Here is a 49957-nt window from a genome sequence, read left to right on the forward strand (position 1 = left end):
CCCGAGGGTCCCCGGCGAGCCGCCGAACATCACCTTCTTGCTCATCCGTCTCGCCCCGGACCGCCACTGGTGGTACCTGCGCTGCCACCACCTCGTCCTCGACGGATTCGGCGCCTCGGCGGCCGTCCGCAGAATCGCGGTGCTCTACTCCGCCCTGGCGGAGGGAACGGATCCCACCGGGAAGCCTCTGGGATCGCTGCGGGTACTGCTGGACGAGGAGGCCGAGTACCGCGCCTCCGACCGCTACCCCGCCGACCGGGCCTACTGGAAGGGGCGGTTCGCCGGCCTCTCCGAGCCCGCCACACTGACCCGGCACACGGGAACCGCGTCCCGGCGGGCGCACCGCTCCACCACCTGGCTGGACAGCGCGGCCGAGGCCGGCCTGCGCGCGGTGGCCCGCCGCGCCGGGACCAGCTGGCCCCGCGCCTTCATAGCCGCGACCGCCGCGTACGTGCACCGGATGACCGGCGCGGACGATGTCGTGCTCGGCCTGCCCGTCACCGTACGGGAGAGCGCCGCCGCCCAGCTCGCCCCCGGCATGGTCGCCAATGTCGTTCCCCTGCGCATCCCGGTCACCGGTGACATGACGCTGGAGACGCTGACCGCCCAGGCCGCCGACGAAGTCAAGAACGCACTGCGCCATCAGCGCTACCGCCACGAGGAACTCAGCCATCAGCTGGAGCTGACCGGTACCGGGCGGCGGCTGCACGGCCCCGTGGTCAACATCATGCCCTTCGACTACGAACTGCGCTTCGGCGCGGCCGAAGGGGCGATGCACAACTTGTCCAACGGGCTGGTTCCTGACCTGTCGATCGCCTGTTACGGCGGCAATCCGCGTCGCGGCGGTCGCATACGTGTCGACTTCGACGCCAACTCCGCGCTGTACACCAGCGAGGAACTGACGGCTCATCAGGAACGCTTCCTGCATTTCCTCGCCGGTCTGGCCGGCACGCGGGAACAGAGCGGCCCCCCGGTCGGCGCGGCCGGGCTGCTGCTGCCCGGTGAGCGGCAGCGGCTGGTCGCCGGCTGGAACGACACGGTGCGCGAGGACGCGGCGGACGTCGTGGAACTGATCCGCGCGCAGGCCGTGCGCACGCCGGAGGCCGACGCCGTGGTGACCCCTGACGGCACCCGTCTGTCGTACGCGGAACTGGAGAGGCGGTCGGACCTGCTGGCCCGGTCGCTCGTCGCACGCGGCGTGGCACCGGAGCGGTACGTCGCCGTCTTCCTCCCCCGCTCCACCGATCTGCTGGTCGCGATGCTGGCGGTGCTGAAGACCGGCGCCGCCTATCTGCCGCTGGACCCCGAATATCCGGCGGAGCGGCTCGCGTACATGCTCGCCGACACCGCTCCGGTCCTCGCGCTCACCACGGGCGAGCTCGCCGGAACGCTGCCGACGGAGGTCAGGACGCTGCTGATGGACGGCGGTGAGCACGGCGACGCGGGTGAGCACGGCGACGCGGGTGAGCACGGCGACGCGGGTGAGCACGGCGACGCGGGTGAGCACGGCGACGCGGGTGAGCACGGCGACGCGGTGGGAGCCGGCGCGTCCGGGCTGCCCTCGGCCGATCCGGCCGGAGCCGCCTACGTCATCTACACGTCCGGTTCCACGGGCCGCCCCAAGGGCGTCGTGGTGAACCGGGGCAACCTGGCGAACCTGCTGACCGACATGGCGGACCGGCTGGCGCTGAGCGGCACCGACCGGCTGCTCGCCCTGACCACCGTCGGCTTCGACATCGCCGTCCTCGAACTTTTCACCCCGCTGGTCGCGGGTGGTGCCGTCGTCCTCGGCGACCGCAGTCTCGTCCACGACCCCGAACGGCTGCGCCGCCTGATCGAGCGGGAGCACGTGACGGTCGCGCAGACCACCCCCAGCGGCTGGCAGCCGATCGTCACGGACGCCGGGGAGACGCTGCGCGGAGTACGGGCACTGGTCGGTGGCGAGGCGCTTCCGGCGGAGCTGGCCCGTACGCTGGCCCTCTCCACGGCCGGCGCGATGAACGTCTACGGGCCGACCGAGACCACCATCTGGTCCACGGTCGCCCCCCTGACCAGCGATCTGAGCGGTACGCCGCCGATCGGCCGGCCCATCAGCAACACCCGGGCCTACGTCCTGGACGCCGCCCTGCGACCGGTCCCGGCCGGTGTGACGGGTGAGCTGTATCTGGCCGGCGCCGGAGTGGCCCGCGGGTATCTGGGCCGTCCGGAGCTGACCGCCGAGCGCTTCGTGGCCGACCCGTTCGCCACGGGAAGCGGTCCGTCCGGGGCCGGGCGCGGCGGCCGGATGTACCGCACCGGGGACCTGGCCCGCTGGACGGCGGACGGCCGGCTGGAGTATCTGGGCCGGGCGGACCAGCAGGTCAAGATCCGTGGTGTACGGATCGAACCCGGCGAGATCGAAGCGGTCCTGGAGGCCGACGCGGGCGTCGCCCAGGCGGTCGTGGTCGCTCGTGGGACGGGCTCCGGCACGGACGGTGGGACGGGCGGGCTGCGCCTGGTCGCCTACCTGGTGCCCACCGACGCGGAAAACCCGCCGGTGGTGGAGGAGGTACGAGCCCGGCTCGGGCAGGCCCTGCCCGCGCACCTGGTGCCCGCCGCTTTCGTCACGCTGGCCGAGCTGCCGATGACGGCGAACGGCAAGGTCGACCGTAAGGCCCTGCCGGCACCGGACTTCTCGGCTCCGGTGGGCGGGCGTGCGCCGCGCACGGACCGGGAGGCCGTGCTGTGCGCGGTGTTCGCCGACGTCCTGGGGCTCCCCCGGGTCGGCGTGGAGGACAATTTCTTCGCGCTCGGCGGCGACAGCGTCATGTCCTTCCAGCTGGCGGCCAAGGCCCGGCGGGAGGGCGTGCTGTTCACGCCGCGCGACGTGTTCGAGCAGCCGACAGTGGCGGCGCTGGCCGCGTGCGCCACCACCGGCGCCGAGGCCCCGGAGGGTGTCGGCCACGCCGATGGCCCCGGCCGGGAAATCGCCGGGTACCCCGCCGACGAGGAGGCCGCCGAACGGTTCCGCGCGGCCTACCCGGGCGCCGAGGACATCCTGCCGCTCTCCCCGCTCCAGGAGGGCCTGCTCTTCCACGCGCTGTACGAGGAGCACGCGGCCGGCTCGTACGCCGCGCAGCTGCGGCTGGAGTTCAGCGGGCCGCTGGACGAGGACCGGCTCCGCACCGCGTGGCGGACCGTGCTGGAGCGGCATCCGAACCTGCGGGTGGCCTTCGCCACCGACGAGGAGACCGACCGGCCCGTCCAGGTCGTGATCGCCGGTGCCGAGCCCGAGTGGCGCACCGAGGACCTGTCCGGCGGTGCGCCCGGCGACAGCGACGAGGCATGGGAGCGGCTCGCCGACGAGGAGCGTTCGGCGGGCTTCGACCCCGGCCGCGCGCCGCTCCTGCGGATGGCGCTGGCCGCGCTCGGCGACGGCCGCCACTGCCTGCTCTTCACACACCATCACCTCCTCCTCGACGGCTGGTCCATGCCGCTGCTGGCCGGCGAGCTGTTCGCCCTGTACGGCGGCGCCGGGCCCGCCGGAACGCCGCGGGCCGCCGCCCCCTACCGCGCCTACCTGGACTGGCTGTCCCGTCAGGACCGGGCCGCGGCCGCCGCTGCATGGCAGGAGGCGCTGCGGGGCCTGGAGGAGCCCACGCACGTGGCGGAAGCCGCCCGGACGGCCGGGTCCGGCGACGGGCCCGGGTCCGGCAGCGTCCACGCCGAACTCGACGAGGACCTGACGGCGCGGCTCACCGCCGGGGCGCGCGGCCGGGGGCTGACCCTGAACACCGTGGTGCAGGGTGCCTGGGCGCTCCTGCTCGGCGCCCTCACCGGCCGGGACGACGTGGTCTTCGAATCGCCCGTCGCGGGCCGTGCCGCCGAGCTGCCCGGCGCGGATTCCATCGTCGGCCTGCTCATCAACACCCTGCCGGTCCGGGGGACGTTCGACCCCGCGGAACCCGTCTCCCGTTTCCTGGCGCGTCTCCAGGACGAACAGTCGCGGCTGCTGCCGCACCAGCACCTGGGTCTGGCCGACATCCGCCGCGACTGCGGCCCGGGCGCGCTCGGCGACACCATGGTGGTGTTCCAGAACTATCCGCTGGACCCGGAGGCGATCCGGCCGCCTCAGGGCCTGGAGCTGACCGGTGTCGACTACGCCGTCTCCACCCACTACGCGCTCAAGCTGACGGCGCTGCCCGGTGAACGGCTGCGCCTCGGACTCGACCACCGTACGGAGAGCGTCGGCCGCGCCGCCGCCGTGCGGATCTCGGATCAGCTTGTCCGGCTGCTGGAGTCGATGGCCCGGGACCTGGACCTGCCCGTGCACCGGGCCGGGACGCTCCGCGCCGCCGAACGCGAGCTGCTGCTCGGGGGCAGGCAGGGTCCTGCCGAGGAGCGCCCCATGACGACCCTGCCCCGGCTGGTCGAGGAGCGGGCCGCGCGGACGCCCCACGCGCCCGCGCTGGTCTTCGGCGACACCCGCCTGGACCACGCCGAACTGCACGCCCGGGCCAACCGGCTGGCGCGCCTGCTGGTCGCGCGGGGCGCTGGTCCCGAGGACGTCGTCGCCGTCGCCGTGCCGCGTTCCGCCGAGCTGGTGGTCGCGCTCCTCGCGGTCGTCAAGGCGGGGGCCGCGTACGTGCCGGTCGATCCGGCCTACCCGGCCGAACGCATCGCGCACATCCTCGGCGACGCCGCGCCCGTGGCGCTGCTCACCACCGGCGAAGCCCTCGCCGCCCTCCCGGAGGACGGTCCCGTCCCGGTGCTGCTGGACGGCGCCGAGACGGCGGCCGAGCTGGCCACCTTCCCGGACACCGACCTGAGCGACGCGGACCGGATCCGCCCGCTGTCCCCCGCCCACCCGGCGTACGTCATCCACACCTCGGGTTCCACCGGCCGCCCCAAGGGCGTCGTGGTCCCGCACCGGGGCGTCACCGGCTACCTCGGCTACCTCACCGGCACCGCGGGGCTCCGTGCCGATGACGTCGTCCTCAACCTCGCGTCCGTCTCCTTCGACCCGTCCGTCCGCGACCTCTTCGGCACCCTGGCGGCCGGTGGCTGCGTCGTCATGGTCCCGCCGGAGCAGGCGCGGGATCCGCGGGCGCTGGCGGAGGCGATGCGGCGGCACCGGGTCACGGTCCTGCTGTCCGTCGTGCCGTCGCTGCTGGCCGCGCTGGCCGAGGAGGCCGCCGGGCTGCCGGCGGCCGGACGCCCGTCGCTGCGTCTGGTGATGACCTGCGGCGAGGCCCTGACCGGTACGCATCTGGCGGACGTGGCGGCGCTCGGCGCGTGCCGGGTGGTGAACCAGTACGGACCCACCGAGGCCACCATGACGTCGGCGTTCCACCCGGTGCCGGCCGGCCCCGCCGAGCGCGGGGAACGGTTCCCTGTCGGCCGTCCCCTCCCCAACACCCGGGTGTATGTGCTCGACCACTGGCTGCGTCCGGTCCCGGACGGCGCCGCCGGCGAGCTGTACCTCGCGGGGCCCGGCGTCACGCGCGGCTACCTCGGCCGGCCCGGCACGACCGCCGAGCGGTTCCTCGCCGACCCCTTCGGCGCGCCCGGTTCCCGGATGTACCGCTCGGGCGACCTGGCCCGCTGGAGCGCCGACGGCCGTCTCGTCTACCTGGGCCGCGCCGACCACCAGGTCAAGCTGCGCGGCCACAGGATCGAACTGGGCGAGGTCGAGGCCGTACTGGAACGGCACGCCCTGGTGTCCCGCGCGGTGGCCGTCGTACGGGACAGCCCCGAGGGCGACCCGCGTCTGATCGCGTACCTCACGGCGGAGGCGGACGGGACCCCGGACGTGGCGGCGGTGCGCGAGCACGCGGCCCGCGTCCTGCCCGGCTACATGGTGCCGTCGGTGTTCGTCCCGATGGAGCGGCTGCCGCTGACCCCGAGCGGCAAGGTGGACCGGTCCGCGCTGCCCGCCCCGGTGGCCGGCGCCACCGCCCCGGGTCGGGGCCCGCGCACCGAGCTGGAGGAGGTCCTCTGCGACCTGTACGCGAAGCTGCTGGGCGTGGAGCGGCCCGGGATCGACGACGGTTTCTTCGACCTGGGCGGCCATTCGCTGCTGGCGACGCGCCTGGTCGGGCGGATCCGGTCGGCGCTCGGTGCCGACCTGCCGGTGCGCGCGGTGTTCGACGCGCCGACGGTCGCGGAACTGGCACAGGCCGTCACGGCGGCGGCCGGCGCTCCGGCCCGTAGGGCCCCGGTGCCGGTGGAGCGGCCCGAGCGGATCCCGTTGTCCCTCTCCCAGCAGCGGCTGTGGTTCCTGCGGCGGCTGGAGGAGGGCGGGCCTTCCGCCTACAACATCCGGGTGGTGCTGCGGCTGCGCGGGCCGCTCGACGTCACGGCGCTGCGTGCCGCGCTCGGCGACCTCACGGACCGGCACGAGGCGCTGCGGTCCGTCTTCCCGGACACCGACGGGGTGCCCCGCCAGGTGGTCCTGGACGCGGAGCGGGCCCGGCCCGCCCTGCGGCCGGTCCCGGTCACCGAGGCCGGGCTGGCCGCCGTCCTGGAGACGGCCGCCGGGTACGGCTTCGACCTGGCGGCGGAGCCCCCGCTGCGGACCTCCCTGTTCGCGCTGGGCGCCGAGGAGCACGTGCTGGCGCTGGTGGTCCATCACATCGCCGCGGACGGCTGGTCGATGGGGCCGCTCGCCGCCGATCTGTCGGACGCGTACCGCGCGCGGTGCGCGGGCCGCGCTCCCGGGTGGGAACCGCTGCCCGTCCAGTACGCCGACTACGCCCTGTGGGAACGGGAGGTGCGGGCGGACGAGGACGGTCCTGACGGCGCCGCCGCACTCCGGCTCGCGCACTGGCGGGAGCGGCTGGCGGACCTGCCCGAGCGGATCGCCCTGCCCACCGACCGGGCGCCGCGCGCCTCCGCGTCCGGGTCCCCGGGCGGCTCGCTGATGTTCCACGTCCCGGCGGACCTGCACGCCCGCCTCGCCGAGGCGGCCCGTACCCGTACGGCCACCGTCTTCATGGCGCTCCAGGCCGGTCTGGCCGCGCTGCTGACCCGGCTCGGCGCGGGCACCGACATCCCGCTCGGGACGGCGGTGGCCGGCCGCGCGGACGCGGTGCTGGACGACGTGGTCGGCTGCTTCGTCAACACCCTCGTCCTGCGCACCGACACCAGCGGCGATCCCGACTTCCCGGAGCTGCTGCGCCGGGTGCGGGAGACCGACCTGACGGCGTACGCGCATCAGGACGTCCCCTTCGAGCGGCTGGTGGACGAGCTCGGGGTGTCCCGCTCGACGGCCCGCAGCCCGCTGTTCCAGGTCATGCTCTCCGCCCAGCCCGAGCTGACCCATGACGCCCTGGAGATGCCCGGGCTGAGCACCGAACTGGTACGGGTGGGCGCGGACATCGCCCGCTTCGACCTCTCCTTCAACATGGCCGAACGCCATCGCGCCGACGGCTCGCCCGACGGCATCGACGGCCGGGTGGAGTACAACACCGACCTGTTCGACCGCACCACCGTGGAGCGCTTGACCGAGCGCTGGACCAGAATGCTGGAGACCTTCGTGAACGACCCCGGCCGTACGATCGGCTCCGCCGGCCTGCTGAGTGCCGCCGAGCGCCACCAGGTGCTCGTGGAGTGGAACGACACCGCGCTGGACGTGCCCGAGGGCACCCTGCCGGAGCTGTTCGCGGCGCAGGTGGCCCGGACGCCGGACGCCGAGGCGCTGGTGTCGGAGGACGAACGGATCACGTACGCGGAGCTGGACGCGCGGGTGCAGGCGCTGGCCGGGCGGCTGCGCCGCGCGGGTGCCGGCCCGGAGAGCGTGGTGGCGGTGGCGGTGCCCCGGTCCGCCGGGATGGTCGTCGCGCTGCTCGCGGTCCTCACGGCGGGCGCGGCGTACCTGCCGGTCGACCCGGAACTCCCCGCCGAGCGCGTCGACGTGCTGCTGGACGACGCCGCTCCGGTGTGTGCCGTGACCACGGCCGCCGCGCGCGCCGTGCTGGAGCGGGCGGGCTCGCTGCCCGCGATCCTGCTGGACGGCGCCGGGGAGGAGTCCCCGGCCGGGGACATCGCTCCGGGCGCTCGGCCCGGCCCGGACAACACGGCCTACGTGATCCACACGTCGGGTTCCACCGGACGTCCGAAGGGCGTCGCGGTCTCGCACCGGTCCGTGGTGAACCGGATGTGGGGCATGCAGGCGCGGTTCGGTCTGCGCTCCGACGACCGGGTGCTGCACAAGGCGCCCACCGGGTTCGACATCTCGGTCACCGAGATCTTCTGGCCGCTGCTCACCGGCGCGGCCGTGGTCGTGGCCCGGCCCGGCGGGCACCGCGACCCGGGCTACCTGGCCGGGCTCATCCGGGCCGAGCGGGTGACCACCACCCACTTCGTCCCGCCGATGCTGCGCGCGTTCCTCGCCGAAGCGGCCGCCGCCCGGTGCACCTCTCTGCGCCGGGTACTGGTGGGAGGCGAGGCCCTGCCCGCCGAGCTGATCCAGCGCTTCCGGGCTGTCCTGCCCGTTCCGCTGCACAACCAGTACGGACCGACCGAGGCGACCGTCGACGTCACCGACTGGGAGTGCTCCGGCGACCTGGCGGGCCCGGTGCTGATCGGCCGCCTGGTGGGCAACGTACGGGCGTACGTCCTGGACGCGGCGCTGCGGCCGGTGCCGCCGGGTGCGGCGGGAGAGCTCTACCTGGCCGGCGCCCAGCTGGCACGCGGCTATCTGAACCGCCCCGGGCTCACGGCGGCCGCCTTCGTGGCGGACCCGTACGGAGGGCCCGGCGAGCGGATGTACCGCACCGGTGACCTGGCCCGCTGGACCGGGGACGGCGCGCTGGAGCACCTGGGACGCGCGGACGACCAGGTGAAGGTGAACGGCGTACGCGTCGAGCCCGGTGAGGTGGCCGCGGCGCTCGGCGCGCTCCCGGATGTCGGCGAGGCGGTCGTCGTCGCGCACCCCGCGCCCTCGGGCGGCAAGCGGCTGGTGGGCTACGTCGTGCCGGGACCGGGCCGTACCGTCACGGCCGAGACGCTGCGCCGGCAGGTCGCCGAGCGGCTGCCGGAGTACCTGGTGCCCGCCGCGATCGTGCCGCTGGACGCGCTGCCGACCACCGTGAACGGCAAGCTGGACCGGGCGGCCCTGCCGGTCCCCGTGTTCGCCGTGCCGGCCGACGGCCGGGCTCCGCGCACGCCGCGCGAGGAAATCCTGAGCCGCGTGTTCGCGGAGGTCCTGCGGGTGCCGGAGGTCGGCGTGGAGGACGGTTTCTTCGCCCTGGGCGGCGACAGCATCATGTCCATCCAGCTGGTCAGCCGCGCCCGGAGAGCGGGCCTGGTCATCAGCCCCCGGGACGTCTTCGAGCACCAGACGGTGGCCGCGCTGGCCGCCGTGTCCACCCTGGAGGAGGACGAGCAGCGGACCGCCGCGAGCGACGACGGCACGGGACCGGTCGCGCTGCTGCCGATCGTGCACCGGCTGCGGGAACGCCGGGGTCCGGTGGAGGGCTTCCACCAGTCCGTCCTGGCACGGGTGCCGGCCGGGCTCGGCGAGGACCGGCTGACCGGTGCCGTCCGGACCGTCCTCGACCACCACGACGCGCTGCGGATGCGGCTGACGCGGACCGTCGGCGGGCTCGTCTGGGGGCTGGAGGTCGCGGAGCGCGGCACGGTCGACGCGGCGGCGGTGGTACGGCGGATACCGGTCGCGGAGAGCGATCTTGACGGCGCGGTGGCGGCGAACGCAGCCGAGGCGGTGGCCCGGCTCGCGCCGGAGGACGGTGTGATGGTCCAGGTGGTGTGGTTCGACGCCGGACCCGCCGTACCGGGCAGGCTGCTCGTCGTGGTGCACCACCTGGTGGTCGACGGGGTCTCCTGGCGCATCCTGCTGCCGGATCTGAGGGAAGCGTGGGAGGCGCTGACGGCCGGGGAGCCCGTGCGGCTCCAGCCGGTGCGGACCTCGTTCCGCCGGTGGGCGCAGTCGCTGAACGACCGCGCCCAGGATCCGGCGCTGATGGCCGAACTGGCCTACTGGGCCGAGGCGACCGCCGGCGCCGCCCCGCTGGTGACGGGGGTGCCGGACCCGGCGCGCGACACCGCGGGGACGGCGGGACGGCTGACCGTGACGCTGCCCGGCGGGATCGCGGGACCGGTGCTGTCGGCGGTTCCGGCCGCGTTCCACGGCGGCGTCAACGATGTACTGCTGGGGGCGCTGGCCGTGGCGGTACGGCGCTGGCGGGAGGAGCGCGGCGCGGCGGGCGACGGCGGGGTGCTCGTCGACCTGGAGACGCACGGCCGCGACGTCGAGCGGAGCGACGCGGACCTGTCCCGCACCGTGGGCTGGTTCACCAGCGTCCACCCGGTCGGCCTGGACACGTCCGCCGACAGCGCGTCCGGCGCCGTCAAGGCCGTCAAGGAGCGGCTGCGCGCGGTGCCCGGGCAGGGCTTCGGGCACGGCCTGCTGCGCTACCTCAACCCGCAGACGGCGCCTCTCCTGGCGAGCCTTCCGCAGCCGCAGCTCGGCTTCAACTACCTGGGCCGGATGGTGGCGGACACCGCGTCCGGCGACGCGCCCGCCGAGTGGACGGCGGTGGCCGGCGCGGAGGGCGTCGGGGCGGGCAGTGACCCGGCGACCCCGCTGACGCACGCCGTGGAGGTCAACGCGATCGCCACCGACGGCGCCGACGGGACCACCCTGTCCGCGACCTGGTCGTGGGCGCGTTCGCTGCTGGGCGAGGACGACGTACGGCGGCTCGCGGACCTGTGGTTCGCGGCGCTGACCGAGCTGGCCGGGCCGGACGGTGACCGGTCGCCCGGCGGGCACACCCCGTCGGACTTCCCGCCGGCCGGCGGGCACACCCCGTCGGACTTCCCGCTGGTCGCCCTGGACCAGGCCGGCGTCGAGACGCTGGAGGAGCACCATCCGGAGCTGGAGGATGTCCTGCCGCTCTCCCCGCTCCAGGAGGGCCTGCTCTTCCACGCGCTGTTCGACGACGGTGCGAGCGACGTCTACACCCCGCAGATCCGGCTCGACCTGGAAGGCGAGCTGGACGAGGAGACGATGCGCCGGGCCTGGGCGGTCCTGCTGCGCCGGCACGCGAACCTGCGCTCCGCCTTCGTCTCCGGGGCCGGTGACACGCCGGTGCAGGTGGTGCTGCGTGAGGCCGGTCTTCCCTGGCGCACGGTGGACCTGTCCGCGCTGCCGGACGACGAGCGCCGGCGGGCGCTGGACGAGCTGTACGCGGTGGAGCGGGCCGAGCGCTTCGACCTGACCCGGCCGCCTCTCGTCCGGGTGGCGCTGGCCCGGCTCGGGGAACAGCGGCACCAGTTGATCCTGACGCACCATCACATCCTGCTGGACGGCTGGTCCGTGCCCGTCCTGGCACGCGAACTGTTCACCCTCTACGCGGAGTCGGGCTCGGACGCCCGGCTGCCCCGGGTCACGCCGTACCGCGACTACCTGGCCTGGCACGCGGACCGGGACCGTGCGGCGGCCCGGCGGGAGTGGGCGCGCGCGCTGGACGGCGTGACGGAGCCGACCCTGCTGGCCGCGGCGGCTCCGGTGGAGGGCCCGGCTCCGGCCGGGCGGGTCTTCCCGGCCGTGCCGCCGGGTCTCACCGAGCGGCTGGAGGGGTGGGCGCGGCGGCGCGGCCTCACCCTGAACACGGTGCTCCAGGGCGCCTGGGCGCTGCTGCTGGGGCGGCTGACCGGGCGGCAGGACGTCGTCTTCGGTGCCACGGTCGCCGGACGGCCGCCGGAGATCCCCGGCATCGAGTCCATGGTCGGACTCTTCATCAACACCGTGCCGGTACGGGTCCGGCTGACGGACGACCTCACGCCGGAGGCGCTGCTGGGCCGGATGCGGGACGAGCGGAACGCGCTGCTGGCCCATGAGCACCTGGGGCTCGGCGAGATCCAGCGCGCGGCAGGTGTCGCATCCCTGTTCGACACGGTGCTGGTCTTCGAGAACTACCCGTTCGACGAGGGGGCGGCGGCCCGGCTCGGTGACCGCCTGACGCTCACCGGCAAGTCGACCCAGGAGGCCACGCACTATCCGCTGACGCTGGTGGCGGGCCGCGGCCACGACGGGCTGTGGCTGCGCTTCGACCACGCGCCGGGGGCGTTCACCGGCGACGCGGTCCGGTCGCTGGCCGACCGGTTCGTCCGGGTGCTGGAGGCACTGGCCGACGACCCGGAGCGGCTGACGGGCCTGCTCGACATCCTCACCGCCGACGAGCGGCGGCAGATCCTGACCGAGTGGAACGGCGACGCGACGCGCCGGGCCGCCACGAGCATCCCGGAGGAGTTCGCGGCGCGGGTGGAGCGCGCCCCGGACGCCGTGGCCGTGCGGTGGGCGGGCGGCTCCTGGACGTACCGCGAACTGGACGAGCGGTCCGGGGCGCTCGCGTTCCGGCTGACCGGGCTGGGTGTGCGGCCGGGCGACCGGGTGGCGCTGTACATGGAGCGCTCCGCCGAGGTGGTGGTGGCGGCGCTCGCCGTGGTGCGGGCGGGGGCGGCCTACGTCCCGCTGGACGCGCGCTTCCCGGAGGCGCGGCTGGAGTCGATGCTGCGGCAGTCCGGCGCGTCGGTGATCGTCACCGACGACCTGATCGCCGCCAGGAAGCTGCCGGGGGCCGGTCAGGTCGTCCGGACCGACGGCACGTCCGACGGCCCCGCGCCGGCCGGCGCGGGGAGCCCGGCGCCGGTGCCGCACCCCGACCAGGTGGCGTACGTGATGTTCACCTCCGGATCGACCGGTGAGCCCAAGGGCGTCGAGGTCACCCACCGCGGTGTCGTCAGCCTGGCCACCGATCCGCGCTGGGGGAAGGACGCGCACGAGGACCGGGTGCTGATGCACTCGGCGTACGGTTTCGACGCGGCGACGTACGAGCTGTGGGTGCCGCTGCTGGGCGGCGCGCGGATCGTGGTCGCGCCGCCCGGTGAGCTGGACGTGGCCGCCTACCGCCGGGTGATCCTCGGCGAGGGCGTGACCGCCGTGCTGCTGACGGCCGGTCTGTTCCGGGTGATCGCCGAGGAGGACCCGGGCGCGCTCGGCGGCCTGAGCGAGGTGCTGACGGGCGGCGACGTCGTCCCGGCGGGTGCCGTCCGGCGGGTGCTGGAGCACGGCCGGGGTGTACGGGTGACGGACGCGTACGGCCCCACCGAGATCACGGTGTTCGCCGTCGACCACACCCTCGGGGACGCGGAGCGGGTTCCCGGGACGGTGCCGATCGGGCGTCCGCGCGCCGGGATGCGCGCCTACGTGCTGGACACGCGGCTGCGCCCGGTACCGGCGGGCCTCGCCGGTGAGCTGTACATCGCCGGCGACGCGCTCGCCCGCGGCTACGCGGGCAGGCCGGGGCTGACGGCGGCGAGTTTCACGGCCGACCCGTTCGGTGCGCCGGGTACCCGGATGTACCGGACCGGCGACCTGGCGCGCTGGACGGCCGACGGCGTGCTGGAGTTCGCGGGGCGCGCCGACGACCAGGTCAAGGTGCGCGGGTTCCGTATCGAACCGGCCGAGGTCGAGACGGTGCTGCGCGGGTTCGAGGGGGTGGCGGACGCCGTGGTCGTGGTGCGTACCGCCCCGTCCGGGGGCAAGGCGCTGGCCGGTTACCTGGTGGCGGCGCCGGACGCGGTGCTGGATCCCGCGCTGCTGCGCCGCCGGGCCGCCGAGGTGCTGCCCGACTACATGGTTCCGGGCTCCCTGACGGAGCTGGCGGAGCTCCCGCTGACCACCAACGGCAAGGTGGACCGGGCGGCTCTGCCGGAGCCCGGACCGGCGACCGCGGCGGTGCCCGGTGCCGACGCGCCGCGCACCGCGCGCGAGGAGATCCTGTGCCGGGTCTTCGCGGAGGTGCTGGGGCTGCCCGAGGTCGGTGTGGACGACGGTTTCTTCGCCCTCGGCGGCGACAGCATCATGTCCATCCAGCTGGTCAGCCGCGCCCGCAGGGCCGGTCTGGTCCTCACCCCGCGCGATGTCTTCGAGCGGCAGACCGTCGCCGCGCTGGCGCCCGTGTGCGCCGACGAGCCGGGTGACGGGGCGGGTGACGGGGCGGGTGACGGGGCGACGGGGGCCGAGGACGACGGCACCGGGCCCGTCGCGCTCACCCCGGTGATGCACTGGTTGCGCGACTGGCGCGGTTCCGCGGCCGGATTCAAGCAGTCGGTACTGGTCGGGGTCCCGGCCGGGCTCGACGAGGGCCGGCTCGCCGGTGCGCTGCAGGCGGTGCTCGACCATCACGACGCGCTGCGCCTGCGGCTCACCGATGACGGGTCCGGCTGGCGGCTGACCGTCGCGGACCGGGGAGCGGTGGCGGCCCGGACCCTGCTGCGCCGGGTCGGCCTGGGCCCGGTGACGGAGGAGGAGGCCGACGCCGTCGTGGCCCGGGAAACGCGCGCGGCGGTGGCCCGGCTCGCGCCGGAGTCCGGTGTGATGGTGCAGGCGGTGTGGTTCGACGGCGGCCCCGGAGCCACCGGACGGCTGCTGCTGGTGGTCCATCACCTCGCGGTGGACGGGGTCTCCTGGCGCATCCTGCTGCCCGATCTCCGGGAGGCGTGGGAGGCCGTGACGGAGGGCCGGCCGGCCGCTCCGGACCCGGTCCGCACCTCCTTCCGGCGCTGGGCCGCGCTGCTCCAGGAGCGGGCGGCCGCGCCGGAACTGCGGGCCGAACTCCCGCACTGGGAAGCGCTGGGACGGGTGGCCGAGCCGGTGCTCGGGACGCGTCCGCCGGACCCGGCCGCCGACACCGCGGCGACGGCACGCCATCTGACGCTGACCCTGCCGGCCGGGACGTCCTCGGCGCTGCTGGCCGAGGTCCCGGCCGCGTTCCGCGGCGGTATGAACGATGTTCTGCTGGGCGCGCTCGCCGTCGCGGTGCGGCGCTGGCGGGAAGGCCGCGGCGACGCGGCCGCGCGCGGCCCCCTGCTGGTCGACCTGGAGGGGCACGGCCGGGACGCCGGGGACGGCGGGGCGGACCTGTCCCGTACCGTCGGCTGGTTCACCAAGGTGCATCCGGTGCTGCTGGACGCCGGGGACGCGGAGCCCGCGGACGCCGTCAAGCGGATCAAGGAGCAGTTGCGCGCGGTGCCCGGGGACGGGCTGGGCCATGGCCTGCTGCGCTACCTGAACGCGGAGACCGCGCCGCTGTTCGCCGGGGCCGCCCGGCCGCAGATCGGCTTCAACTACCTGGGCCGGGTGGCCGCGCGGACCGGCGGGGCGTGGGCCCTGCTGGAGCAGCCGGGCACGGCGCCGGAGGGCGCCGCCGCGGCGGTTCCGCTGGCGCACGCCGTGGAGCTGAACGCGATCACCGAGGAGCGGTCCGGAGGCCCGGTGCTCTCCGCGACCTGGACCTGGGCCGGCGGGGTGCTGGCCGAGGACGAGGTGCGTGAACTGGCGGAGCTGTGGTTCGCGGCGCTGACCGAGCTGGCCGGGGCGGCCGGGCGGGGTGAGGGCGGGCACACCCCGTCGGACTTCCCGCTGGTCTCGCTGGGCCAGGCGGACGTCGAAGCGCTGGAGGAGCGCCATCCGGGGCTGGAGGACGTCCTGCCGCTCTCCCCGCTCCAGGAAGGGCTGCTCTTCCACACGGTGTACGACGAGGAGGCCGCGGACGTCTACACACCGCAGCTGCGTCTCGACCTGACGGGACCGCTGGACGAGGCGGTGCTGCGCCGGGCGTGGGCCGCGCTGCTGCGGCGGCACGCGAACCTGCGCTCCGCGTTCGTGCACGACCTCGCCGGTGATCCGGTCCAGGTCGTCCTCTCGGACGCCGAGCTGCCCTGGCGTACGGTCGACCTGTCGGATCTGCCGGAGGCCGCCCGGGAACGGGAGTCGGCCCGGCTGGCCGCCGGGGAGCGGGACCGCCGCTTCGATCCGGCGCGTCCGCCGCTGATCCGGGTCGCGCTGGCCCGGCTCGGCGAGGACCGGCACCGGTTGGTCCTCACGCACCACCACATCATCCTGGACGGCTGGTCGATGCCGGTCCTGGCGCGGGAGCTGTTCGCGCTCTACGCGGCGCACGGCTCGGACGCCGCCCTGCCGCGCGTCACCCCGTACCGCGACTACCTGGCCTGGCGGGCCGGGCGGGACCGGGACACGGCCCGGGACGCGTGGTCGGCGGAGCTGGCCGGTCTCGACGGGCCCACCCTGCTGGCGCCCGAGCCGAACCCGGCCGTGGACGCCGGCTCCGTACCGGCGCACTTCGTGGCCGACGTACCGGAGGAGACCCTGGCCAACCTGCGCCGGCTGGCGCGGGAACACGGTCTGACGCTGAACACGGCCGTGCAGGGCGCCTGGGCGCTGCTGCTGGGGCGGCTGACCGGGCGGCAGGACGTCGTCTTCGGCGCCACGGTCGCCGGACGGCCGCCGGAGATCCCCGGCATCGAGTCCATGGTCGGACTCTTCATCAACACCCTGCCGGTACGGACCGTTCTCGACCCGGCGGAGCCGGTGCTCGGGCTGCTGCGGCGGCTCCAGCGCACCCAGGCCGGTCTGATGGCGCACCAGCACCTCGGGCTGAGCGAGGTCAACCGGCTGGCCGGGCACCCGAGCCTGTTCGACACGCTCGTGGTCTTCGAGAACTACCCGTCCGACGGGGGCGCCGCGGTGTCCGAGGACGGACTCGCCGTCACCGGGCGGGAGTTCGACGACGGTACGCACTACCCGCTGACGATCGCCGCCGGGCTGGACGACGACCGGCTGCGGCTGTGGTTCCACTACACCCCGCGGCTGTTCCCGCAGGACGTACCGCTGCTCGCGGAGCGCTTCGTACGGCTGCTGGGCACCCTCGCCGGGGACCCGTCGGCGGCGGTCGGCAGCGTCGACGTCCTGACGCCGGGCGAGCTGCACCGGGTGCTGGTCGAATGGAACGGCACCGACACCTGGAACACCGCCGGAGCGCGCGACCCGGGGGTGAGCGTCCCCGAGGCGTTCGCCGCGCAGGCGGCCCGCACCCCGGAGGCGGTGGCCGTCCGCTGGGACGGCGGTACGTGGACCTACCGTGAGCTGGACGAACGCTCCGACCGGCTGGCGGCGCGGCTCACCGGCGCCGGTGTCGGCGCCGGCACCGGCACGGAGCACCGCGTGGCGCTCCTGCTGGAGCGCTCGCCCGACGTGGTGACGGCGGTGCTGGCGGTACTGAAGGCCGGCGCGGCCTATGTGCCGCTGGACGCCCGGCTCCCGGCCGTCCGGCTGCGCTCGATGATGGAGCGGGGCGGGATCTCCGTCCTGGTGTGGGACGGCGTCGCGTCCGTCGGGGAGCACCTCGAAGCCGAGCGTGTCCTGACCGTCGACGACGATCCGCGCGGCGACGAGGCGACATCGGCGACGCCGGCGACGGTGCGCACGCACCCGGACAGCGCGGCGTACGTGATGTTCACCTCCGGATCGACCGGCGAGCCCAAGGGCGTGGAGATCTCCCACCGCGGTGTGGTCGGCCTGGCCACCGACCGCCGCTGGCGCGGCCACGACGAGGACCGTGCGCCGGACCGGGTGCTGATGCACTCGCCGTACGGCTTCGACCCCGCCACGTACGAGCTGTGGATGCCGCTGCTGAACGGCGGGCAGATCGTGGTGGCGCCGCCCGGTGAGCCGGACGTGACGGTCATCGGCCGGGTCGTCCGCGAGCACGGGGTCACCTCACTGCTGCTGACGGCCGGTCTGTTCCGGGTCGTCGCCGAGGAGGACCCCGGCGTCCTGAGCACCGTGCGCGAGGTGCTGACCGGTGGTGACGTGGTCTCCGCCGCGTCGGTACGGCGCGTCCTGGACGCCTGCCCGGGGATCGTCGTCACGGACATCTACGGTCCGACCGAGATCACCCTCTTCGCCACCCAGCACACGATGCGTGAGGCGGCGGAGGTCGCGGGCAGTGTGCCGATCGGGCGGGCCCGTGACGGCATGCGGGCCTACGTGCTGGACAGCACGCTGCGGCCGGTGGCTCCCGGTGCGGCCGGCGAGCTGTACCTCGCGGGGAACGCCCTCGCGCGCGGCTATCTGGGCCGGGCGGCGCTGACCGCCGAGCGGTTCGTCGCCAACCCGTACGGCGCGGCCGGTGAGCGGATGTACCGGACCGGGGACCTGGTGCGCTGGAGCGCCGAGGGCCTCCTGCAGTTCATCGGGCGGGCCGACGCGCAGGTGAAGATCCGGGGCTTCCGGATCGAACTGGGCGAGGTCGAGACGGTGCTGGGCGGGCTCGACGAGGCGGCCGACGCCGTGGTCGTGGTGCACAGGGCGCCCTCGGGCGGCAAGCACCTGGTCGGTTACGTGGTGCCCGCGCCGGGCCACGCCCCGGACACCGAACTGCTGCGGCGGCGGGTCGCCGAGCGGCTGCCGGAGTACATGGTCCCTTCCGAGATCATGCTGCTCGACACGCTCCCGCTGACGGCGAACGCGAAGGTGGACCGGGCTGCCCTGCCGGTCCCCGGCTTCGCGGCGCCGGGCGGCGGCCGGGCCCCGGGCAGCGCGCTGGAGAAGGTGCTGCGCGACCTCTTCGTGGAGGTGCTGCGGGTGCCCGAGGTCGGCGTGGACGACGGCTTCTTCGCGCTGGGCGGCGACAGCATCATGTCGATCCAGCTGGTCAGCCGGGCCCGCCGGGCGGGCATCGTCCTCACCCCGCGTGACGTCTTCGAGCAGCAGACGGTGGCCGCGCTGGCAGCTGTCTGCGGTACGGACGACGACGGGGCCACGGCCGCGCCGGCCCACGGCGCGGACGGGACCGGTCCGGTCGCCCGCACCCCGGTGATGCACTGGCTGCGCGACTGGCGCGGTTCGGTGGCCGGGTTCCAGCAGTCCGTCCTGGTCCACGTCCCGGCCGGCCTCGACGAGGACCGGCTGACCGGCGCCGTCCAGGCCCTGCTGGACCATCACGACGTCCTGCGGCTGCGGCTGACGGGCGATCAGGAACTGTCCGTCGGCGAGCGCGGTTCCGCCGACGCGGCGGCGTGCGTACGCCGGGTCGACATCAGCTCGCTGGACGAGCGGGAGACGGCGGCCCTGCTGTCCGCCGAGGCGACGGCGGCGGTGGACCGTCTGGCGCCCGGCTCGGGCGCGATGACACAGGTGGTGTGGTTCGACGCGGGGACGCGGACTCCCGGCCAACTACTCGTGGTGATCCACCACTTGGCGGTCGACGGCGTGTCCTGGCGCATCCTGCTGCCGGACCTGAAGGAGGCATGGGAGGCCCTGACGGCCGGCCGGCCGGTCCAGTTGGACCCGGTCCCCACCTCCTTCCGGCGCTGGGCCCAGCTGCTCCACGACGACGCCCAGGACGGCGCCGGGAGCCCCGGCCCGGCGGGCGAACTCGCCTACTGGACCGAGGCGTCGGCGGCCCCCGAGCCGCCGCTGGGCAGCCGGGCACTCGACCCGGCCCGGGACACCGCGAGCACGGCGGAGCGGCTGACGGTCACCCTGCCGCAGGACATCACGACGGCCCTGCTGTCCACCGTTCCGGCGGCCTTCCACGGCAGCGTGAACGACGTACTGCTGGGCGCGCTGACCGTCGCCGTACGGCAGTGGCGGCGGACGCGCGGCGCCGGGACGGACCATGGCGTGCTGGTGGACCTGGAGAGCCACGGCCGGGCGGGAGAACGCTACGGCGTCGACCTGTCGCGTACGGTCGGCTGGTTCACCAGCCTCTACCCGGTCCGGCTGGACACGGGTCAGGACCGTCCCGCGGACGCCGTCAAGCGGGTCAAGGAGCAGCTGCGGGCGGTGCCCGCGCAGGGCATCGGCTACGGCCTGCTGCGGTACCTGAACCCGCGTACCGGCGCCCTGCTCGCCGACCGCCCCCAGCCGCAGATCGGCTTCAACTACCTGGGCCGGGTGGCGTCCGGAGCCGGTCACGGGACGGACGGCGGGACGTCGGACTGGACGATGGCGCACGGCGCCGACCTGTCCGGCACCGGTTCCGCCCCCGACGTCCCGCTGGCGCACGCGATGGAGATCAACGCGGTCACCCTGGACGGTCAGGACGGCCCCGCGCTCTCCGCGACCTGGTCGTGGGCCGGGGGGCTGCTGAGCGGGGACGAGGTGCGGGAGCTGGCCGGACTGTGGCGAACCGCGCTGGAGTCCCTCGTGGCGTCGCCCGCCACCGGCCACACACCGTCGGACTTCCCGCTGGCGCCGCTGGACCAGCAGGCGGTCGACCGCCTGGAGGCCGGCTACCCCGGCCTCACGGACGTCCTGCCGCTCTCACCGCTCCAGGAGGGCTTCCTCTTCCACGCCCTGCTGGCCGGGCAGGCCACCGACGTCTACACCGCGCAGGCCCAGCTCGACCTGGAAGGCCCGCTGGACGAGGACGTCCTGCGCCGGGTCTGGGCGGCGCTGCTGCGCCGCCACCCGAATCTGCGCTCCGCCTTCACGCACGACACGGCGGGCACGCCGGTCCAGGTCGTCCCCGGCGAGACCGGCATGCCCTGGCGTGGCGAGGACCTGTCCGCGCTGCCCGAGGAGGGGCGGCAGCCGGCGGTGGACCGGATCGCCGCCGAGGAGCGGACCGTACGGTTCGACCTGTCCCGTCCTCCGCTGATCCGGGTCGCGCTGGCCCGGCTCGGCGACGAACGGCATACGCTGATCCTGACGGCCCATCACATCCTGCTGGACGGCTGGTCGATGCCCGTCCTGATCCGGGAGATGTTCGCGCTGTACGCGGCGGACGGATCGGACACGGTCCTGCCGCGCGCGACGCCGTACCGCGACTATCTGACCTGGGTCGCCGCACAGGACGCGGACGCGGCGCGGGCCGCCTGGTCGGCCGAGCTGGCCGGTCTCGACGGCCCCACCCTGCTCGCGCCCGGCGCGGCGGCGGACGCCGCGGCGGCGGAGCCGGCCCGGCTGGACCTCGTGGTGGAGCGGGACACCGAGGAGGCCCTGCGCCTGCTCTCCCGTGAGCACGGCCTGACACTGAACACGGTGGTCCAGGGCGCCTGGGCGCTGCTGCTGTCCCAGCTCACCGGAGGCCAGGACGTCGTCTTCGGCGCCACCGTCGCCGGCCGCCCGCCGGAGATCCCCGGCATCGAGTCCATGGTCGGCCTCTTCATCAACACCCTGCCGGTACGCGCCGCCCTCGACCCGGCCGAGACGGTGCTGGACGTACTCCTGCGACTCCAGGACGCGCAGTCGGGCCTGATGGCCCACCAGCATCTCGGGCTCAGCGAGACCACGCGACTGGCGGGACTGCCCCGCCTGTTCGACACGCTCGTCGTCTTCGAGAACTATCCCGTGGCTCCCGGCACGCCCGGGGCCGGCGACGGGCCGCGGCTGGTGAGCACCCAGGGCCGGGACGCCACCCACTATCCGCTGAGCCTGATCGTCACCCAGGGAGGCGGCCTCACCCTGCGGCTCGCCTACCAGCGCGGCCTCTTCGACGAGCGGACGATCGCGGAGATCGGGTCGCGGCTCGACCGCGTGCTGAAGGTGCTGGCCGACGACCACACCAGGACCGTGGCCTCCGTCGACGTCCTCGGCGCGCGGGAGCGCCACCAGGTGCTGGCCGCGTGGAACGACACCTCGGTGCGCACGGAGCCGGCCACGCTGCCGGAGCTGCTCGCGGCCCAGGCCGTACGCACCCCGGACGCGGAAGCCGTCGCCTTCGAGGGCGACCGGCTGACCTACCGTCAGCTCGCTTCCCGGGCAAGCCTGCTGGCCAGGAAGCTGCGCGGACTCGGGGCCGGTCCCGAGACCCGGGTGGCCGTGGCCGTGCCGCGCTCCACGGAGCTGATCGTGGCGCTGCTGGCGGTCCTGGAGACGGGCGCCGCCTATGTGCCGGTCGACCCGGGGAATCCGGCGGAGCGTCTGGCCATGCTGCTCGCCGACACGGATCCGGTGTGCGTGCTGACCACACCCGCCACCCCGGCCATGGCGTTGCCCGAGGGCCTCCGGGTCATCGGGATCGACGCCGGGGACGCCGGGGACGCCGGGGACGCCGCCGACGGCACGGCGGCCGGCGAGCCGGCGCCGCCGGCGACGGTGGACCCGCGCAACACCGCGTACATCATCCACACCTCGGGTTCCACCGGCCGTCCCAAGGGCGTGGCGGTCACCCATGAGGCGATCGTGAACCGGCTGCGCTGGATGCAGTCGGAGTACGGCCTGCGGCCCGGGGACCGGGTGCTCCAGAAGACCCCCACCGGCTTCGACGTATCGGTGTGGGAGCTGTTCTGGCCGCTGATCACCGGCGCGACCCTGGTCGTGGCCCGGCCCGACGGGCACCGCGATCCCTCCTATCTGGCGGAGTTGATCCGTACCGAGCGCGTCACCACCGCGCACTTCGTCCCGTCCATGCTGGCGGCCTTCCTGGACGAGCCCGCCGCGGCCGGATGCACCGGCCTGCGCCGTGTGGTGTGCAGTGGCGAGGCGCTGCCCGCGGAGCTGGTGCGGCGCTTCCACTCCGTACTGGACGTGCCCCTGCACAACCTCTACGGACCGACCGAGGCGGCCGTCGACGTGACGTACTGGGAGTGCGCGCGGGGTGACGACGGCCCGGTGCCGATCGGCCGTCCGGTGTGGAACACCCGCGTCTACGTCCTGGACGCCGCGCTGCGCCTGGTGCCGCCGGGCACGGTCGGCGAGCTGTACCTGGCGGGCATCCAGCTGGCCCGTGGCTACCACGACCGGCCGGCGCTGACCGCGGAACGCTTCCTGGCGGACCCGTACGATCCGGACGGCGCGGGCGGCCGGATGTACCGCACCGGCGACCTCGCCCGGTGGCGTGCCGACGGTGTCCTGGAGTACCAGGGCCGCTCCGACCAGCAGGTGAAAATACGCGGTGTCCGGATCGAGCCGGGCGAGATCGAGGCAGCGCTGCTGACGCACCCGGGGGTCTCCCAGGCGTCGGTCGTCGTCCGCCGGGACGAGCGCGGTGAGGCACGTCTGGTCGCCTACGCCGTGCCGCCGAGCGGGGAACCCACCGGAGGAGCCGCCGGGGAGACGGCCGGACAGACGGCCGATGTGGCTGAGCTGCGCCGGTACCTCGCGGCGCTCCTGCCGGACCATCTGGTGCCCGCCGCCGTGGTGTCGCTGCCCGCGCTGCCGCTGACCGCGAACGGAAAACTGGACCGGAAGGCGCTGCCCGCGCCCCGGTTCTCCTCCTCGGCCACGGGCCGGGCTCCGCGCGACGCCGAGGAGCGGACGCTCTGCGAGCTGTTCGCGGAGGTGCTCGGGGTCCCGGAGGTGGGGCCCGACGACAGCTTCTTCGACCTGGGAGGTCATTCCCTGCTCGCGGTCCGGCTCGCGGGGCGGGTCAGGTCCGACCTCGGCGCCGACCTCGGCATCCGCTCCCTGTTCGACACCCCCACTCCGGCGGGGATCGCGGACCGGCTGCGCGCGGAGCGGCCCGGCGGCGAGCGGACGGGCTCCCTCTCCGACGGCGCGCTGGAGGTCCTGCTGCCGCTGCGGACCACGGGCGGGCGGCCACCGCTGTTCGCCGTGCACCCGTCGGTCGGGCTGAGCTGGACGTACTCCGGTCTCATCCCGGAGCTCGGCGAGGACCAGCCGCTCTACGGCCTGCAGGCCAGGGGCCTGGCCCGTCCCGGGGAACTGCCGCACTCGATCGGCGAGATGGCCGAGGACTACCTGGCACGGATCCGCGCGGTCCAGCCCGAGGGGCCCTACCATCTGCTGGGCTGGTCCTTCGGCGGTCTGGTCGTCCACGAAATGGCGCGGCAGCTCGGCGAGTCGGGCGAGCGGGTGGCGCTGCTCGTCCTGCTGGACGCGTACCCGCCCGCCGCCGGCGAGCCGGGCGAGGGACCGCAGGACGGCGACATCCTCGCCCAACTGCTCGGCTTCCTCGGCCACGAGGTGCCGGAACTGCCCGATGGAGCGCGGCTGGACGCGGCGACCGCCCGGGAGATCCTGCGCCGCGACGGCGCGGCGCTCGCCGAGGTCGGCGAGCACACCATCGAGGCGCTGCCCCGGGTGTCCGCCAACCACGCCGAGCTGATGCGGGGGCACGTACCCGGCCGCTTCGACGGTGATGTGCTGCTGTTCACCGCCGAACTGGGCCGGGAGCCCGGTGCTCCCGGTGCCGAGGCCTGGGCGCCGTACGTGAGCGGCCGCATCGAGGTGCGTCCGGTCGCGGCCTCCCATCACGACATGACCCTTCCCGAACCGATCGCCGAGATCGGCCGCGTCATCGCGGACCGGCTGGACGCGATCCACGCACAGTCCCCCGAGTTGTCCCCCACCGTGAACGGAGCAGAACGATGAGCAACCCCTTCGAGGACGCCGACGCGCAGTACCTGGTCCTGGTCAACGACGAGGCCCAGTACTCCCTGTGGCCCGTCTTCGCCGAGGTCCCCGCCGGGTGGACCATCGCCCGCGAGGCCGGCGGCCGCGACGAGAGCCTCGCCTTCGTCGAGGAGAACTGGACGGACATGCGTCCCAAGAGCCTGGTCGACCTCATGGACCGGGACAGCTGAGCCGTCGACGGCACCGCGACACCGCACCGACCCGCGACACCGCACCGATTCGCGACACCGCACCGATCCGCGACACCGCACCGATCCGCATTTCGAAGGAAGAGAAAGACAGTGGCAGTGAACACGACAGCCGACACCCTGCGCGTCAGCCATGTGGAGATATACACAGCCGACGCCCGGGCCGCCGCGGCGGACTTCGTGAACAGCTACGGGTTCCAGATTTTCGCGACCGCCGAGCGTGGCGGCCCGCAGGGCGCGAGCCGCTCCGTCGCCCTGCGGCAGGGTGACATCGTCCTGGTGATGACCGAGGCGATCGACGAGGCCCACCCGGCCGCGGCGTTCGTCGCCCGGCACGGCGACGGCATCGGCGACATCGCGCTCAGCACCCCGGACACCCGCGCGGCGTTCCACGCGGCGGTCGAGCTGTCCGCCGTACCGCTGGCCGGACCCGTCGAGCGGGACGGCTACGTCACCGCGGTCCTGGCGGCCGGTTTCGACGACGTGCGGCACACCCTCGTGCAGCGCCCCGCCGACCGCGCCGGTGACCTGGGACCGCTGCCCGGCTTCGTCCAGGTCGCCGACCTGGGGCCGGCTCCGGCCGGGATGCCCGCGCTGACCGTGCTCGACCATGTCGCGGTCACGGTCCGGCCGGGCGAGCTGGGCAAGAGCACCGCGTACTACGAGGAGGTCTTCGGCTACCACGGCGTGTACGAGGAGCTGATGGTCCAGGGCACCGAGGCGATGGACTCCAAGGCGGTCCGCAGCCCGGCGGGCGACCTGACCTTCACCGTGCTCGCCCCGGACCCGGCCTACGACGCCGGCCACATCGGCGACTTCCTGGAGCGGCACGGCAGCGGCGGTGTGCACCACCTGGCGTTCGCCACCGAGGACATCGTCACGTCGGTCGCCGACCTGCGTGAGCGCGGTATCGAGTTCCTGAAGACCCCCGCCACCTACTACGACCGTCTGCGGACGCGGCTGGACCTCGACCGGCACTCGATCGACGAGCTGCAGGCCGACGGGATCCTCGCCGACGAGGACCACGCGGGCCAGCTGTATCAGATCTTCACCCGGACCAAGCACCCCAAGCGCACGCTGTTCTTCGAGGTCATCGAGCGCATCGGCGCCGACACCTTCGGCGGCGGCAACGTCAAGGCGCTGTACGAAGCGGTCCAGGCCGAGCGCGACGAGACGCAGGAGTCCGCGCAGGAGTCCGCGGAGTCCGGACGGTGACGTCGTCCTCCTCGCCGTCCGGCGTTCCCTCCGCGTCCCCGTCGGTGGCCCCGTCCGTGCTGGACTCCATGGTCACCCCGGCGGACGCGGAGGGGCCGGCGGCCCAGATGCTGTCCGGCGCCGTCCAGGGCTTCGTCAACGGGGCGGCCGGCGACGGGCTCACCCTGCGCGCCAACCGGGCGGCCTTCGATCAGGTCCACCTCGTTCCCCGGGTGCTGGCCGACGTGTCGGCCACCAGCGCCGCCGGCCGGCTGCTCGGCCGGCCGAGTGACCTGCCGGTCGCGGTGGCCCCCATGGCCTACCAGCGCGCCGTGCACGAGGGCGGCGAACTGGCGGTGGCCGAGGCGGCCCGCGACAGCGGCGTACCGTTCACCGTCTCCACGTTCAGCAGCCACACCGTGGAGGAGATCGCCGCCGTCGGCGGCACCCTCTGGTTCCAGCTGTACTGGATGCGCTCCCGGGAGCGCACGATGGAGTTGGTGCGGCGCGCGGAGGCAGCGGGCTGCGCGGCGCTGATGCTGACCGTCGACACCCCCCGGATGGGGCGCCGTCCGGCCGACCTACGCGGCGGTTTCACCCTGCCCGACGGCGTGACGGCGGCGCACTTCGAGCGCCATGACGACGGCCGGGCCGGCACCGGCACCGGTCTGCCGGGGGACAGCGAGATCGCCGCGCAGACCGCGACACTCGTCGACCCCTCGCTGAGCTGGGCCGACATCGAGTGGCTGCGGGAGCGGACCAGCATGCCGCTGATCCTGAAGGGCATCCTGGACCCGGCCGACGCCGGCCGCGCCGTACGGTGCGGGGTCGACGCGCTGGTCGTCTCCAACCACGGCGGCCGTCAGCTCGACGGGGCGCTGCCCAGTCTGCGGGCGCTGCCCGCGGTGGCCGAGGCGGTCGCCGGGCGGTGCGAGGTGCTGCTCGACAGCGGTGTCCGCAGCGGTACGGACATACTCAAGGCCCTCGCGCTGGGCGCCTCCGGCGTCCTGCTCGGCCGTCCGGTCCTGTGGGGACTCGGCGCGGCGGGCGGCGAGGGAGCGGCGCGTGTACTGCGGCTGTTCGGCGAAGAGCTGGAGCACGCCATGGCCCTGTCCGGCTGCCCGGATCTGGCCGCTGTGGCGCGGTTGCGGTCCGTACCCGGACCGGGCGCCCCGGCCGGGCCCATTCCTGGCGGTGCCCGATGACGGCGCCGGTGTCACCCGTGGTGACATCCCCGGAGCGGGGCGCCGGCGCCGACTTCGCCGTCGACGACCTGCACGGGGCGGTGGGCGATCCCCTGCTGTCCGCGATGAATTTCCTCAACGAGATCGCGGGACGCCACCCCGAGGCGCTGTCCCTGGCGGCGGGCACCCCGCACGAGGGGTTCTACGACGTCGAGGACGTCCATCGCTGTCTGCGGCTGTTCTGCGATCATCTGCGCACGGACCGCGGATTCACCGAGGAACAGGTCCGGCGCACCCTGCTGCAGTACGGGCGCACCAAGGGCATCGTGCACGAGCTGATCGCCGCGCATCTGGCGACCGACGAGTCCATCGCCGTCGACCCGGAGTCGATCGTCATCACGGCCGGCTGTCAGGAGGCGCTCTTCCTGACCCTGCGCACTCTGCGCCGCGACGAGCGTGACGTACTCCTGGCCGTGACTCCCGCGTACGTCGGAGCCACCGGCGCCGCGCGGCTGCTGGACATGGCGGTCCTGCCGGTCGCCGACGGTCCGCGGGGGATCGACCTCGACGACCTCACGCGGCAGATCCGCGAGGCCCGCGCCGCCGGGCTGCGGCCCCGCGCCTGCTACCTCGTACCGGACTTCGCCAACCCGACCGGGATCCGCATGCCGGTGTCCCTGCGCGGTGAACTGCTCGACCTCGCCCGGCGCGAGGACATCCTGCTGCTGGAGGACAACCCGTACAGCCTGTTCCCGCTGGACGGGGAGCGGCTGCCGACCCTCAAGGCGCTGGACACCCACCGCCGGGTCGTCTACCTGGGCTCGCTGTCCAAGACGATCTTCCCCGGTGCCAGGGTGGGTTATGTGGTGGCCGACCAGCTCGTCGAGGAGAGCGCCGGGGGCGGGCCGGTGTACCTGGCCGACCACGTGGCGCGGGCCAAGAGCATGGTCACGGTCAACACCTCACCGATCGCACAGGCGGTGGTGGGCGGCCGGCTGCTGGAGTACGGAGGCAGCCTGCGCGGCGCCAACGAGCGGGAGAGCGAGGTCTACCGGCGCAATCTGACGCTCATGCTGGACGGGCTGGCCCGCCGGTTCCCGCCGCCGTCACCCGTCACGTGGACGACGCCCGAGGGCGGTTTCTTCGTCGTCGTCCAGGTGCCGTTCGATGTCACGGACGAGGTGCTGGAGCGCTCCGCCCGCGACCACCGGGTGCTGTGGACACCGCTGCGCCACTTCTACAGCGGTACGGAGCCGCTGCGCCGGCTGCGGCTGTCGTGCAGCGGGCTCGCGCCGGAGCTGATCGACGAGGCGCTGGACCGTTTCGCCGCCTTCGTCGCCGCCTGCGCTCCCGCCGGAGCGTGACGGATCCGCCGTCCGACCGCCGCTCCGGCTCCGGGTCTCCCGGGGCCGGAGCGTCCGCGCGCCGTCAGAAGACGCGCATCGGGATCTCGGCCGGGTCCGCGAGCAGCTCGGAGATCTCGTCGTCCAGGCGGACCAGGGTGATGGACGCGCCGGCCATGTCGAGCGAGGTGCAGTACTCGCCCACATAACTGCGGCGGATCTCGATGCCCCGGTCGGTGAGCTGCTTGTGGGCCAGCCCGTACACCAGGTACAGCTCGCCGATCGGGGTGCCGCCCAGGCCGTTGACCATCAGGGCGACGCCGTCGCCGGAGGTGTAGGGCAGGTCGTCGACGACCGCGGTGACGAGTTCCCGCACGATCGCGTCGGCGGGCTGCAGCTTCTCGCGCCGCCGGCCCGGCTCACCGTGGATGCCGACCCCCATCTCGATCTCGTCGTCGGGCAGGTCGAAGAGCGGGGAGCCCTTGGCCGGCGGCGTGCACGCGGTGAGGGCCATGCCCATGGTGCGGGTCACGGAGTTGACCTTCTCGCCGATGCGGTGCACCTCGTCGAGATCGGCGCCGCGTTCGGCCGCGGCGCCCGTGGCCTTCATGACGAAGAAGTTGCCCGCCACCCCGCGGCGGCCGACGGTGTACGTGGAGTCCTGGACGGACACGTCGTCGTCGACGAACAGCGTACGGACGTTGAGCCCGTCGGCCTGCGAGAGTTCTTCGGCCATCTCGAAGGCCATGCGGTCGCCCGTGTAGTTGTTGACCAGCAGCAGGACGCCCTTGGGCGAAGCGACCTGCTTGACCGTCTCGTAGACGTAGTCGGTGGGCGGCGCGGAGAAGATGTCGCCCGGGCACGCGGCGTCGATCATTCCCCTGCCGACGGTCATGGCGTGGGCCGGCTCATGTCCGGATCCCGATCCCTGCACGATGGAGACCTTGTCCGCCCGTGGGGCGTCGGCGCGCACGATCATGTTGTACTCGGGGACGTACCGGAGGGTGTCGGGGTTGGCCAGGGCCAGCCCCTGCAGCATCTCCGGGACGAAGTTCTTCGGGTCGTTGACGAACTTCTTCATGCGGGGGCTCCTAGGTCTCTGCGTACGGTGAGGGCGCCGGGGACGGAGTCGGTCCGGGGCGGCGGGCGGGCCGGACGCCGGCGCACCGGGCCGGCGAGCGGGGTCGGACGCCGGCGGCACGGGGCGCGGTCAGGTGCGGGAGGCCCATGCGTCGGCGAGGCGTTCCGCCATGACGGCGATCGCCACGGCTCCCGCGTCCGGGGAGCCGATGCTGCGCTCCCCCGTGTAGCTCGGCCGGCCACGCATGGCCTGCATCGGGGTGGTCGCGTCGGCGGCGGTACGGGCCGCCGAGGCCGCGACCGCGGCCAGCCCGGCGGAGGTGTCCGCCGGGGCCTCACGGCTGTTCACCGCGTTCTCCAGCGCGTCGGTCATCGGGATCAGCGCGTCCAGCAGCGTCTTGTCGCCGAGATCCGACTTGCCCCGCAGCTTGATGCCCTCGGCGGCGGCGCGCAGCATGGCGACCGCGTCCGTACCGCCGAGCTCGGTCCGCTCGTTGACCGCCCCGGCGGCCCGCAGGCACGCCGTACCCCACAGCGGCCCGGAGGTCCCGCCGACCCGCTTGATGATCACCTGGGCCACCTGCTTCAGGAAGGCCGACGGGGTGTCGCGGTCGAACGAGTCCCAGTCGGCGAGAACGATCTCGAAGCCCCGCGCCAGCGAGTACCCGAAGTCCCCGTCCCCCACGACGGCGTCGAGTTCGCTGAACGCTTGTTCGTTGTCGACCGCGGTCTGGGCGATGGATCTGACGACGAACTCGAGATCACTGCCTGATGTCGATGTCATGTGTCTCTCCTGACCGGCGTGAGCGTGACGTCGATACGTGCGACGTCAGTCCGTGCGGGGGGCGGCGGCGAGCAGGAATTCCAGGTCGGCGAGCCGGAGGAAGGGACGGGCGTCCCAGCCGAGCGGGTCGCTCAGCACCTCCGCGGTGATCTCCTCGGTCCCGTTCCCGACCGGCACGGGATCGCCCAGCGACGTCACGACCAGCAACGCGCCGGTGAAGTCCTCCTGCCGCGTGTAGGCGCTGGTGGTGACGACACACCCCAGGCCCGCGTCCAGCGCGGCCCGCATCCCGTTGTGGCTGTCCTCGATCACGATGACGTCGGAGGGGGCGAGCCCGAGGTGAGCCAGGGCGAACTCGTAGATGTCCGGAGCGGGCTTCTTGCGCGGGACGATGTCGCCGGCGAACACGCCGAAGCGCGCGGCGAGTTCGGGGCCGGCGGCGAGATCGAGGACGCTGCGTACGGACGGCTCCGCCGAGGTCGAGGCGACGGCCAGGGTCCAGCCCGCCGCGTCGGCCTCGGCGGCGATCCGCCGCACGCCGGGCCGGGGCGGTACGGCGCCCCCGGCGATGATCCCGGTGTAGATCTCGGTCTTGCGCCGGTGCCAGCGGGCGACCTCGTCGTCGAGCGCGGCGGGATCGGTGGGCAGTCCGGCCTCGGCGACGAAGGCGGGGGTGAGGAGCGTCTTCATACGCTCCTTTCCCCCGCCGACCTTCACCTTCTCGGCGTAGTCACGGTCGCTCCACCGCACGGGGAGGCCGAATTCCTCGAAGGTCTGGTTGAACGCGGGCAGATGCCCGTAGCGCTCGGTGTCGGCGAGAACGCCGTCGCAGTCGAAGACGAGGGCGGGCACGGTCTCACCCGGCCCGGCCGGCGCTGCCGAAGAGCGTCATGAGAGAGCCGGTCATCTCGATGACGTCCTGGCGTACGGCGCGGAAAAGGGAAGGTGGATCCCATTTCTGTTTCTCGGCGGCCGATTCCAGAAAGGCCAGATTCGACTTCATGAACTTCTCCTTGAGGGCGGTCGAGATATTGACCTTCGCGCACCCACGGGAGATGAGATCGCGGAACTGCTCGTCGGAGAGGCCGCTGCCGCCGTGCAGGGCGATCGGCAGGGGGTGGGCCGCCACGATGTCGGATACCCGCTGGAAATCGAGGACCGGTAGCTGTTTGTAGGAACCGTGCGCGTTTCCGATGGCGGGCGCGAAGACGTCGACCCGTGTCGTTTCGAGGAACTCCAGAGCGACGTCCAGATTCTGCTGGGCGGCCGCGCTGTCGCTGCCGATCCCGTCCTCGACACCCGTGATGGACTCGATCTCCCCCTCGACGTGGGCACCGTGGCGGCGGGCCTCGGCGACGACCTCGACCGTCTGCCGCATGTTCTCCTCCACCGGCAGCCGCGAGGCGTCGAACAGCACGGAGTTCCAGCCCTGGCGCAGGCACTCGGTGATGACCGCGCGCTCGGGGCAGTGGTCCAGGTGCAGGGTGACAGGCACCTCGATACCGGCCGTCATCGATGTCCACATCGCGTGGAGCACGTCGCTGCCGATCGACTTGACCGTCTTGACGGACGTCTGCACGATCAGCGGCGAGGATTTCTCCACGGCGGCCGCGAGAACGGCCTCCAGGGTGAGATCGTTGAAGACATTGATGGCCGGCACGCCGTAACGCCGCTCGAAGGCGTCGGACAGAATGTCGGTCAGCGGTACGACAGCCACGAGGACTCCTGAAAAATAGGGCTCGCCTCACGGGGATCAGGCTCGCCCGACTCATTCGACACCAGCCGGTAAAAGGCCGCTACTCGACCGCTGCTCGACGGGGACACCGTCCGGATCTCGTCCGCGCCGGGGAGACACGTGCGCGAAGCCCGGGGACAGTACGGCGGCACACCTCGGAATCGGCCGCGCCGGGCGGTCCCGGCTCTTCGCCCGGCGGAGTGACCGGCGCGGTGACCGGCGCGGTGACCGGCGCGGTGACCGGCGCGGTGACCGGCGCCCCTCCGCTCGCTCCGGGCCGCACGGAGGTAGGCCAGGACACCGGCCGGCCGGTGTCCTCACCGTGCTCCGACACCGCCTGGCCGGTACCGGTCCACGCTCGTGCCGGAATACGCCCTACCGGAGTGCGCGGGGGCGGAGTGGACAGACGTAACGGTATGACCATGTACAAAGCAGATTCACACGGCGAACAGAACGTGGGCATCAGGCCCCGTAGCGAGGTCGAGGAGACGTACCGGGCGCTGGAGGCCGTCGGAGCCGGTACGACCCAGCAAACACAGTTCTCCCGGGGCGCCCTGACGGGTTATCTGTGGGCCCTCGGGCGCGGCGACGCGGCGCCCATCACGGGCGCCGGCGCTGACGGCTCCCCCGACCTGTCCCTGCTGACGGCCGAAGTGGACGCGTCGGCGGCGCAGTTGGAGGACTCCACGCAGCGCACGGTGCCGCGCGACTACATCCAGGGGGTCCAGGCGGCGCTCGCCTGGGTCTGCGGCCACGATGACGCGCGGCCCTGACGCCGAGCCCGACCCCGACCCGTAGGCCACCCCCGGCCCCTCGGGTGACCCGTACCGGCGGGCACCCCCGCCGCCGGCCTGCGGGGAGAGCCCCGGCATGTTGTGGCACTTCTGTCCCACTGTGATCTCGTCTGTCCCACTGTGATGTAGTCCGCACATTTTTGCTCGTTAGGGTGTCCTATCTCGCGTATTATCGGTTTGCGGCCCTTGCCTCCACCGCCGCAGGCAGAGCTCCGAGCTGGCGACCGCGCTCGCGTCGGCACCTCGGCCGGTCGCTCTCCGGAGCGACCGGGCCACAGCTGGGTGTCTCGCGTCGAAACCCGGGCTCGGTCGTCCTCGTCCCCGCTTGTCATCGGATCACCGCCCCGGCACACGACGTACGCGCCGGGGCTCTCCCCATCCCCCGCTAGGAAGTTCCTCATGCACTGTCTCGACTGCCGTACCCAGGAAAAGGCCACCCCCTCCGTCGGCATCTGCCAGGGATGCGGCGCGGGTGTCTGCGACTCCCACGTCCGCGTCGCCCCCCGCTCGGTCCGGCATGGATCGCTTCTGGGTCCGTCCTCCGAGACGGAGGCCCGCACGGTTCTGTGCCTCGTCTGCGTCGGGGCCAGGACGCTGACGGCAGCGTCGACGCGGTGACCTCGGAGACCGGAGCACGGTGGTGATCGGCGGCGGCCCGGCAAGGGCACGCCGCCGGCCCGTCGTGGCCGGGACGGGAATGGCCGGGACGGGAATGGCCGGGACGGGAATGGCCGGGACGGGAATGGCCGGGGAAAAAGCAGCCGGGTCCGCCGGGCCCTTCCGGGCCGTCTGACGACCACACCCGTCAGGTGACCGGATCTCCGACGCGCAGGCGCGCTCCGTGTGCGGGCGCCGCTTCCAGCGGCTGGCGGGCCCACCGCCCCGCGATGATCGCGCACACCATGAGCTGCAACTGGTGGAAGAGCATGAGGGGCAGGATCACCAGCCCCGCCGAACCCCCGAACAGCACGGCGGCCATCGGCAGTCCCGTCGCGAGGCTCTTGTTCGAGCCGCAGAAGACGATGGTGACGCGGTCCTCCCGGCTGAATCCCAGGCGCCGCGCCGCGTAGGACGTCACCCCGAGAGCCAGCGCCAGCAGGGTCCCGGCCAGGGTCAGCAGGGCGAGCAGCCGCACGGGTGTCACCTGCTGCCAGATGCCTTCCGCCATGCCCCTGCTGAAGGCCGTGTAGACGACGAGCAGGATGGAGAACCGGTCGAGCAGGCCGAGCATCCTCTTGTGCCGGCCGATGAACCCGGCGACCCAGCGGCGCAGCAACTGCCCCGCGACGAAGGGGAGCAGCAGCTGCGTGGCGATGGACAGCAGCCCCTCGGCCGAGAAACTGACGGTGGATCCGATCAGCCAGGCCGCGAGCAGCGGCGTGATGACCATCCCGGCCAGGCTGGAGTACGTTCCCGCACAGATCGCCGCCGGGACATTGCCCCGGGCCGTGGACGTCAGGGCGATCGACGACTGGACGGTCGAGGGAACGACGCACAGGAAGAGGAGACCGGTGTAGAGCTGACCGGTGAGAGGGAACGGGGTGAGGGCGCGCGCGGCGAGACCCAGCAGCGGGAAGAGCGCGAAGGTACTCGCCCCCACCACGAGGTGGAGTTTCCACTGCCGCAGACCGTCCATCGCCTCGCGGGTGGAGAGCCGGGCGCCGTAGAGGAAGAAGAGCAGACCGATGGCGATATCGGCGGCGCCGCCGACGGCGACGGCCGCCCGGCCGGTCGCGGGCAGCAGCGCCGCGAGCGCGACCGTGCTGAGGAGGGCGGCCACGTAGGGGTCGACCGCCTTCCTCAGGCGGCCTGGCCAGGACGGCAGCCAGGACATCGACGTCACGTCATTCACCGCTTTCGGCTTGCTGCGGCGGGTGTCCGATCTGCCCGATCCACTCGCCTGAGGAAGAAGGCCGACAAGGGCAGGTCCCTGGATCGGATCCTGAGACGTCCCCGGTCCGCACGTCGATCGCGCCACCGCCCCCGTCGTGGTCACTGCCCGCCGTACCCCTGCTGGCGATCAGTGTGTTGAGCGTTCGATCGACCTCCAGCCAAGAGTCCGCCGAGGAGTTGTCGATCACCAGGAGGCCGATGTGCCGGCCGGCGACGGGATCCGGCGGTCGCCGTTCGTCGTCCTGGACGCCCAGGGGGGTGGCCGCCGCCGCGGTCGGTGCGACACCGCCGCACAGCACGCCGGCGGTCGCCGCGACAACAGCTCCCGTCGCGGAGGCCCGCATCACCAGGGGCCCTTTTCTCGGAATTCGATGGCGCCCGGTTCCGGACCGGAAGAAATTCGATGACACGAGAGAGGATCCGCGGTTACACCGATACCGGTCGGCGGTCGGTGTGGTGTCTGCTGATGTTCTTCTCCAGGAGTTCCGTGGAACCCTTCACTCCGACCGCTCCGGTCTCCCTGGTGTCCGGCAGCCGACCGTCGGCCAATTTGAGATCGACCAGCGCACCGTCGATCGCACCGTGCGCGGCGAAAAGGCACGGTGTGCTGTAGATGGCGATATCGACGCCGAGTTCCGAGAGTTCGGTCAGGGAAAGCCTCGGCGATTTGCCGCCCGCGATCTGGTTGAAGAGGAGTGGCTTGTCGCCGACGACCGCCCGGATCCTGCGGATCCAGTCGACGCTCCTGACCCCGTCGACGAGGATCACGTCGGCGTCGGTCTCCGCGAGGGCGGCGGCCCGCCGGACGATCTCCGCCTCCTCCGTGGCGTCCGTCCGTGCCACCACGAGCAGGTCCTGCCTGCTGCGCAGCACCAGATCGAGCTTCTCCAGGTACTCCTCAAGGGGCAGGATCAGTTTGCCGTCCGCGTGTCCGCAGCGACGCGGTCGCTTCTGGTCCTCCAGGATGACGCCCGAAGCCCCGGCGCGCTCCAGTCGCTGCACCACGTGGCAGGCGACCTCGGGATCGACGTAGCCGTCGTCGATGTCCACGAGCAGGTGGTGCTGGGGAAAGGCGAGACGCAGCCGTTCCACGAACGCCACCATGTCCGGCCAGGCGATGAAACCGATGTCGGGGAGCCCGTAATGCGAAGCGGCGAACCCGAATCCGGAGACGAAGAATCCGTTGTAGTGCTGCGCGGCGATGGACGCCGAGTACATGTCGTAGATACCGATGAGAGGCGTTGTGCGAGGCTCTTGGACCGCTCTTCGCAGGGCATTTCCGTAAGGCATGATTTCTCCCTCGTTCCAGAACCCGGCCGATGGCGAGTTCGGGCGGTGTGCTGACAGGCACAGGTTTGCAGAAAACCAAGAGACCGTAAAACGACACACCGGATCGTGGTCCGATCGGGAAGTTTTCAAAGGTCATACCTATATGTGTGATATTCACATTGAATGACTCATGTCACGGCAGTTGAAGGCCGGCCGGGACGGCACCTTTACTGCGACTTGGTTGCAGTTGCGAGTCGTGCGCCCTGAACTGAGGGATGACGCGATCCGAACCGACGAAAGCGGTCTCATGACCACCACGACGTCGTCGCGGCCCACGGCCGCATCGCACCTGCAGCGGCTGCGCGCGTCCATGACGCGTCAGGAGTGGATACGGCTCGGCGGGATGGGTGCCTTCATCCTGGGGCTCCATGTCATCGGCTGGTTCACCCTGGTGGCGATCGTCGCGCCCGAGCACCACAGCCTGGGAACGAAGTCCTTCGGTATCGGAATCGGTGTCACCGCCTACACCCTGGGCATGCGCCATGCCTTCGACGCCGACCACATCGCGGCCATCGACAACACCACGCGCAAGCTCATGAACGAGGACCAACGCCCGCTGTCCGTAGGGTTCTGGTTCTCCCTCGGCCACTCCAGCATCGTCTTCGGGCTGGCCTTCCTGCTGTCCCTGGGCGTCAGAGCCCTCGCCGGTCCGGTCAGCGACAACGGCTCGCGGCTGCACGACATCACGGGCCTGATCGGCACGACGGTCTCCGGGGTCTTCCTCTACCTCATCGCCGGGATCAACATCCTCATCCTCGTGGGGATCTGGAAGGTCTTCCGGAAGATGCGCTCCGGACACTTCGACGAGGCGGCTCTCGAAGAGCACCTGAACAAACGGGGCTTGATGAACCGGCTGCTCGGCCGGCTGATGAAGTCGATCACCAAGCCGTGGCAGATGTATCCGCTGGGTCTGCTCTTCGGTCTCGGCTTCGACACCGCCACCGAGATCGCCCTGCTGGTGCTGGCCGGCTCCGGCGCCGCTTCCGGGCTGCCCTGGTACGCGATCCTCTGCCTGCCGGTCCTGTTCGCGGCCGGCATGTCCCTGCTGGACACGATCGACGGCTCGTTCATGAACTTCGCCTACGGCTGGGCCTTCTCCCAACCGGTCCGGAAGGTCTACTACAACCTCACCATCACCGGCCTCTCGGTCGCCGTCGCCCTCATCATCGGCACCGTCGAACTCCTCGGCCTGCTCGCCGAACTCCTCGGCCTGCACGGCCTTTTCTGGGACTGGGTCGGGGGCTTGGACCTCAACATCGTCGGCTTCGTCATCGTCGGCCTGTTCTTCGCGACCTGGATCACCGCGCTGGCCGTCTGGAAGTTCGGCCGTATCGAGGAGAAGTGGACAGCCGGACTGAGCACGACCGGCCGGGAGGCGGACTGACCTACCGGTGGCCGAGGCTCCGCGTGCGAGGAGCCGCGTCGGAAGAAGAACCGCGTACGAAGAGCCGCCTACGAAGAGCCGCGTACGCGGGCGGCCGGCGGAAGTACGCCTGGAAACGCCCCTGTTCGCGGCGGGCCACCGGGCGGCGGCCCGTGAGCCGGGCCGTGGGAGGACGCGTACCTCTGGCGGCGGGTCAGAGCGGCTTGACCGCGCCCATCGTCCTCGTGACGGTGATCTCGATGACGACGCGCCGGGGATTGACCCGCGGCGGACGGTAGCGCCGGGTGTAGCGCTCGACGGCGTCGGCGACAGCATCCGGGTCGTCCTTGACGACCGCGGTTCCCTCCAGGGTCGCCCAGCGCGCCCCCTCCGCCTGACTCACCGCGGCGACGGCCCCGGGCCCGGCGTCCACGATGTTGCGCGCCTTCTTGCTGGTGGCGCTGGTAATGACACGGGCGATGCCGGTCTCACTGTCGTAGGTCACCCCCACGGGAACGAGATGGGGCGTGCCGTCGGGGCGGGTCGTGGACAGGAAACCGATGTGGCGTTCCTGCCAGAAGGCGAGGAACTCCGGGTCGGAACGCAGGTGCGGTGCTGCCATCGTGCTTCCTTCGGGTGGCTGTTGCCGGTTGCCGGGCGGCCGTCCTGACCGGACCGGATGTCACCCGCAGCGTCTCACGGGCTCTTCCGGTGGGCCGTACACCCGGTCAGTCCCCCTGACCGGGCCGGGCCCGGAGCAGGAGGGAGAGGCCGTGGTCGAAGCGGTCGTCGAAGGACGCCTCCTCGAAATGGGCCACGACGCGGTGCAGCGAGGGGTGGTCGGCCGGGGTCACCGCCGTACGGAAGCGGTGCTGGTCGGCGCGGGGGAAGGACTGCTCCTCCTGGGTCAGGCCCAGGACGAAGTAGAGGACCGACCAGCAGACCCAGACAGCCTCGCGTTCCCCTCGGCCCGCGGCGAGCAGGGACTCGACCATGAGGTCGGCGAAGCCGAGGGTGGCGGGCTCGACCGGGTAGGTGCCGGCCACGATCCTTGCCCCGTCGCGGTGCGCCAGCAGCGTCCCGCGATACCGGCACGCCAGCTCGCGGGCTCGCTCCTCCCCCGGCTCGGGCAACCCGGCGACGGACACCTCGCCGATGATCGCGTCCGCCATCAGCTCCACCAGACGCGGCTTCGTCTTGGCGTGCCACAGCACGGTGTTCATCCGTACGCCGAGCAGATCGGCGGTCCCCCGGACCGAGACCCCGTCCGCTCCCTTGTCCTCCAGCAGGCGCAGGGCCGCGCGTACGACGGCCCCGACGTCGAGCCGGACCCGGCGGGATGCCTGGGCTTGCGATTTGGTCACCGACCTAGTCTACGGATCACACGGTCGTGGTCGGCGGCCAGCCATCGTGCGGACGCGCGGGGCGGTCCGCGACCGGCGACCGGCCGCGTACGGCGGGCGTGTCAGTCCCGGCCGGGAGAGACCACCGGGCCGTACGCTGAGCCGGCGGCCCGGGCAGAGCGTGGGCGTCGTCGCACCACGGGGACCGCACGCGCACCGGTGCCGAGGCATCCGACGGGTGCGCCGCCTTTCCCGACGACGAATGCGGAGACGCTCATGCGGTCCAGCCCCCCGACACCGCATCTGTTCAGCCGGGTTCCGCTGGCCGGCAACTACCCCGCGGCGGTGGTCCTGGCACTGCTCGCGCTCTCCCCCTACCTGGTGCTCACCACCGCCACCAGCCTGATGCAGTCACTGCTCATGCGGGATCTCTCCGCGACCCCGTTCGAGCTGCAGCTCACCAGCGGACTGTCCAACGCCGCCTACGCGTTCGGGGCGGTGGCGGCCGCGGACATCGTCCAGCGGATTCCCCGGCGCCTGCTCTATCTCATCTGCGAGGCGGGCTTCGTGGTGAGTACGGTGCTGGCGCTGAGCGCTCCGGGGATCGCCCTGTTCACGACGGGCGTGATCCTGCAGGGGCTGGCCACCGGGATGCTGCTGGTGGCCGCGCTGCCGCCGCTGATCACGGGGCACGGCGTCGAGCGACTGCCCACCACCGCCGCCGTCATCAGCCTCGGGCTCTTCGGGGTGGTGACCTTCGGGCCGCTGGTGGGCGGCCTGGTCGGCAGTGTGGGGGGCTGGCGGTACCTGTTCGCCGCGATCGGCGTCCTCGCGGCGATCGGGCTGACCGTCGGCGCCCTGACCTTCGAGAGCAACGAACCGCCCGCGAAGAACGCGGAGTTCGACTGGCTCGCCATTCCGCTCGCGCTGGGCGCCACCGTGCTCCCGTTCTTCGGTGTCTCCTGGCTGACCCGCGGCTCGTTCACCCATCCCGCGTTCCTCACCCCGGTCATCGTCGGGCTGCTCTTCGGTGTGTTCCTGGTGGTGGGGCAGTACCGCAAGGCCAACCCGCTGATGCCCGTGCGACCGATCAGCAACACACTCCCGGTCGCCGGAACGCTCGGCGCGATGATCGTCGGCGCGACGTTCATCACCCTGCTGGAGCTGACCGAGGCCTATCTGCTGCGTGTGCCGCACTACGGTCCCCTGCGGGTGGGCGCGCTCGTCACCACCCAGCTCGCCGGTGTGGTGATCGCCTCCGTGCTGTTCCGACGCCTGGTGACGACCCGCTGGACTCCCTACCTGGCGCTGTCCGGCCTCCTCGGCGTCGCGGTGGGCGCGGCCGTACTGCTGAGCGTCTCCGCGTCGAACGCGTCAGCGCTCGTCCCCGTGGCCGCGCTGTTCCTGGGATACGGCGCGGGTGCGGGCGTGGCTCCGGGGCTGTTCCTGGCAGGTTTCTCGGTACCCGTACTGAAGATCGGTCCCACCTTCGCCCTGGTGGAACTGCTGCGGTCGGAAGCGGCGTTCCTGATCGGGCCCGTCCTGCTGCATCTCGCGCTGACGACGGGCATCACCCACGGATTCCACCTCGCCGTACTGATCACGATGTCGATGGCGCTGGCCGGTGTGCTGCTGATCGTCGTGGTGTACGTGCTGGGCGGTGCCCGCCCGCGCCCGCCCGAGCTGGAGGCGTGGATCACCGGCGAGTCGACCGCTTACCACTCACCACCCCTGGCGGCCGCGATCCGGAAGGTATGACGGCACGGCGAGGTCGCGGATCTTCCCCTGCCTCGGCGAGAGCGGCGGCACCACCGGCATCGTCGAACTGCTCGCCACGGCACGTTCCTGACCCCGCGCCGGCGCCCGGGCGGGGCACCGCCGGAGGGAACCCCACTCCGGTGGCGCCCCCCTTCCCCGGCGCTCCCGCCCCTCAGCCCCTTACCGGGCGGAGGGGCGGGAGGGCCTTCTCAGCACTGCCGCAGACCGGGGGCCGGGTCCTGACCCGTGCTCACGTCGACGGCGGGCACATTGCCCCACTGGCCGTTGTCGAGCTGCGTCCAGTACCAGATGTCGTTCTGGCCGGGGTGCGGGTCGCCGTGTCCCCAGCAGGCGAACCAGCTGAACGTGCCGGTCAGGGTGCCCCGGGTCGCCGAACGGTACGAGCGGTCCGCATATCCCTTCGCCCCGGCCTTGTTCCCGCAGTACAGCCTGCCGTCCGAGCGGACACCGCACTCGGCGGCCGGCTTGGCCCCGGCCGGTGCGACAGCCGTCGCCGGGTGACCGAACGCGACCAGACCGGTCGTCAGGACCGTCGCGGACACCAGGACAGCGATCTTCCTGCGTACATTCACCGCACAACTCCCTTGCTCTGTGCGCGAGCGCGCCCACATGAGCATGGGCCAGGCCGCCGGACCGGGAGCACCGCCATACGGGTGGACCTCGGAAGCCCGGCCGCCGCCTTCGGCGCGGTCAACGCCGCTGCCGCCCGCCCGACTTCGCCCCGCGCACGGCGCGTCCGCGCGCGCCGACGCGCCCGCCGCACGGTGTTCGTGTGCGGGGGCACGCCGGTCAGGGGTCGTGCGTATCAGGTGGTGCGTATCAGGTCGTGCGTACCGGAAGCCGGACCCTGTCGCGAGGACCTGCGGTGTTCCTACCAGTCGTGGACGGTGCCGTCCTGGAGGCGGTTGACCGGCAGATAGGCGGCCTTGTACGCGTGGGCGGCGGCGAGGTCCTCGTTCAGCTCCACGCCGATGCCGGGTGCCTCACCCGGGTGCAGATATCCGTTGGTGAAGGTGTACGCGTGCGGGAACACCTCTTCGGTCAGCGCCGTGTACCCCGAGTACTCCTGGATCCCGAAGTTGTGGATCGCCAGGTCGAGGTGGATGGCGGCGGCCATGCCGACCGGTGAGATGTCCTCCGGCCCGTGGATGCCGCTCTTGATCTGGTGCTGCGCGGCGAAGTCGAAGAGCTTCTTCAGTGGTGAGACACCACCGAAGTGGGTGACGGAGGACCGCACGTAGTCGATCAGCTTCTCGCTCACGAGCGTCTGATAGTCGTACACGGTGTTGAAGACCTCGCCGATCGCGAGCGGCGTCGTCGTGTGCTGGCGGACCAGGCGCAGGGCGTCCTGGTCCTCGGCGGGCGTGCTGTCCTCCAGCCAGAAGAGACGGTACGGCTCAAGGTCCTTGCCCAGCTGCGCCGCCTGGATCGGCGTGAGGCGGTGATGGGCGTCGTGCAGCAGCGGCAGCTCGGGGCCGAACTCGTTGCGGACCGCCTCGAAGACGGTGGGGATGTGCCGCAGGTAGGCCGCGGTGTCCCAGTCCTCCACCAGCGGACGGGCCTGCTGGTGGGGCACGGGTCCGTCGGTGCCGTCATGGCCGCTGCTGTGTACGCCGTACACGGCCTTCAGGCCCGGGACGCCCGTCTGGATCCGGATGGACGGGTACCCCTCGGCGATCCGGGCACGGACGGAGTCGAGCAGCTCGGGGATGTCGTTGCCGCTGGCGTGGCCGTAGGTTCCGACGCGCTCACGGCTCGCGCCGCCCAGCAGCTGGTAGAGCGGAAGGCCGGCGGCCTTGGCCTTGATGTCCCACAGGGCGACGTCGACGGCGGCGATCGCGGCCATCGTGACCGGTCCGCGGCGCCAGTACGCGCCTCGGTACAGGGACTGCCAGGTGTCCTCGATGCGGTGCGGGTCGAGGCCGATCAGCAGGGGGACCACGTGGTCCTGGAGGTAGCTGGCGACGGAGAGTTCGCGGCCGTTGAGCGTGGCGTCGCCGAGACCGGAGAGGCCTTCGTCAGTCGTGATCTTGAGGGTGACGAAGTTGCGGCCGGGACTGGTGACGACGACCTTCGCGTCGACGATCTTCATGAATACGCTCTTCCTGAGCTCGGGTGGGGGCGGTGGTGGGTGCGACGGAGAGAGAGCGGGTCGCGGGCGGCCGGGGGCTTCGCGGGCAGGTCAGCCCTTGGAAGCGCCTGAGGTCAGCCCGGCCACGAGGTATTTCTGTCCGAGGAGTGCGGCGAGGAGGACCGGCAGCGTGATGAGGGTGGCGGCGGCCATCAGCCCGCCCCAGTCCGTGCTCGCGTAGGAGATGAAGTTGAACAGGGTGACGGGCACGGTCTGGGTGTGCTCGTCCGCGAAGATCAGCGCGAACATGAAGTTGTTCCAGCTGAAGACGAACGCCAGCAGGGACGCGGTGGCCGTGCCGGGCGCCGCCAGCGGCAGCGAGATGCGCCAGAAGGCGCCGAACGCGGACAGTCCGTCCGTACGCGCGGCCTCCTCCAGCTCCACCGGCAGGCCCTCGAAGAAGCTGATCATGATCCACAGGATCAGCGGGACCGAGACGAACATGTGACTGAGCACCAGCACGGTGTACGAGCCGACCAGGCCCGCCTGCGCGAACAGGTAGTACCAGGGGACGAGCAGCGAGATGCCGGGAACGATGCGCGCGACCAGGATGAGAGAGCCGGCGCGATGCATCCGGAACCGTCCCACGGCCCAGGCGGCCGGCACCGCGATGACCGCGGAGAGCACGGTGGACAGCGCCCCGACGATCAGGGAGTTGCCCATCGACTTGAGGATCAGACCCGCGTCGATGACACTGCGGAAATTGTCCAGGGTGGGGGAGAACCACAGTCCGACGCTCGGATCGGTCACCTGGACGTTCGTCTTGAACGCGGCGGCGAACATCCAGACGAGCGGCAGCACGAAGACGAGACACACCACGGTGATGGCGATCGCCCGCAGCCAGGACCAGCTCCTGCGCTTCCGGCCGTTGACCGGCGGGGGCGGACGCAGGCCGGTGGTCGTCTGCCGCGTGCGGGAAGAGACGGTGGCGCTCATGCGGACTTCCTTCCGGCACGGCGGCGGAGCAGGACCACGACGCCGATGATGAAGAGCGTGAAGAGGACCAGGACAGCGGAGGCGAGCCCGTACTCCTGGTAGTCGAAGGTGAGGCCGTAGGAGTAGACGTTGAGGGTTTCGGCCTCGAAGTCCGAACCGCCGCCCGCACCCTTCGTGGTGTAGAGGATGTCGAAGGTCTTGAGAGCGTCGACGGATCGCAGCACGAGAGCGGTGGCCAGCGTCGGGCCGAGCATCGGCAGGATGATGTAGCGGAAACGCTGCCAGCTGTTGGCCCCGTCGACGAGGGAGGCCTCTTCGGGCTCCTCCGGGAGGGTGGTCAGCCCGGCGAGCAGGAGCAGGGTCATCATCGGTGTCCACTGCCAGACGTCGATGAGCATCAGGGTCGGCAGCGACTGGCTCACCGAACCGAGGAACTCCTGCTGGGGCAGCCCGACGGAGGCGAGCAGGTGGTTGGCGATGCCGTTGGTGGGGTCGAGGATCAGCAGCCACAGGATGCCGATCGCGACCGGCGTGGTGAGCAGCGGAATGATGAGGACCGTGCGGACCCACCGCATGCCGCGGAACGGCTTGCGCATGAGCATCGCCAGGGCGAGACCGAGCACGGTCTCGATCACCACGGCACCGACCGTGAAGATCACCGTGCGCTGGGCGGCGGGCCAGAAACGGCGCGAGTCGCTCAGTGCGTCGGTGAAGTTCCGCAGGCCGACATAGCCCTTCTTGGCGTTCACCGCGCCGAAAGCGTCGGTGAAGCTGAGGTTGAGCGTGAAGACCAGTGGGAAGAGGATCATCAGGCCGACGAAGATCAGCGCCGGTGCGAGCATCGCCCACTTCAGACGCCGGTTGGCCTGCTCGAACGTTCGCGGGGCCCGCGCGCGGGAAGCCGGCACACGCGGGGCCGCGCCGACCGCGCGGCCGGGTGACGTCTTGGAGACCTCGGTGGTGGACATCAGGACTCCCGGTGGCGGTTGTCGCGGACGAGGAAATCGCCGAACTCAGCGTCGGCGTCGCGGGCGACCGGTGCCACGGCGTTACCGAGAATCCCGGCCACCAGCGGGCGGCCGATGATGTCCCGCGCGCGGCCGACCTGGAGGACCCGGGGCCGGTCATATCCCACGCCCCGCTCGGCGTTGAGCCGCATGGACTCCGCGAGCTCGGGCGGGAACGAGGCGAGGGTCCTGGGGTTCGACCACGCCGACTCGCGGGCGCCCGGAATGCCCGACTCCTGGATCTCGGCTGCCATCTCGAGGCTGGACGCCCACCGGATGAACTCCCAGGCGTCATCGCGCAGCAGGGAGAACTTGTTGATCCCCAGGCTCCAGGACGGGATGTTGTGCGGCCGGGCACCGGCCGGACCGGCCGGGAACGGGGCGAAGCCCACGGTCTTGCCCACGGTCGATATCTTCGGGTCGAGGAAGTTGCTGTAGACGGCGTCGGCGTCGATGAAGAACGCCGCCTTGCCCTGGGCGAAGACCGGCAGGGACTGTTCGAGGCTCATATTGGTGGCACCCGGCGGGCCGGCCTGCTTGAGCAGCTTGCCGTAGTACTCGTACGCGGCCAGCGCTTCCGGCGTACCGATGCCGGACTTTCCGTCGACGGTGAAGTCACCGCCGAAGGAGTAGAGATAGCTCGACCACTGGCTGACGGCGCCGCTGCGCTGCCCCCGCCCGACGTAGCCGTAGAAGCCCTTGCCGCGGTTCGTGAGTTCCAGGGCCGTCGCCAGCAACTCGTCGAGCGTGCCGGGCGGTCCGCCGAGATCCTCGACGAGGTCCTTGCGGTAGTAGAGCGCCGGGCGTTCGGTCACCACCGGAACGCTCAGCACCTTGCCCTCCGTGACGGACGCTCCGCGCGGGGCCTTCTGGAAGTCGGCCCAGTTGTACGCCTTGTCGCCTTCGACCCGGTCCGTGAGATCGGCGAGCCAGCCGTTGTGCGCGAAGAGCAACTGCTCCTGGAGGGCCCGGACCATCATGACGTCGACGTCAGTGGCGGACGCGTTGAGTTTGACGTTGTAGCTGCTGGCGAGCTGGTCCGCGGTGAGCAGGGACATGGAGACCCTGCGTCCGATGCGGTCCTCGAACTCCTCTATACGACGACCGATCGCCTGCGACCAGACGTGGTTGATCGCCATGATCCTGAGCGGCGCGTCCGGAGAGGCGGTACGACCGCGTGCCGAGCAGGCGCTGAGCGACCCGATGCCCGCTGCGGCTGCGACGCCGGCGGCCAGCTTGCCGAAAGAGCGCCGGCTGAGGAACTGGCTGCTCGTGGACATCCTTGTCCTCGTCTCTTGATGTGGTGCATCCCGATTACCTGGTCCAACTGGTAGGACCAGGTGGACCGTAACAGCAGACATCCCACCCTGACCAGCCTTGAACACCCGATATCACGCGCCGCAGATGGGCATTCCACGCAGAGGCATGACGGTGAAGTGACGGTGGGCCGTGCGAACCACGCCACCATCAGGCGCACTGCCGGGCAAGGGGGTTGACGCCCATGGACGGGCCGATGCGTACCTCGGGTTCACCGCCGCCCCGGGGCGGCGGCCCGGCAGCCGGGCTCAGGGCGAAGGGGGTGAAGGGGGCGTGAACGGGCCGGGCGCGGCCACACCGCCGCCAGGAAGCTCTGGCGCGGTTCCGGTTCACACGCCGTCAGATCGCCGGAGGGGCGAGACGCTCCGCGTTCGCGGCATCGAGGACGGACAGGCCGGCGACGGGGGTGTTTCGCCCCGTTCTAACCGCGTGCGGGGGACTCTCCGAGCAGCGTCTCGATGTGCTGCCGTGCCATCACGTTCACATTGAGGTCGACGTCCGCGCCGTAGGTACGCAGGCCGAGGGTGAGATGCGCACGCATGCGCTCGCAAGCCAGCTCGACATCGCCCGCGACGATCGCCTCGAAGATCTCCGGGTGTTGCGGCACACCGGGCTCGCTGATCGACGGATCGGAATTCGAGCGGAGCATCATCTCGAACATCATCCCGCTGATCGACGACAGCATGATCCGCAGTACGGGATTGCCGCTCGCCGCCGCGATCGCATCGTGGAAGTCGACATCCGCCTGCGCCTTGAGGACGACATCGGTCGCCGCTTCCAGGGCATCCCTGGCCACCCGCATCGCCGCGAGGTCCTCCGGCGTCGCGCGTGCCGTCGCCAGCCTGACGGTCTCCACCTCAAGGGGGACACGTGCCTCGATGAGCTGCCGGACGGTGGGCCGCCCCGCGCGGTACAGCGCGTCATAACTGCGTGCCTGCCGGGACGTCTGCTCGCAGACGAACGAGCCCCGGCCCGGCGCGACCTGGATCAGATGCTGGGCCTCCAGCCGCCGCAGGACCTCACGCACCACGTTCCGGCTGGCGTGGAACTGAACGGCGAGTTCACGCTCCGAGGGCAGCTTGGTCCCGACGGCGATCTCTCCGGACCGGATGTCGTGCTCCAACTGACGCGCGATGCGTTCGGTCAAGAGTCCGCGCTGGGCGGGAGGTGCGACACGGCCCGCCTGTGAGGAAGCGGCAGCTGGCATGCGTAGGAGGATACAGGCGAATGTCCGCCGGATGGGCGGTTCGACCGGACGTAGTACGACCGGAGGGCCATGACCGTCGGCGGTGCGGAGGTGTCCGACCGGCGCCGGCCGTCGCGGTGGAGCCGCCCGGGACACACGCCGCCCTGCGAGTGGGGCGCCGCCGGCGGGGAGCGGCCGAGCAGGGCGCCCCCGGCAGGGCCTGGCCGAGCAGGGCGCCCGCGCGCTCCCCCGTGCGCTCCCCCGTGCGGGCGACGCCCGCGAAGCGCCCGTGTGGGGACGGGACTTGCCGAGGAAGGCTTGAGGGGTGATCCACGCCGTACTGCACGCACTGTCGATCACCGGCTCCATGACCTGGGAGATCACATGGGCCCTGATCCTGGGCTTCGCCCTGTCCGCCGTGGTCCAGGCGGTCGTGCGCAAGTCAACCGTCGTCTCGCTACTGGGCGATGACCGTCCACGTACGCTCGCCGTCGCGGCCGCCCTGGGCGCGGCCTCGTCCTCGTGCTCCTACGCGGCCGTGGCGCTGGCCCGTTCGCTGTTCCACAAGGGCGCGGACTTCACGGCCGCGATGGCCTTCGAGATCGCCTCCACCAACCTGGTGGTGGAGCTCGGTGTCATTCTCGCTCTGCTGCTGGGCTGGCAGTTCACGGCGGCGGAGCTCATCGGCGGCCCCATCATGATCGTCGTGCTCGCGGTGCTGTTCCGTCTTTTCCTGCGCGACAGCCTCCTCCGCCAGGCCCGTGAGCAGGCAGCTCGCGGTGTGGCGGGCTCCATGGAGGGCCACGCCGCGATGGACATGTCCATGCGGCGAAAGGGTTCCTTCGCCCGCCGTCTCCTGTCTGCCGAGGGATTCACCTCGACGGCCCACGTCTTCGTCATGGAATGGTCGGCGATCCTGCGGGACCTGGTGATCGGTCTGCTCATCGCCGGCGCCATCGCCGCCTGGGTACCGGACTCGTTCTGGCACTCGTTCTTCTTCGACGGCCACCCGCTCGCGTCGAGACTCTGGGGCCCGGTCATCGGCCCGCTCGTGGCGATGGCCTCATTCGTCTGCTCGATCGGAAACGTACCGCTCGCCGTGGTGTTGTGGAAGGGCGGCATCAGCTTCGGCGGGGTGGTCGCGTTCATCTTCGCCGACCTGCTGATCCTGCCGATCCTCCACATCTACCGGAAGTACTACGGCGCGAGGACGGCCCTCTTCCTCCTCGGGACCTTCTACCTCGCGACGGTCATCGCCGGATACATCGTCGAGTTCATCTTCGGCGGCCTCGGACTCGTCCCCGACCAGGCCGGCGCGAAGCTCCCCGTCGAAGGCATCACCTGGAACTACACCACCTTTCTGAACATCACCTTCCTGCTTCTGGCCGCGGCCCTGCTCCTCCGGTTCTTCCGCACCGGAGGAAGGGGCATGCTCCGCATGATGGGCGGCACACCCCGGTGACCGCCAGGAGCACGGTGGCTCCAGGCGGGCAGGCGCAGTCACTCGCCGGCTCGGCGCCTCCCGGCCGCGCCGAGCGGTGATCAGGCCTGCAGGACACCGGTGCCGAGCAGGGCGAACAACAGCGCGCCGACGATGATCCGATAGACGACGAACGCGTCGAAGGAGTGTTTGGCGATGAATTTCAGCAGCCAGGCGATCGACGCGTACGCGACGAGGAACGAGACCAGGGTGCCGACGGCCAGCGGCACCGGGTCCACTCCCCCGCCGACCGCGTCCTTCAGTTCGTACAGTCCCGCGCCGGTCAGCGCCGGAATCCCGAGGAAGAAGGACAAGCGGGTGGCGGCGATCCGGTCCAGGTCGAGGAGGAGACCGGTGGAGATCGTCGCCCCGGAACGGGAGAAGCCGGGGAAGAGCAGCGCCAGGATCTGCGAGCAGCCCACCAGCATGGCGTCCGCGAAGGTGGTGTCGTCCTCGTTGCGTTTGTGCCGCCCTCTCTGGTCCGCGACCCACATCAGCGCGCTGCCGACGATCAGCGAGCCCGCCACCACCCACAGGGAGGCCAGCGGCCCCTCGATGAGGGGTTTGGCGGCCAGGCCGACGATCACGATGGGAATGGTGGCGTAGATGACCCACCAGGCGAATTCGTAGTCGTGGCCCTGGCGTTGGCCTCGGTCGACCAGCCCCCTTCCCCAGGCGGAGGCGAATCGCGCGATGTCGCGGAAGAAGTAGACGAGGACGGCGGCGATCGCCCCGACCTGGATCACCGCGGTGAACGCGACCACCGCCTTGTCGTCGACCGGGATGTCCATCAGACCTTCGGCGATCTTCAGATGGCCGGTGGAGGAGACCGGCAGGAACTCGGTGATCCCCTCGACCACGCCGAGAACGATGGACTGGCCGATACCGATTGCGCTCAACTGAATGTCCTTCGAGGGTAAAAGGTCAGGGACGCCGTACGTGGGTCATGGAGCACCGGATCATCGGGGCTCCTGGCGGCTCGTATGGCGGACCACCTCGCAGTCGTCCAGAATCACCAGGCCCTCGGTCACGAGCTCGTCCAGCCGGGGCAGGAACGCGCGGATCTTCTCCTCCGTGTCGACGATGACGACGGCCACCGGCAGATCCTCGCTCAGCGACAGCAGCCGCTGCGTATGGACCAGCGAGGAGGACCCGAAGCCCTCGATCCCGCGAAAGGCACTCGCGCCCGCGAGTCCGGCCTTGTGGGCGCGGTGCACGATCTCCGTATAGACCGGTCGGTGGTGCCAGAGGTCGGATTCCCCGACGAAGATCGTCACGCGCAGGGCCGTGCCCGTCAGTCCGGTCATGATTGCCTCCACGCCACGACGCGGCGCGTCAGCCACGCCGCGCTCCGTAGGACCAAGAGTGCCGTGAGCAGGGTCGGGCCCGGGTACGCCATGCCGATACGGGGCCTTCTCCCGTCCACCAGCTGTTCGACGCCCACCCCCATAGGGGAGAACACGCGGAGAACACCGTGAACCCGCCGCAGCGGGGTGGCGTGGCGTGGCCGGCGGGCGCGAGGAGGTGGCGTGACCCGGCAGGAAGGGCGGAGACACGACCTGCGCCCGGAAGCTCGTCGCTGAGCGTCCGGAACCCGGCGGAACTAGGGCCTGTGTGAGGTCGTGATCATTCGGTCGCCGGTAAGAGGTCGTTGATCCAGATCAGGGAGGCCCGGAGGTGGAGTCCGGCGTCGTAGCT

The 49957-nt window shown here is 72.2% G+C and carries 26 protein-coding genes (1 of these 26 running past the window's edge); 10 read left to right on the forward strand and 16 right to left on the reverse strand.

The features are described from left to right. The 5 genes from ACIBAE_RS25785 to ACIBAE_RS25805 all read left to right on the forward strand — a co-directional run. On the forward strand, window positions 1–24151 hold the 3' portion of the coding sequence (locus ACIBAE_RS25785) for a non-ribosomal peptide synthase/polyketide synthase (RefSeq protein ID WP_399289787.1). Its footprint begins 329 nt before the window's first position; only the last 24151 of its 24480 coding nucleotides appear in the window; its start codon lies off the left edge, out of view; the stop codon is at window positions 24149–24151. Further along, entirely contained in the window at window positions 24148–24363 is a 216-nt protein-coding gene (locus ACIBAE_RS25790) for an MbtH family protein (RefSeq protein WP_399289789.1), read from the forward strand. Before ACIBAE_RS25785 ends, ACIBAE_RS25790 begins: the two co-directional genes overlap by 4 nt. A 117-nt stretch (window positions 24364–24480) precedes the next feature. After that, the gene (hppD, locus tag ACIBAE_RS25795; RefSeq protein WP_399289792.1) at window positions 24481–25596 is read left to right on the forward strand and encodes a 4-hydroxyphenylpyruvate dioxygenase; all 1116 of its coding nucleotides are present in this window, start codon (window positions 24481–24483) and stop codon (window positions 25594–25596) included. Continuing rightward, entirely contained in the window at window positions 25593–26780 is a 1188-nt protein-coding gene (locus ACIBAE_RS25800) for an alpha-hydroxy acid oxidase (RefSeq protein WP_399289794.1), read from the forward strand. The genes hppD and ACIBAE_RS25800 overlap by 4 nt, the downstream gene beginning before the upstream one ends. A 17-nt stretch (window positions 26781–26797) precedes the next feature. Further along, a complete protein-coding gene (locus tag ACIBAE_RS25805) occupies window positions 26798–28123 on the forward strand; it encodes a PLP-dependent aminotransferase family protein (protein WP_399289796.1) in 1326 nt (441 codons plus the stop codon). Between the two features lie 64 nt (window positions 28124–28187). Here the strand turns inward: ACIBAE_RS25805 and dhaK are convergent, their stop codons facing one another. The 4 genes from dhaK to ACIBAE_RS25825 form a co-directional block, all read right to left on the reverse strand. Then, entirely contained in the window at window positions 28188–29183 is a 996-nt protein-coding gene (gene dhaK, locus ACIBAE_RS25810; RefSeq protein WP_399289798.1) for a dihydroxyacetone kinase subunit DhaK, read from the reverse strand. 129 nt (window positions 29184–29312) lie between these two features. Further along, window positions 29313–29966 carry a dihydroxyacetone kinase subunit DhaL gene (gene dhaL, locus ACIBAE_RS25815; protein ID WP_399289800.1) on the reverse strand — a complete coding sequence of 218 codons (654 nt, stop codon included), beginning with the start codon at window positions 29964–29966 and terminating at the stop codon, window positions 29313–29315. 45 nt (window positions 29967–30011) lie between these two features. Beyond that, window positions 30012–30818 carry an HAD-IA family hydrolase gene (locus ACIBAE_RS25820; protein WP_399289803.1) on the reverse strand — a complete coding sequence of 269 codons (807 nt, stop codon included), beginning with the start codon at window positions 30816–30818 and terminating at the stop codon, window positions 30012–30014. Window positions 30819–30822: 4 nt separating this feature from the next. Beyond that, on the reverse strand, window positions 30823–31683 hold the full coding sequence (locus ACIBAE_RS25825; RefSeq protein WP_399289806.1) for a ketose-bisphosphate aldolase: 861 nt from the start codon (window positions 31681–31683) through the stop codon (window positions 30823–30825). Between the two features lie 440 nt (window positions 31684–32123). Here ACIBAE_RS25825 and ACIBAE_RS25830 point away from each other — a divergent pair, with 440 nt between their 5' ends. Then, window positions 32124–32474, forward strand: a complete 351-nt coding sequence (locus ACIBAE_RS25830) for a hypothetical protein (RefSeq protein WP_399289809.1) — start codon at window positions 32124–32126, stop codon at window positions 32472–32474. 420 nt (window positions 32475–32894) lie between these two features. Beyond that, window positions 32895–33113 carry a DUF2180 family protein gene (locus ACIBAE_RS25835; RefSeq protein WP_399289813.1) on the forward strand — a complete coding sequence of 73 codons (219 nt, stop codon included), beginning with the start codon at window positions 32895–32897 and terminating at the stop codon, window positions 33111–33113. A gap of 187 nt (window positions 33114–33300) precedes the next feature. On the opposite strand, the gene ACIBAE_RS25840 is transcribed toward ACIBAE_RS25835, so the two are convergent. Together ACIBAE_RS25840 and ACIBAE_RS25845 are read right to left on the reverse strand one after the other, a co-directional pair. Continuing rightward, window positions 33301–34329 carry a bile acid:sodium symporter family protein gene (locus tag ACIBAE_RS25840; RefSeq protein WP_399289855.1) on the reverse strand — a complete coding sequence of 343 codons (1029 nt, stop codon included), beginning with the start codon at window positions 34327–34329 and terminating at the stop codon, window positions 33301–33303. Between the two features lie 485 nt (window positions 34330–34814). Next, window positions 34815–35678 carry an oxaloacetate decarboxylase gene (locus ACIBAE_RS25845; protein ID WP_399289815.1) on the reverse strand — a complete coding sequence of 288 codons (864 nt, stop codon included), beginning with the start codon at window positions 35676–35678 and terminating at the stop codon, window positions 34815–34817. Between the two features lie 349 nt (window positions 35679–36027). On the opposite strand from ACIBAE_RS25845, the gene ACIBAE_RS25850 reads away from it, so the two are divergent. Next, window positions 36028–37101 carry a HoxN/HupN/NixA family nickel/cobalt transporter gene (locus tag ACIBAE_RS25850; protein ID WP_399289858.1) on the forward strand — a complete coding sequence of 358 codons (1074 nt, stop codon included), beginning with the start codon at window positions 36028–36030 and terminating at the stop codon, window positions 37099–37101. A 193-nt stretch (window positions 37102–37294) separates the two neighbouring features. On the opposite strand, the gene ACIBAE_RS25855 is transcribed toward ACIBAE_RS25850, so the two are convergent. Both ACIBAE_RS25855 and ACIBAE_RS25860 read right to left on the reverse strand, forming a co-directional pair. Continuing rightward, window positions 37295–37702, reverse strand: coding sequence for a TIGR03618 family F420-dependent PPOX class oxidoreductase (locus ACIBAE_RS25855; RefSeq protein ID WP_399289818.1), 408 nt, complete (start codon window positions 37700–37702; stop codon window positions 37295–37297). A 106-nt stretch (window positions 37703–37808) separates the two neighbouring features. Continuing rightward, entirely contained in the window at window positions 37809–38444 is a 636-nt protein-coding gene (locus tag ACIBAE_RS25860; RefSeq protein WP_399289821.1) for a TetR/AcrR family transcriptional regulator C-terminal domain-containing protein, read from the reverse strand. A gap of 255 nt (window positions 38445–38699) precedes the next feature. Between ACIBAE_RS25860 and ACIBAE_RS25865 the strand changes: the two genes are divergently transcribed. Next, complete coding sequence (locus tag ACIBAE_RS25865; protein WP_399289824.1) at window positions 38700–40181, forward strand: MFS transporter; 1482 nt, start codon at window positions 38700–38702, stop codon at window positions 40179–40181. Between the two features lie 209 nt (window positions 40182–40390). Here the strand turns inward: ACIBAE_RS25865 and ACIBAE_RS25870 are convergent, their stop codons facing one another. The 6 genes from ACIBAE_RS25870 to ACIBAE_RS25895 all read right to left on the reverse strand — a co-directional run bounded on the left by ACIBAE_RS25870 (window position 40391) and on the right by ACIBAE_RS25895 (window position 46800). After that, on the reverse strand, window positions 40391–40774 hold the full coding sequence (locus tag ACIBAE_RS25870; RefSeq protein WP_399289826.1) for a hypothetical protein: 384 nt from the start codon (window positions 40772–40774) through the stop codon (window positions 40391–40393). 299 nt (window positions 40775–41073) lie between these two features. Continuing rightward, window positions 41074–42294, reverse strand: coding sequence for a D-mannonate dehydratase ManD (manD, locus tag ACIBAE_RS25875; protein WP_399289829.1), 1221 nt, complete (start codon window positions 42292–42294; stop codon window positions 41074–41076). A gap of 90 nt (window positions 42295–42384) precedes the next feature. After that, window positions 42385–43269 carry a carbohydrate ABC transporter permease gene (locus tag ACIBAE_RS25880; protein ID WP_399289831.1) on the reverse strand — a complete coding sequence of 295 codons (885 nt, stop codon included), beginning with the start codon at window positions 43267–43269 and terminating at the stop codon, window positions 42385–42387. Next, entirely contained in the window at window positions 43266–44237 is a 972-nt protein-coding gene (locus ACIBAE_RS25885) for a carbohydrate ABC transporter permease (RefSeq protein WP_399289833.1), read from the reverse strand. Before ACIBAE_RS25885 ends, ACIBAE_RS25880 begins: the two co-directional genes overlap by 4 nt. Beyond that, window positions 44237–45556: an ABC transporter substrate-binding protein gene (locus tag ACIBAE_RS25890; protein ID WP_399289835.1), complete on the reverse strand. Its 1320-nt coding sequence runs from the start codon at window positions 45554–45556 to the stop codon at window positions 44237–44239. The genes ACIBAE_RS25885 and ACIBAE_RS25890 overlap by 1 nt, the downstream gene beginning before the upstream one ends. Window positions 45557–46014: 458 nt before the next feature. Continuing rightward, window positions 46015–46800: a FadR/GntR family transcriptional regulator gene (locus tag ACIBAE_RS25895; RefSeq protein ID WP_399289837.1), complete on the reverse strand. Its 786-nt coding sequence runs from the start codon at window positions 46798–46800 to the stop codon at window positions 46015–46017. Between the two features lie 307 nt (window positions 46801–47107). On the opposite strand from ACIBAE_RS25895, the gene ACIBAE_RS25900 reads away from it, so the two are divergent. Further along, window positions 47108–48241, forward strand: a complete 1134-nt coding sequence (locus ACIBAE_RS25900; protein ID WP_399289860.1) for a permease — start codon at window positions 47108–47110, stop codon at window positions 48239–48241. A gap of 80 nt (window positions 48242–48321) precedes the next feature. On the opposite strand, the gene ACIBAE_RS25905 is transcribed toward ACIBAE_RS25900, so the two are convergent. Further along, the gene (locus ACIBAE_RS25905) at window positions 48322–49158 is read right to left on the reverse strand and encodes an undecaprenyl-diphosphate phosphatase (protein WP_399289840.1); all 837 of its coding nucleotides are present in this window, start codon (window positions 49156–49158) and stop codon (window positions 48322–48324) included. Window positions 49159–49218: 60 nt separating this feature from the next. Continuing rightward, window positions 49219–49566, reverse strand: a complete 348-nt coding sequence (locus ACIBAE_RS25910) for a DUF190 domain-containing protein (protein WP_399289842.1) — start codon at window positions 49564–49566, stop codon at window positions 49219–49221. Between the last annotated feature and the right edge of the window lie 391 nt (window positions 49567–49957).

Origin of the sequence: Streptomyces sp. NPDC051569 (assembly GCF_044454085.1) — a bacterium.
Classification (GTDB): Bacteria; Actinomycetota; Actinomycetes; order Streptomycetales; family Streptomycetaceae; genus Streptomyces.

What these genes read in the sequence shown, in the direction of transcription:
- ACIBAE_RS25790 (WP_399289789.1), top strand. Translation starts at nt 24,148, where the DNA reads ATGAGCAACCCCTTCGAGGACGCCGACGCGCAGTACCTGGTCCTGGTC.
- dhaK (WP_399289798.1), bottom strand. Translation starts at nt 29,183, where the DNA reads ATGAAGAAGTTCGTCAACGACCCGAAGAACTTCGTCCCGGAGATGCTG.
- dhaL (WP_399289800.1), bottom strand. Translation starts at nt 29,966, where the DNA reads ATGACATCGACATCAGGCAGTGATCTCGAGTTCGTCGTCAGATCCATC.
- ACIBAE_RS25830 (WP_399289809.1), top strand. Translation starts at nt 32,124, where the DNA reads ATGTACAAAGCAGATTCACACGGCGAACAGAACGTGGGCATCAGGCCC.
- ACIBAE_RS25835 (WP_399289813.1), top strand. Translation starts at nt 32,895, where the DNA reads ATGCACTGTCTCGACTGCCGTACCCAGGAAAAGGCCACCCCCTCCGTC.
- ACIBAE_RS25840 (WP_399289855.1), bottom strand. Translation starts at nt 34,329, where the DNA reads ATGTCCTGGCTGCCGTCCTGGCCAGGCCGCCTGAGGAAGGCGGTCGAC.
- ACIBAE_RS25845 (WP_399289815.1), bottom strand. Translation starts at nt 35,678, where the DNA reads ATGCCTTACGGAAATGCCCTGCGAAGAGCGGTCCAAGAGCCTCGCACA.
- ACIBAE_RS25850 (WP_399289858.1), top strand. Translation starts at nt 36,028, where the DNA reads ATGACGCGTCAGGAGTGGATACGGCTCGGCGGGATGGGTGCCTTCATC.
- ACIBAE_RS25855 (WP_399289818.1), bottom strand. Translation starts at nt 37,702, where the DNA reads ATGGCAGCACCGCACCTGCGTTCCGACCCGGAGTTCCTCGCCTTCTGG.
- ACIBAE_RS25865 (WP_399289824.1), top strand. Translation starts at nt 38,700, where the DNA reads ATGCGGTCCAGCCCCCCGACACCGCATCTGTTCAGCCGGGTTCCGCTG.
- manD (WP_399289829.1), bottom strand. Translation starts at nt 42,294, where the DNA reads ATGAAGATCGTCGACGCGAAGGTCGTCGTCACCAGTCCCGGCCGCAAC.
- ACIBAE_RS25880 (WP_399289831.1), bottom strand. Translation starts at nt 43,269, where the DNA reads ATGAGCGCCACCGTCTCTTCCCGCACGCGGCAGACGACCACCGGCCTG.
- ACIBAE_RS25885 (WP_399289833.1), bottom strand. Translation starts at nt 44,237, where the DNA reads ATGTCCACCACCGAGGTCTCCAAGACGTCACCCGGCCGCGCGGTCGGC.
- ACIBAE_RS25890 (WP_399289835.1), bottom strand. Translation starts at nt 45,556, where the DNA reads ATGTCCACGAGCAGCCAGTTCCTCAGCCGGCGCTCTTTCGGCAAGCTG.
- ACIBAE_RS25895 (WP_399289837.1), bottom strand. Translation starts at nt 46,800, where the DNA reads ATGCCAGCTGCCGCTTCCTCACAGGCGGGCCGTGTCGCACCTCCCGCC.
- ACIBAE_RS25910 (WP_399289842.1), bottom strand. Translation starts at nt 49,566, where the DNA reads ATGACCGGACTGACGGGCACGGCCCTGCGCGTGACGATCTTCGTCGGG.